Origin of the sequence: Bacillus sp. FSL W8-0645, assembly GCF_038007905.1 — a bacterium.
Lineage (GTDB): Bacteria > Bacillota > Bacilli > Bacillales > Bacillaceae > Bacillus > Bacillus pumilus.
In genome coordinates this window covers 2,017,236-2,073,770 of sequence record NZ_JBBOYC010000001.1, presented here as the reverse complement: position 1 = coordinate 2,073,770, position 56,535 = coordinate 2,017,236, and the positions used below count along the sequence as shown (strand labels likewise).

The window sequence follows — 56,535 nt, the reverse complement described above, 5'->3', positions numbered from 1 at the left end:
TTAGTCGTTTTGTACTTACCTTTAACATATATTTTTGTTGTTGCTTGATACTCTGCTTTGGTGTATCTCTTAATCCATCTGTATTTTTGTACTGACTTTAATTTTATATCACCTTTTGATGCTACATAACCGGTTACCATTCCAGTAAATGCAACTGCTGCAGCTGGACCAAGTTGAAAAGTTGCGGTTAAATATCTCGTAATATGGTACATACCGGAGGATGCAGCTGATGCAACTACATAAGCTGGTATAGTGTAAGTTGAAGTAAATTGACCGTCCCATTTTGCTAAAGTGGTTATTTCCGAATTTAAAATGTTTTCATTTGTAGAGAATTGAAAAGGTTGATAGTTTACTCGTTTTTTAGAGATCTCTTCGTTTTGTTGAGCAGATACAGGAGCGCTTACAGAAATCATTAAAACCAAAGACAAACCGACAAGAACCAAAGATTTGAAGATTTTCATAATAACCCTCTTTCTGGAAAAAATGTAATTCATATATCATTATAGATAAAAAAGTCTTTTAATGCCAGCTTATATGTAATAAAATGTATATGATTTAAACAAAGGGGTGAGATGGCGGTGAAGCATTTTTTAACGGCAATCGCAGTGGCTGTAGTTGTGGGGATAATTGTTTATGTTGCAGATGATCGCTTAAGTATGTTTCCATTGATGTTGATTTTAGCAGTCGCGATCTATATCGTAAGCAGAATTAGCGAAACGCTGATTAACAAATATTCAAAAGAAAATAGTTAAATAAACATGACCCCTCCACTGGAAGGGTTTTTTTATTTAAACCTCCATTCTTTCTTCTCTTTATTCCATTCTAAATCTTTTCTTGTGATAAGGTTTTTAACCGCCTTACGAATCGTTGGTTCATCTTTACCCGTTTTCCTTTTAAGGTCATCCATCGAGGGATTCTTTCTGAATCTGCTCATGTTGTAGATGATTCGGTAAAGTTTCCTTTCAAGATCGGTCACACCGTACCCTCCTATAAAAGAATGTATGTTCGATTATAAACACAACTTGTATAAATATTTCAAGTGCAATCTTCTAATTATGTATTTACTTATATACAAAAATGATTTACAATAATCAGGAAGTATTTAATTACGCATGGGAGAATTTGACGAATTTTGCGAAAAAAGGACTTTGTACCTATGTCTTAAGGTTGTTTAAAATAATACAATTTGTCTTATACAGTTGTATTCCAAAGAAGGGGAGATTTTACTTGTCAAAAATTGAAACAGGAGAATTAGTGTTCCATTTGAATAACTGGTATCAATCCATAATGAGAGGGGAGATAAAAAAAGCAATAGGCTTAAAAAGCGAAGTCGACCAACTGATGCCCTGTGCAGATCCTGATGAGCAGGTTATTTTGTACTGTCAGTTAATAGAATCAAGGTATAGAATTCTTCTTGAGTCTACAGAAAATAACAGCGACAGTTTTATGCGTGCTGCAGGTGATTCGGAAGTAAATGGGATGCTGTCTTTCTACTATTATTTATTTAACGGTGTTCATGAAGCCTTTAAATCAAATAATTTTAGAGCAATCGAACTTTTTAAAATTGCTGAAAAGAAACTAGGCTTCATTCAAGATGAGATAGAGATTGCGGAATTTCACTATAGAATGGGTACAACTTATTATCATATGCAATCAACATTTTTATCAGAGAATCACCTAGAGAAAGCCGTTGAGATATATAACAAATACGATGACTATAGCCGACGACAAATCACTTGCAATATTGCTTTAGGGCTCAATTACATAGATCAATTTAGGTATGACCTGGCTCAAGAAACGCTTCTAAATTGTTCGGAGATGTCTCGATCTCTTGGTGATGATATTCTATTTAGTATTTCTGTTTTTAATCTAGGGTACCTGCACATCAAAAAAGATGAATTAAAAGAAGCTGTTAAGTTTATTGAGAAGTCCCTACAAAGCAAAGAGCTGAGAGAAAATGCACCGTTTGCATATCTTCACGGTGTCTATGAAGCTGTTAGGAGTTACTTTAAATTGGGTGATTCAAAAGCAGCTTTAAAATGGTTGCAACTGGGGTTCACATTGGCTTCGGAAAGAGAAAACGGAATCTTTCTATTAAAATTTAACACGTTGCATTCTTTGTATGTTTTAGGTGATAATGGAAAAGTAAGAGAATGTGTGAAAAGGCTTGAACAGAATCAGGCGTATGTAGATGTTGAGGCAATTGCCTTAGACATAGCTGAATTTTATAAGCAGCGTAAGGATTTTAAAACAAGTATTTATTTCTATGATGTTCTGATTAATGCCAAAAAACACATTCTAAAATAAAAGAAGAGGACGTGTTTTGTTTGAAAAAATTGGCGTGTTTTATTTTAGCAGGAGCAGTCTTGTTTTCCGTTGGTTTTTCTACTCAAAGTAGAGGTATGACGGGAAGCAACGTAAAAACAGAAGAAGTAAAACAAGATTTAGCTTCAAGAGGCATGACGGGAAGCAGCGTAAAGCTACAAGATTTAAAAATCAACGTTGCTTCAAGAGGCATGACAGGTTCATGAAATCAGCCCTTCTTAAAAGGGCGATTTTTTTTAACTTATTATTGTATTTACTTAAACACAAAAGAGTAATATAATCTAATAATAGAGGTGATTTATTTTGGGGAAAGGTAGACCGAAAGAGTTTGATAAGATGATACCCTATCATACCAGGCTTCAAGAGAAAACAAAAAATATTGCTGATGCAATTGTGGCAACTTCTCACTTCAAAGGACACAGGGAATTAATAGAACACCTTCTAGGGCTTTACAAAAAAGAGCACCCGGAAGAGTACAAAAAAGCTGAATTGTACTTAGAGCTAACCAAAAAAGAACCTGCCGAATGAGGAGGGTTCTTTTATTTTGTCATTGATGTTCTTATATTCTCTTTGTTTTGTATATATGTACATTAAAATCCGACTAAGTACCGGTGAAAATATCGGGTCTGGACCGATTCACTTACCGGAAGAAGAAATTCATACGAGTGCGGCTTGGTTTGAATTACACGAGGCAGAGCGGAGATTTGAAGAGAAGACACTTGAACAGCTGCTGCTAGGCATCGCAAATGTTCTTCAGCACATTGTACCTGCTTTTGTGATGTGTGACCGTTCTGATATTCATGTGGTTTCACAAATTAAAGCGGCACATACCGGAAAACCGACGGTCTTTTTATATGACCATTATCCTGGCGGCATTGGCTTAAGTAAGGAAGTACAAGCTCGTTTCGATGAAATAGCAGGCGCAGCCATTCAGCTCATTGAGCGGTGCCGCTGTGAAAATGGCTGTCCATCCTGCATTGGCATGGAAATGAAAGAAGTCAACGGAAAAAGCAGCATCGTTGAATTGATGTCCGTATTTTAAGGAAAGGAGGGGACACCTGCTCATGTCTTTAAAAGGGAAATTAAACAGAATGAAAAAGCATCTATCACACAATCAGACACATGAAAACCGGCAGAAAACATCGGAAGGACAACCTCAGCCTGTAACTTCAGAAAATATCCCATTTTTAAAAGAATGGGAAGCATTAGGTGTGTCTCCTTATCATTTTGAGGATTCCTTTTGTCTGGTTCGGGAAGTCACCTATTCATTAGATGATCAGCATGGACGCTATTCGTTTGCGGAACTGCCGAAGATCATCGAGGCATGGAACGAAAGCGGCATCCAGCATTCGCTATCGGCTAAAGGGTACGAGCCGCACGAGCTGTTTTTCTTTGATACTGAAACAACAGGATTATCTGGCGGTACAGGAAATATGATTTTCTTGCTTGGACACGCACGTGTCTTTTCAGGCAAAGTGGTGGTGAAACAACACCTGCTCACCAATCCAGGAAATGAAGCGGCTCTTTACAAAAGCTTTCTGGCTGAAGTAAATGTAGAATCGTTAGTTACATATAATGGTAAATCGTTCGATTGGCCGCAAGTGAAAACGAGACATACACTTTTACGAGATCAAATCCCTGCACTTCCTGAATTCGGCCATTTTGATCTATTGCACGGATCAAGACGATTGTGGAAGCATAAATATGAACGAATGGCGCTATCCGTTGTGGAAAAAGAAGAGCTGCACGTGCAGCGTGAAAACGACACGCCGGGGTTTTTGGCACCGATGATTTATTTTCATTTTTTAAAGGAACAAAACCCAAAGCTGATTGAAGGAATCTTGACTCATAATGAACTAGATGTCTTATCGTTAATCAGCCTCTACATCCATCTATCCAAAAAAATACTATCTGAGGATGCGGTAAAGGAATACAATGAGAAGTATGCGCTCGCTAGGTGGCATCTTGCTCATCGTGATGTACAGGAAGCAACGAAGCATTTGCAAGAATTAACGGATGCTGATTTTGAGCATGCGAATCAGGCGTCTTATGATCTTTCCTTGCAATATAAACGACAAAACGAGTGGGATGAAGCGGTTCAAATATGGGGGGGATTATTTGAATCAAGCGATCTCCATTTAGCATTAAAAGCGGGTATAGAGCTTGCGAAGTATAAAGAACATCGAGAAAAAGATGCAAGCTCTGCTCTATCCATCACTGAATCTTTATTATCATTCTCATCGTTAAGTCAGCGAGACATAGAAGAACTTGAAAAGCGAAAAAAACGACTTTTGAGAAAAGCTGGGCAATAAACATTATTGCCCGGGAAAGCGCAAAACATGACAACGTTCGGCTCTCGGCCGAAAATAAAAATTGTTTAGCACTTTTATTGTAGAAAAGTCATGAATCCTGTAAAATAACGTTAGATATTGAATGAGGAGCGTAGAGCATGTATAAGGGTCTTTTCTACTTGTTTTTTCTTGTTGTCATTTTGGTCGCATTTGTGTTTTCAAACTATAAGGATGTTTTCCTTGCAAACTTTTAAAATAGGTTAATGCATTAGTACATGTACACCTCTTAATTCATACATTGTTAATGTAAGAAAATTAAGGAGAGGGGAATGCTACATGTACCATCATCATCATTGCCAACCAAATGTTACACAGCCAATTGTTCATCCGACGAATCATTGCTGTACACACAGTGATTCAACAACAATTGTGCCGCATATCCATCCGCAACATGTGACAAATGTTCACCATCAAAATTTCAAACATGTTCACTACTTCCCGCATACGTTTTCTCAGGTGGACCCAGCAACACATCAACACTTTAACTGCGGTGGACCTTGCTGTAACAGATAAAGTGGAATGGGACTTTTATAAGTCCCTTTTTTTTAAAGCAGGTGAAAAAATGAAAATTATTGCTGTCACAGGGTACAAGCCATTTGAGCTTGGGATATTCAAACAAGACGAGCCTGCACTTCAATACATAAAAGCGGAGCTTCAAAAAAGGCTGACAGCCCTGATTGAAGAAGGCCTGGAATGGGTTCTCATATCAGGCCAGCTTGGGGCAGAAATCTGGACAGCTGAAGTGGTATTTGAGCTTCAAGAGGAGTATCCAGCGTTAAAACTTGCTGTCATTACGCCATTTTATGAACAGGAAGAGCGCTGGAATGAACAAAACAAAGAGTTATATGAAGGAATTCTTGCACAGGCCGATTTTGTAGAAAGTGTCACGCATAGACCGTATGAAAGTCCGGCACAATTTAAACAAAAGAACCGTTTTTTTATTGAAAAAACAGATGGACTCCTCGTCCTTTATGATCCGGAGCATGATGGCTCACCAAAGTACATGATCAAAGAAGCGGAAAACTATACCGATTACCCCATTATGTACATCACAATGGATGATTTGAGAGCGCAAGTTGAGGCGGAAGATCCGTTTTTTGACTAAAAGCAAGAGAAAATTTGACAACGTCACGTATTTCTGAAAAAATATACTATGAATTCACGATATGAGGTGAAAAAGATGCTTGCTGATAAAGTAAAGCTTTCTGCAAAAGAAATTTTAGAAAAAGAATTTAAAACAGGTGTCAGAGGATACAAACAAGAAGAAGTCGATAAATTTCTAGATATGGTCATTAAAGACTATGAGACCTTCAACCAAGAAATCGAAAAGCTTCAACAAGAAAACCTCCACTTGTCTAAACAGCTTGAAGAAGCCGTTGAGCAAGGGAAAAGACAGCCTGCACAGTCTAATACAACAAACTCTGATATTTTAAAAAGACTATCTAACCTTGAGAAACACGTTTTCGGCAGCAAACTTTATGATTGAGCCTTACTGAAAAAAGCTTGTGCCTGATGTCATTGTCGTTTATAATAACGCTTGTTGATTAACGTTCGGGTAATCGCTGCAATGCTTTTAGACATTGCAGAGGAAAGTCCATGCTCGCACGGTGCTGAGATGCCCGTAGTGTTCGTGCCTGGCGAAAAAATAAGCCAGGGCAGCCTGGGAAAGGCTGACGGCAGGAAAAATGCCTACGTCCTTTTAGGATATGGCAAAGTATCCTTGAAAGTGCCACAGTGACGAAGTCTCACTAGAAATGGTGAGAGTGGAACGCGGTAAACCCCTCGAGCGAGAAACCCAAACTTGGTAGGGGAACTTTCTCAAAGGAACCAAACGGAGAGAAGGACAGAGAATTCTGTAGATAGATGATTACCACCTGAGTACGAGGCATTTGCCGTTTGCAGTACAATGGAACAAAACATGGCTTACAGAACGTTATATCCGTTATGATAAACATGATGAAAACAAAGCTCTCCTATTTCAACATATGGAGAGCTTTTATCTTGGAATACATAAAAGGACGAGAAAACAGGTGATAAATCAATGAAAACCTATACACTTATCGCAACGGCTCCAATGGGAATTGAAGCGATTGTTGCAAAAGAAGTAAGAGACCTTGGCTATGACTGCACAGTAGACAACGGAAAAGTGATTTTCGAAGGAGACGCTCTTGCGATTTGCCGTGCGAACCTTTGGCTGCGTACAGCAGACCGCATAAAGGTACAAGTTGCTGAATTTTCGGCAAAAACATTCGATGAGCTGTTTGAACGCACAAAGGCGATTGACTGGGCCGCTTTTTTACCGAAAAACAGCACGTTCCCAGTCATCGGTAAATCTGTGAAATCACAGCTTGCCAGTGTGCCGGATTGCCAGCGTATCGTCAAAAAGGCGATCGCGCAAAAGCTCATATCCACTTACAACATACAGTCTGAATGGCTTGAAGAAACAGGACCTGAGTATAAAATTGAGGTTGCTCTTTTAAAAGATAAAGCTGTGCTCACACTTGATACATCTGGTGTAGGTCTTCATAAACGAGGGTACCGCATGGATCAAGGCGGAGCACCTATTAAAGAAACCCTTGCGGCTGCACTCGTGCTATTAACGAACTGGACACCTGACCGTCCGTTTGTTGATCCTTTCTGCGGATCAGGAACAATCGCTATTGAAGCGGCCATGATTGGACAAAACATTGCCCCAGGATTTAACCGGGAATTTGCGTCCGAGTCATGGGAGTGGATTGGTGAAGATGTATGGAACAAAGCGCGTCACGAAGTGGAAGAAAAAGCAAACTATGATCAGCCGCTCCACATTATTGCAAGTGATATCGACCACCGGATGATAGACATTGCAAAAATGAATGCAGAAGAAGCGGGACTAAGTGAATTGATTGAGTTTAAACAAATGCAAGTGAAAGACTTTCAAACAAAAGAAGATTACGGTGTGATTGTCGGAAATCCGCCTTATGGAGAACGACTCAGTGATAAACCAGCTGTTGAAAAAATGTATCAAGGAATGGGCGAAGCATTTAAAAGCCTAGACACATGGTCCATTTACATCTTAACGTCACATGAAAAGTTCGAAGAGTGCTTTGGTAGAAAAGCAACGAAAAAGAGAAAATTGTTTAATGGTTTTATTAAAACAGACTATTACCAATATTGGGGAAAACGCCCGCCTAGAAAACAGACAACTGAATTATAAAAAATGTCACACCTACAGGGACTGACCCCCGTTTTTGAGACAGGGATCAAAACACCTTTATACAGCCAATTGCCGATAGTTTATCGGTGATTGGTTGTTTAGTTTCGTTTGAATACGAATGTTGTTATAATAATAAATGTATTCTTTGACAGTGCGTTCTACGATGTTGGTCGTAGTGCGGTCAATCCTGTTAAGATAGAACGTTTCAGACTTTAGTGAGGAATGAAACGATTCGATGGAGGCATTATCAGCGGGCGTCCCTTTACGGGACATGCTCATGGTAATGCCTTTTATATGAACAGCTTTCTGATACTCGTAAGATGTATACACAGAACCTTGATCGCTATGTAACACGCAATTCTCAGGCAGTGCTGGGAGCTGATTAAGTGTGTTTAAGATAAAGTCTGTGTCCTGCTTATCACCAATCGTAAAAGCAATCACTTCTCCATTATATAAATCCAATATACTGGAAAGGTACAATTGTTTCTGTCCATAAGGCAAATACGTGATGTCCGTTACTAGTTTTTCAAGAGGGCGATCAGACTGAAAGTTCCGATCCAGTATATTACCGGCCACGGCATAGGGCTGCCCATTCTTCTTACGCTTTTTCATTTTAACCCGGCATTGCCACTGGTTTTTCTGCATGATACGTTGAACAGTTTTATGGTTAATATGCATTCTCCTTTTTAGTATGGCTGTGATTTTTCGATAACCATATCGATATTTGTGCTTTCGGCACAACGTGCCGATCTGTTTCTCTAGTTGTCTTTTAGAATGATTCTGAGTCAGATTCTTTTTCCATCTATAATACGAAGCGCGTGAGACGCCTAAATGGACACAGATGTCCAGTACCGTCATCGTTTTGTGAAATTCTTCTACCAGTTTGATTGACGTTTCCTTATCAACTTCCTTTCCAATTCGTTGTACTTTTTTAAAACTTCATTCTGTTGACTCAAATAGCGATTTTCTGCCTGCAGTCTCTCTAATTCGGAAGAGTACTCGGGACCCTTTCCATAGGTATATTGTTTTCCAACAGGCTGTTCGAACCGGTGTGTATCCCCAGCTTTATGCCACCTCACCCATGTCTGAACCTGCGTCTTATTCTTGATATTCAATTTCTGCATGATCTCTTTCATAGGTACGCCTGCCAATCTCATTTCTACAGCCTTCTGTTTGACTTCAACCGGATAACTCACTCTTGTCCCCATAGAAAAAACACCTCCATGTTTTATTTCGGATCACAACGATCCATTTTCAAACTTGAAGGTGTTTTTTATTTGTCTCATCTTACGGGGTCAGTTCCTACAGAAGGTGTGGCTTTTTTTATCCCAGAAAGGTATAAACCTTCACGGGACGGAATAAACTGAACTTGATTTTAAAAAAAGAGGTGTCTCCATGATACAATATGATCAATTTCAGTTAATCCAAAAAGCACTCGCTTCGACTGCTCAAGAAATTGAAGGGCAAGAAGGTGGACAATCTGCTCAGCTGACAGCAGCCATCGAAGATTTAGCGCTTGCTCAGGCTTACATAGAGCGTTCTGAGCATGCATTTTTAATGAAAGAAACCTATCAACATCGTTTGCGGTCGTAAAAAAGATTGTCATTCCCCAGCATAAATGTTACTATAGAATGTCTGAATGATTCAAAAGTTGGGGGTTGAAGCAGGTGACAGCATCTCGTTTGCCTTTTTCATTATCAAAAGAACATAATTTTTACGAAGAACTGGGCAACTGGATTGGTGATGTGTTCTATGACATTTTGCCAGAAAAGGGCTTTGATCTTCGAGATGAACAAATATTCATGGCTTTTCAACTAGAAAGAGCCTTTAAAGAAAAAAGTGTGATGTTTGCCGAAGCTGGGGTAGGCACAGGCAAAACCATCGTTTACCTATTATTTGCGGTCACATATGCAAGGTATACAGGGAAACCTGCGATTATTGCATGTGCAGACGAAACGTTAATTGAACAGCTAGTGAAACAAGAGGGTGATATCTATAAAATTGCCAATCACCTTGATATTCAAATAGATGCGAGATTAAGTAAATCGCATGATCAATATTTATGCTTAAAGAAATTAGAGAAAACCATGCAGCGTGAAGATGATGAGAAGTGGCTCGATATTTATGAATCGCTTCCTTCGTTTGTTCATGAATCACATGGGATGCAGAACTTTTATCCGTACGGTGATCGAAAAGAGTACCCAGAGCTATCCAATGATGAATGGTCACGCATTGGCTATGACTCGTTTCAGGACTGCTTGACGTGCGATATGCGTCATCGCTGTGGTCTGAATTTATCAAGAGATCATTACCGGAAAGCAGCAGACCTCATCATCTGTTCTCATGATTTTTATATGGAGCATGTGTGGACGAAGGAATCCCGCAAACGCGAGGGTCAGCTTCCGCTGCTTCCAGAACATAGCTCCGTTGTATTTGATGAAGGCCACCTTCTTGAATTTGCCGCACAAAAAGCACTGACATACCGAGTGAAGCAATCAATGCTCGAAACCTTTTTAGAGCGCCTGCTTCAAAACGATATACGCGAAGAGTTTGCCGAGCTCGTTGAAGATGCACTTGCCACAAACGATGAGTTCTTTTATCTCTTAAAAACACATGCCAAAGAAATCAAGGGCTCGCATCGACTTGAAATTGGACGTGTGGATGAGGTGAAGCGTTCTGCAAGTGAATTGTGTGATTTACTTGAAAAAATAGGAGAAGCACTCGTATTTGAATCAGAGATGTATACAATCGATCAATACGAATTGTCTGTTGTGGAAGAGTACATTGAACAAATGGCGTATTCTCTGTCGCTTTATCAAAAAAATGCGATTAGCTGGCTTGAAAAGCAGGAATTAGATACGACATTTGTTGTGATGCCAAAGACTGTCGCAGAGGTGCTTGGTGAAAAGGTATTCTCGCAAAAAAGACCATACATTTTCTCTTCTGCTACATTGTCTGAAAATCAATCCTTTGATTATTTAGCTGAAAGTCTTGGGATTAAAGATTACTTATCAATGAGTGTCGCTTCGCCGTATGATTACGATGAACAAATGAAGATTTATTTCCACGGGATTCAGCAGCTTCAAGAGCAAGAAACAAAAGGACAGCAAGTGATCACTCAGCTGAAAGATAGTGGAGGACGGACTCTCATTTTGTTCCCTTCATTTGATGAACTTCATTTCTTTAGAAAGCAGCTTGAGGCATCGAATGAATCACTGCCTTTCCATGTGTACTTTGAGGGAGACGAGGAAATCAGCACGATTGTTCAAAAGTTCCAAGCAGATGAGACATCTGTGTTATGCTCTGTTCACCTTTGGGAAGGGCTGGATATTCCAGGACAATCATTAACAAATGTGATCATCTGGGGACTTCCTTACCCGCCTCATGATCCGGTATTTGAGGCGAAACGGAATGAAGCAAAGGATGCTCGTGCTGAAGTCGACCTTCCGTATATGCTGCTGCGATTACGACAAGGTGTTGGAAGACTGATTCGGACAAGCCAAGATGCAGGAACCATTCATATTTACTTTGACCGCAAGGAAGATACAGAGCTTCAAAGTAAAATTGAATCCGTTCTGCCAGTAAAGCCAATTATCACATCTTAAATAACACCCGAACGAGAAAAAGAGGAGGATACCATCTGTGTATCCTCCCTTTTTCATTGACAAAAGAACATTTCTTGAAGTAGCCTTGAAACGTACATACATATTTTATCGATTGGGGGAACAAACATATGAGTCTTGAAACAAAAGAGAAAGCGTTTTATCAATTACTAGGAAAAATCGCCCACTATACGGAGGCGCTCCATTTACTTTATTGGGACTCTAGAACACAGGCGCCTAAAAAAAGCGCCGATTTCAGAGCTGAAACGATCGGTCAATTATCAAGTGATATTTTTAATATGAAGACTTCTGATGAAATGAGAGATCTTCTTCACGCATTAAATAAACACCGAGATGAGCTGTCAAAAGATACACAAAAGGCGCTCGAATTATCACAAAAAGAGTATGATGAAAACAGCAAAATTCCGAAAGAAGAATTTAAAGAATACTCCATTTTACAATCAAAAGCAGAGCATGTCTGGGTAGAAGCAAGGGAGAAATCAGACTTTTCACTCTTTGCACCATACTTAAAACAGCTCATTGATTTTAACAAGCGTTTTATTCAATATTGGGGCGTGAAACAAACGCCATATGACGTGCTGCTCAATAACTATGAACCAGATATGACGGTTGAACAGCTCGATCAAAAGTTTGGTGCACTTCGTAATGCCATTGTTCCTCTCGTGAAAAAAATCGAAGCCTCTCCTCATAAACCGGATACTTCATTTTTATCGAAAAGCTTTCCGATCGACAAACAAAAGGAACTGAGTCTTTTCTTCTTAAAAGAATTAGGGTATGACTTTGACGCAGGACGTCTGGATACAACAGTTCATCCGTTTGCTGTGACATTGAGCAGAGGGGACGTTCGTGTGACGACCCGTTATGATGAGCATGATTTTCGGATGGCGATCTTTGGCACGATTCATGAGTGTGGTCATGCCATCTATGAGCAAAACATTGATGAGGCGCTGAGCGGAACGTTATTATGTGATGGCACATCAATGGGGATCCATGAATCACAGTCTCTTTTCTTTGAGAATTTTATTGGCAGACATGAAGACTTCTGGAAAACGTATTATCAAAAGCTTCAAGAAGCGTCTCCTGAGCAGTTTAAAGATGTCTCTTTAGAAGACTTTGTGCATGCAGTGAATGAATCGAAGCCGACTTACATTCGAATTGAAGCAGATGAACTCACATACCCGCTTCACATTATCATCCGCTATGAAATTGAAAAAGCGATATTTAATGAAGAGGTGGCGGTCGAAGACCTGCCTGCACTGTGGAATGAAAAATATAAAGCATATCTTGGCATTACGCCTCCTAATGATGCACTCGGCATCTTGCAGGATGTTCACTGGTCTGATGGAAGCTTTGGATATTTCCCTTCATATGCCCTTGGTTATATGTATGCGGCGCAACTAAAGCACCAAATGATCAAAGATTTACCGAATTTTGATGAGCTAATTCAAAATGGGTCTTTTGCACCGATAAAAGAATGGCTCACAACACATGTTCACCAGCATGGAAAACGCAAAAAGCCTTCTGAAATCATTCAAGATGCGACAGGTGAGGAATTAAATGTACAATATTTAATCGATTATTTAACGGATAAATATACGAAACTGTATTTATCTTAAATAAAAGGCACCCTTTGCTCAGAAGGGTGCTTTTTTGATGCTTGAATATTCTAAAAACGAACGTTTTGATCTGATCTATTATTTAAGTTCGGTATTTTTCTAGAAAAGTGCTTTCCAAGCGTCTGAAATCTTGTTATAATTTGAACACTATAACACTCATATAATCGCGTGATGATGGCACGCAAGTTTCTACCGGACACCGATACCGTCCGACTATGAGTGAGCAAATGAAACAGCTCTTGTTTGAGCTGAAGATCCGTGGATCGTTTTCGCATTGCTTGCTCCTCATGGACAGCAATGCTTTTTTTATGCGAAAAATGAAAATGTTTGCCAATATGCTGGGAGGAAGAATGATGGAATTGTTACGTCAAAAAATTGAGAACGAAGGAATCGTTCTGTCAAATCAAGTGTTAAAGGTAGATGCCTTTTTAAATCATCAAATTGATCCTGTGTTAATGCATGAGATCGGGCAAGAGTTTGCTAGATTATTCAAGCATGATGGCATTACAAAAATTATCACAATCGAATCTTCGGGCATTGCACCTGCTGTGATGGCTGGACTAGCTCTTCAAGTACCCGTTGTTTTTGCTCGAAAACGTCAATCACTAACACTAACAGAAAACCTATTAACAGCGAGTGTGTACTCTTTTACAAAAAAAGTAGAAAGCACGATCGCTGTCTCAAATACGCATCTCGGTGAAAAAGATTGTGTATTAATCATTGATGACTTTTTGGCGAACGGTGAAGCCGCTAAAGGACTTGCCGCAATCGCAAAGCAGGCGAAGGCAAAAGTAGCCGGATTTGGCATTGTCATTGAAAAGTCATTCCAGCCGGGAAGAGATGCACTTGTTCAAATGGGCTACCGCGTCGAATCCCTTGCACGGATTGAATCACTTGAGGAAGGAAAAGTCACGTTTGTACGAGAGATACAATCATGAGTGCAGCTAAAAAAGCCAAAACGCTCTCGCTAGGGATTCAGCATGTGCTGGCGATGTATGCAGGGGCCGTTCTTGTGCCGCTCATTGTGGGAGATGCACTCGGCCTCACACCTGCACAACTGACTTACTTAATCTCGGCAGATATTTTCATGTGCGGGGCTGCAACGCTCCTTCAAGTTTGGAAAAACCGTTTCTTTGGTATCGGTTTGCCTGTTGTATTAGGCTGTACATTTACTGCGGTTTCTCCTATGATTGCGATTGGCTCTAAATACGGGATTTCGTCTATCTATGGAAGTATTATCGCTTCGGGGTGTATCATCATTCTGCTTTCCTTTTTCTTTGGGAAGCTTGTGAAATTTTTCCCGCCTGTCGTGACAGGGTCTGTCGTCACCATTATTGGCATTACCCTTATTCCAGTAGCGATGAACAATATGGCAGGGGGAGAAGGAAGTGCTGATTATGGTTCTTTTGAAAATCTAGGCCTCGCCTTCCTTGTGCTGTTTATCATTGTGCTTCTCTATCGATTCACAAAAGGCTTTATGAAGGCGATCGCCATTTTAATCGGTATTCTCCTTGGGACAGCCGTTGCTGCATTTATGGGGAAAGTGGAAACAGCTGAGGTGGCGAACGCTCAAGTTTTCCGCATGATTGAACCATTTTATTTTGGCATGCCTACCTTTGAATTTGCACCCATTATGACGATGACGTTAGTTGCCATTGTGTCATTAGTCGAATCAACAGGTGTTTATTTCGCATTAGGTGATTTAACAAACCGCTTATTAAAAGAGAAGGACTTAGCGAAAGGCTATCGCGCAGAAGGGATTGCTGTGTTATTAGGTGGTATCTTTAATGCTTTTCCTTACACAGCCTACTCGCAAAACGTTGGGTTGATCCAGTTGACAGGGGTCAAGAAAAATCAAGTCATCGTTGTGACAGGCGCATTGCTCATGTTATTTGGACTTTTTCCTAAAATTGCTGCATTTACGACGATTATTCCAAAGTCAGTTCTTGGCGGCGCAATGGTTGCCATGTTTGGGATGGTCATTGCCTACGGTATTAAAATGCTCTCGCGTGTGGATTTTGCCAAACAGGAAAACCTACTGATTGTTGCTTGCTCAGTGGGGATTGGCTTAGGTGTCACCGTCGTGCCGCAAATGTTTGAGCATCTGCCAGAATCAATCAAATTATTAACAAGTAATGGCATCGTGGCCGGTAGCTTTACCGCTATTTTGCTTCATATTATTTATCACATGATTCCTTTTAAAAAAGAAACCGGGCAGGACCTGATGGAAGAGCCTAAGAAATCTGTTGTGTAAACACTGAAAGCCCGCATCTTTTGGATACGGGCTTGTTGTGATTAGCGCTATTAATGTTGTACCGGCTGCATTGTTTCGTTAATGACTGCAAATGTATAGCCCCTTGCTTTTAGCTGTGTAATCAGGCTATCTAAATAGTTTGTGGTAGAGGGTTGATCATGCATTAAAATAACTTTTGGTTCCCATGGTTTAGTTTTCTCAAACATTTGCAGTTGATTCAATACCTCTGGAACATATTGTGAGTTTTTATATCTCCAGTCAAGGCTATCAATCGTCCAATCCCAGTAAATAAAGCCATTTTGGTTTAAACGTACTTTTTGATGATATGTTAAATTTGGAACACTGCCATAGGGTGTTCTCACAAGACGGGTGTAAACGCCTGTAACCGAAGCAAGAATGCGCTGAGCTTCTCTCATTTCATTTGCGGGAGACTCACTGTTCTGATAAAAGCGGTTTATATCATGCGTCATGCCATGAAGCCCTAATTGATGTCCTTCTTGATAAAGTCTTTTCACAGCTGTTTGGTGTGCTTGGATTTGCGGTCCAAGCATGAAAAATGTCGCCTTCACGTGATGTGCTTTTAATACATTTAACAGCTGATTTGATGTAGCAGTAGGACCATCATCAAATGTTAAAAAGACCGTTTTATTCGTTGTCTGTTGGTTTGGATTGGTCTTAACATGTGTATCCAATGTTCTTGTAGAATGATCTTTTGCTTTCAGACTGATGCTTGTGTCTCGGAAGTCACTGTTGGCAACAATTTTTGCTTGCCCATTTGTCGCCTGCAAATGGGGTTTAGACATATCCCAGATAAAAAAGAGAGACAGTGTAAGAAGCACTAAACCAATTATCTTCGAGAGAAGTATCGTGTTGTAGGGTGTCTGTTTTTTGGACACCTTTTTCATTACAATCACTCCAGTCAATTAAATTTTGTGCCGAATCATGTAGTAGATTCTATCTTTTTTCACTGTTTTTCATGGTGTTCATATTGATTAAGTATACAGGAAAAAAACACCTTTTTATATATAATAATCAAAAAAATTAGAATTTTATGGTTATTGATTTGTATTGATCAGAAAAAAAGGTGATCCATTCATGTTTAAATGAAATCATTCTGAATAATGATCGAAACGTTGATATGTATACGCTAAGATAGCATCAGATTTAACCATTAATGCGAAGGGAGATTCCGTATGAAAGTGTTGTATAATGACGATTTTATTGAAAAAAAGGATGCTCATGTGGATATTGGAGATAAAGGCGATCAATCGCGAAAAACATGGAGAAAAGCTCTTACCCCTACAAAATAAAGAAGAAACAAAAGAGATCAAAGTCAGTACAACTGCATCAGAGATTGGCTACTATGTAAAAGGTGAACGTGAAAAGTCATTTGCTTATTCCTTTCATACAGCTTGTGATTCAAAAGGATTTATTTTTGGATCACTGGTCACAGGTGGCAATGTTCATGATACTCGTATGTTAGATTCACTCGTAAAACAGGTGATAGAGAAAATCGGAAAACTAAATGTAGACACGGTAGATGCTGAATGTCCAGCGTAACCCTTTATAATTATGTGAAAACCCCACTTTTACTTGAAGTAAAGGTGGGGTTTGTCTACGGTCTGCACTTCTCTTTTAGAGGTGTTTTTTTGATAAAAAAAGCAGGTTCGCTTGGCTTGGAACGAACCTGTGAAGGAGGAAAACTACATCATGTTTTCACCTATATTATCCAATATTTATCAATTGTCGTCAAGACAAAAAGTTAGACGGAGGAAAATGTTTTGACTGAATTGTGACGATTTGGCATGTATATCCTTTTTTCGATAGGGGATATTAACCGAAAAAAGAGGTGAAGCCGATGGCGTATATTCTTTCAGTTGGAACGAGTCACCCGAAGCATCACGTGGATCAGAAAACCGCTGCCGAATTTGCAAGGTCTCAATTTAAACGATCGTTTAAAGATATTGACCGCCTGCTGAGAGCTTTTCAAAATGGAGAAATTGAGAGCAGGCAATTTGTTCAGCCCATTGAATGGTATCAGACGCACCACTCTTTTGAAGAGAAAAACAATATCTATTTGGAAAAGGCATTGACTCATGCAAAGGAAGCGATCATACATTGTCTTCAAGAGAAGGCGTTTCTAAAAAAAACAGTCCCGGTTGAAGAGATTGATGCATTGTTTTTTATTTCAAGTACCGGCTTATCAACCCCAAGCCTTGATGCAAAGCTCATGAACGTCCTTCCTTTTTCTCCTTATACGAAACGAGTACCGATCTGGGGCTTAGGGTGTGGGGGCGGTGCGGCAGGGCTGTCTCGGGCTTATGAATACATAAGGGCATTTCCAGAAGCAAAGGTACTTGTGGTTGCCTGTGAGCTGTGCAGTTTAACTTTTCAGCCGCAAGATCAATCAAAAAGCAATTTAATTGGCACCTCCTTGTTTGGAGACGGGACGGCAGCGGTTCTTTTAACTGGAGAAAAAGCTGCTCTTGAATATGCCCATTTAAAAACGGTCCCTAAAGTATTAAGCACGCAATCCGTCACGATGAAAGATTCTGAGGATGTGATGGGCTGGGACTTTACAAGTGACGGCTTTCGGGTTATTTTTTCCCGCGACATTCCGTCTATGATTTCCGGCTGGTTAAAAGAGCAGGTGGATCAATTTTTAGAAGAGCATGGATATTCAACTAAAGACTTGTCCGTTTTTCTAGCCCATCCTGGAGGAAAAAAAGTGATTGATGCCTATGTTGAGAGTCTATCTTTACGAGAGGATCAGCTGTTTTCTTCAAAAGAAGTACTCAAACAACACGGAAATATGTCCTCTGCCACAGTTTTGTATGTCATCAAGCATTTCCTAAAACATCAATTAGCTGAAGCGGGGGAGATGGGCCTTTGCGGTGCGCTTGGTCCGGGCTTTTCCTCAGAGCTGCTGCTTATGAAGTGGGAGGAGGTCTTGTCGTGATCATTTGGCTTGTCATCGGTTTCTTCGTTTGTCAGAGGCTCATTGAAATGCTTGTGGCCAAAAGAAATGAAAAGAAAGTAAAAGCACTAGGTGCCATTGAATTTGGTGCTAGTCATTATCCCTATATGGTCGCTATGCATACAGCTTTTTTTCTCTCACTTATAGTTGAGATAGGGCTTTTACATAAGGGGCCGTCCGGGTATTTTCTTGTGCTGCTCCTTTTTCTCATGGCTACACAGGTCATTCGATACTGGGCATTATGCTCTCTTGGGACGTACTGGAATACGAAAATTTTAGTCGTACCAAACGCGATAATTGTAAAAAAAGGGCCGTATCGCTGGTTGAAACACCCTAACTATGTCGTCGTGGCGATTGAGCTTTTGCTGATCCCGCTATTGTTTGAAGCGTATGTGACTGCCATTTTGTTTACATGTTTAAATGCATGGATGATGGCTGTACGAATTCAAGCAGAGGAGAAAGCATTAAATCAGTATTTGCTAAATTAATATTGAAAATCATTATCAATTGTGCTACACTTTCATTAATGATAAGCATTCTCAATCATGAAGGATGGACGGTGATCACATGACAATGATATTCTTACTCGGTACGGTGTGTGTATACAGCCTATTAATTGGCTTCGTATTAAAAGGTGTGTCCAAAAAATCTGCTTCCTGATTCCAGTCAATTGCGACTGATCGGGCAGCAGATTTTTTTTTATTTCCTCAGATGAGAAGAAAATTCTCTTTATTTTGTGTAAAATGGTATCACATACATAACTGACTTTTCTAAAAACAAAGGGGTTTATCGTCATGAAAGACTTGTCTATTCGAGATTCGCTCGTTCAAACTACAGGCGCTTTATATCAAAGCTTTCTCAAAAGGGATGATCATGAGCGCGCTGCCAAACTTGCATCGATTATCAAAAAGGAAGCAGAAGAAGAAGTATATATCGCATTTACCGGTCACTATTCTGCTGGAAAGTCATCACTTGTGAATCATCTGCTTCATGATCACATTTTGCCAACGAGCCCAATCCCAACAAGTGCAAACTTGGTCGTCGTGAGGAAAGGCGAAAGTGAAGTGCAGCTTCACACCTCTGATGGCCGTTTTGCAAAAATGAACGGCTCTTATGATAAAGAAGCAGTACAGCGTTTCTGTAAGGATGGAGAACAGATTGAGATGGTGGAAATTAGCGGTGACTATAGAGGTCTTGAAGAAAAGGTGGCACTGATTGATACGCCAGGAATTGATTCAACGGATCATGCCCACTTTATGTCTGCTGCGTCTATTCTTCATCAAGCAGATGCTCTTTTTTATGTCGTTCACTACAACCATGTTCATTCTGAAGAAAACATTCGTTTCATTCGCTCCATTAAAGAAAAAGTGCCAAATCTTTATTTCATCGTGAATCAAGTGGACCGGCATGATGAGCATGAGACAGCATTTGAAGACTACAAAAATCAAGTGGTTGACATGCTCCTTAAAGAAGGCATTGAAGAAGATCATCTATACTTTACATCTGTAACCGATGAGACGCATCCAAGAAATGAAATGATTCGTTTAATCAAAAAACTGCAAGAATTACAGACGTTGCCGAAAGCATCACTTCGGGCTTATACGGAGCAGAAAATTGAGCATGTCTTAAAAGAACACATTGACTCGTTAAAAGAAGACCTGCAAGGTGAGGAGCTTGGGTCACAGCTCCAAGAAAAAAGAAAAGAAGTAAATGAATTGGAAGCGAAAAATCACTTCATTGAAAATGGAGCCAAACAGTTAGAAGAAGAAGTATCTACTGAAGTCGAGAGCATTTTGAAAAATGCCAACCTAACGCCATTTAAAATGAGAGAACTCGCAAGCGACTATATTGAATCAAAAGCATCTGGCTTTAAAGTGGGACTGCTTTTTGCTAAAAATAAAACTGAGCAGGAAAAAGAAAAACGCGCAACTGACTTCTTAACAGATGTCAAAGCGAGAATGAAGGCAGAAGTGGACTGGCATATTGCTGAGCTACTAAAAAAAGAAGTCAAGAAACATCAACTTGGTGAAGAGTTATTAAATCAAGTGATGGCGTTTGAAACACCTGTACAAGAATCACTTCTTGAAAGTGTGATTCATCATGGAGCAACGTTCTCCAATGAATACGTACTGCAATATGCAAAAGATGCTGGCGAAGCCTTAAGAAGACAGGCTAAGCAGCAAGCGATGCCACTGATTGAACAAATGGTGGAGTCGCTGAAAGCCAAGCTTATGGAAGATAAAGCAGAGCAGCAAGTCAAATGGGTTCAGTCTGCAAAAGAGCTCCAAACGCTCGAGCAATGCATCAAAAAAAATGAACAAATGAAGCGAGATATTCAGCATGTATGGGATATTTGGCAAAATGGAACGGATGAACAGATCGAAGAAGATTGGTTTTATGCGAAAAAGAGACAAATGCAGCATGACCAGCTAAAGCAGGATCAAGCGACCATTCATCCTGAAGAGAGCGACCAAGAAAAACCGAACAAGCAGATTGATCAACCTCAAATGCGTCAGTCACAGCATGTCACGACGGCACAGTCGATTGACCAGTTTGAACATCTTTCTCAGATTTTATTGCCATTAGATGCGCTCCAATCTCAAAGAAAGTCCTTTGAAAAACGAACAAAACGGCTGCAAGCGAAAGAATTCACACTCGCTTTATTTGGGGCTTTTAGTTCGGGGAAATCTTCCTTTGCAAATGCCCTCGTCGGGAGAAAGGTGCTGCCATCCTCTCCCACACCAACAACGGCAACCATTAACAAGTTGACGCGGCCGACGGAAGATCACCCGCATGAAAGTGTCAAAGTGGTATTCAAAACAGAACATGATATATTTGAGGAGCTCAATCAGATCCTAGGATTTCCGATCTCAGAAGAAAAAGGGGAGACGTTTACATCCAAGCTCAAACGAACGCTCAAAAAAAGACAGCTTGAACAAGATCACCGCGTCATTGTTGAACATTTTTTACAAGCACATACCCGTTTCGGTGATCAGATTACGAAGCAAACGCCGCTTCATGTCACCCTTCAAGAACTTAGGCCATATGTGGCGGAAGAAGCTGTTTCTTGTGTGGTGAAGGAAGTGACGGTTTATTTAAGTACACCTCTAACAGATAAAGGGCTAACTATTGTTGATACGCCAGGCGCTAGCAGTATGAATAAGCGTCATACAGAGATCGCTTTTCAATATATGAAGGACGCAGATGCGCTTCTTTATTTAACTTACTACCAGCACTCTTTTTCGAAGGCAGATCGGTCATTTTTACGTAAGCTTGGGCTTGTAAAAGATTCATTTAGCATGGATAAAATGTTCTTTATTATCAATGCAGCTGATCTCGCAAAGGATCAAGCAGAGCTTGACACCGTCTTTGACTATGTAAAAAATGAGCTCACAAAAGAAGGCATAAGAAACCCAAACCTTCATCATGTGTCCAGTAAGGAAGAGATCGAAGGAAAGGGAGAGACAGCTTATAATCAATACGCAAAGTTTAGAAAGCAGCTCGACTATTTTATAGAGGAAGAATTAACGAAAGATGCGATCGAGCTGTTGTATTTTGAAGCACGTACGTTATGTAGAACAGTCGACAAACTGCATGCGACGCTGCATCAGTCAGAAGATGAGAAGCAAGAGGAAAAGAAAAAGATAAACGCATCCTATGAAGCAATTCTTGATCAAATGAGTCATATTAAACAATCTAAGCTAGTGACAGAAAGCGTGAAAAAGGACTTACATGAACAGCTCTATCATATTGTGCAGCGCCTATCACTATTTGCGAATGATCTGTTTAAGACAGCCTTTTATCCTGGAATATCTCAAGGGAATTTCGGACAGCAATTGAAAAAAGCACTTGAGAAGGCACTAAAGGATTATGAATTTGAATTTGTACAGGAGTTAAAGGCACTTGATATCCGGATGGAATCGTTTATTCATCAATACTTCCAAGAGGAGTGGGAGAAAGGATTGCAGGCGGCATGTGCAGAAGACCCTTACTTTTCTCTCTCACTGTCGCCGCCAGAAGAGAAAAATGCTGAGCTGAAACAAATTGAAGTCGAAGCTGAACTGACGCCATTCGAACCGCTCTTAAAGAAACAAAAATCAGCGAAAGCTTTCTTTGAACAGAATGGAAAGGCTGCGTTTATTGAAGCGATTCGAGACATTCTTCATCAGTTAACCACGAAATGGGCTGATAAAGAAAAAGAAGAATTACTGAGCAGGTACGACATGATGGTGAAGACGTCTACGGAAAGATATGAAACAGAAGCGCTCGAGCAGCTAAGTGAACAAAAACAAACATTTATCACGAGCCTAACGACAGATGCCAAAGAGCAGGCGGTTATTGAACAAGTTTATGAACAAACAACCGAATGGAAGAACCAGTTGAAAACCATTTGATTCATGGTAGACTAAATAAAAAAGAAAGCAGTTGATAGAAAATGACGAGCGTACACGAAGAGATTTCAGCACACTCACAAAAGCAGCATGCTCATATTCAGTCCTTTCTTGAGCTTGAACAGAAAAGAGAACAAGCAATAGAGACGGCTGTCGTCAAATGTGAACAAAACGAGCCATTTACAACAGACGAGATCAACGCCATTACGTCGAAGATGAATGAGCTTGCACGAGGCGGTATTGTTCCGCTGCGTAAGCTTGTGACGAATGATATGGTCAGGGAGTATGTCGAGCAGAAACAGAAGTAAAGAGTAACTTTCTCTTTTTTGGTCATCTTAATGAATGTACCGAGAAAGGGGAATGATCATGAAAAAAAAGCAACAGACAAAGCAGCAGGATGAGCGTGACCCTAAACAAAAAGACATGCCGTCCTATGCAGAAGCAGAGTCGAAAAAAATGCAATACGGTCAAAAATAAACGGGCTGCCTCTTCTTTGCTAAAAGAAGAAGGCGCCTTTTTTATGTCTAGTTTTACGTTCTGTGATAGAATAGGAGTATTGTTTTGAAAAAGGGAGTTTATAAGAATGAATAAACACGTACTGCTTGTAGATGGAATGGCGCTTTTGTTCAGATCGTTTTATGCAACGGCTGTCCATCGCAATTTTATGATAAATGACCACGGTGTGCCGACAAATGGAGTCAATGGCTATTTGAAGCACTTATTAACAGCTGTACAGACATTTGAGCCAACTCATATTGTGTGCTGCTGGGATATGGGAAGCCAAACCTATCGAAACGAATTGTTTCAAGATTATAAAGCGAATCGAGGAGAGGCGCCTGTCGAGCTCATTCCGCAATTCGATTTAGCAAAAGAGGCTACAGAAGAACTAGGAATTGTGAACATTGGTTTAAAGGGCTTTGAAGCAGACGATTGTATTGGTACACTTGCTGCGCTTTACGAAAAAGAAGCACGCGTGACTGTCCTAACTGGTGACAAAGATTTGCTGCAAATTTTGAATGAACAAGTGACTGTTGCCTTGATGCAAAAAGGAATTGGCAATTATAAGCATTATACAAAAGCCTTATTTGAAGAGGAAATGGGAATCTCGCCAAAGGCACTCATCGATATGAAAGCACTCATGGGTGATGCAAGTGATAATTATCCAGGTGTCAAAGGAATCGGAGAAAAAACTGCTTTAAAATTTATTCAAACATATGAAACGATTGACGGTTTGTTAGAAAATGTCCATGAACTAACGGCTACGCAGCAAAAGAAAATGCAAGCAGGATTAGAAGATTTGAAGCTTTCTCGTCTATTGGCAGAGATTAAATGTGATGTCCCGCTCAGCTGTCCAATGGATGAGACGAAAATGAACATCAATCAAGAACGTGCTGCTGCTATGCTGAGGCACCATCAAATCAAAGGAATCGAACCGATGATGAATCGTTTAAGTACAATAGAGATCAGCTAAAGCCGATCTCTTTAGCGTGTAGACAACCCCTCGCATTCGGTGTCAGGTCTGCGCTTCGGTGCTCACGAATGTTCAATTCACTCCGCTCCGGTACTCGGCCTTCCTAGACTGCAAAGGTTTTCTATCACGCTGACAGGTTCATCTTTTTGTATTGCTTTTCTTCGCTCTATTTTCCAGCTGAGATAGTGGCTGTTTATCTTTTGTTTGCGCATCACCTTGTGGGGTTGTCCCATTTGTGACACGACCTTTATTTTCTTTATCCAATCAGTATCACCTCACACACATTAGCATAACCGAAAAAAAGCGATTCATCCTTTAGATAGGTGAATCGCTTTTCTAGCGAGCTGATCTGCTACTTGATTTTCCTTACTCGGAATCCATTTAATAAAAAATAAATCAAACTGGCTTTGAAGCTGGGTCATCTCTTTGATAAAGTGCTGAAAGGCTTGATTTTTAGCAAATCCTGCATTCGCTGCCCGGTCAACTACTTGTGAATCTGTTCGAAATGAAACGGTACGCAATCCTTTTTCTGCGCATATTTTCATCCCCTCGATCAGAGCAGAAAATTCTGCTTCGTGATTGCTCATGGGTTCAAGAGGAATGGAAAAGGATTCAGCCTTTCCATCATATTTGATGAAAATGCCGATGCCAGAGGGACCTGGATTCCCTGCACTGGCACCGTCAATGTATATTTCTGCAGGCACATCATTTCACCCTTTCATCAAGCGGAACCATTTTTTTCGCTGCATACGCGTAAGGTGTTGCAATTGCAGCGACGATAAATTTAATGACATATGTCGTGATGAAGATTTCTATCCATACATGAAATGGATACGTGCCAAGAAAGGCAATGGTCGTGAAAATCAATGTATCAAGAAGCTGGCTAATCATCGTACTTCCGGCATTGCGCACCCAGAGCGCGCCATCGGAAGGAAATATCCGGCGAATAAACGAATATACATAAACATCTAGCATTTGACTGATGATATAAGCAGCGAGACTGCCAAGTGCAACCCTTGGCATAAAGCCAAATATGGTTTCCAGCGATGATTGTGAGATATCAGATGGAGCGGGGTGGAAAAGCAAAGCTTCCTGCATGACAACAGTTAGTGTTAAAAGGGTGGCAAAACCAATCCAGACAGCTTTTCTCGCTTCATTTTGTCCATATTTTTCATTCAATACGTCCGTTGCAAAGAACACACTGCCATATAAAATATTTCCAAGTGTTGCCGTTAAGCCGAATAATTCAACGGTTTTGACAACTTGTAAATTTGCGGCAACCGTCGCAAAGCCAATCCAGACAAAAAGGCCCATCTTGCCAAATCCTTTATAAAATAGAAGAACAATGATAAAATTAATGATCGCAAATAAGATCCAAATACCTTCATTAAACAAGTGACATGAACTTCCTTTCTCATTGTAAAATGTAACTTTTTGATTATAGCATAACGTATGTTTACCTTAAAAGCACGGGAAGGCGATGTGATCGATGAAATTAAGAGCACACTACACAATGAAAGTGAAATCAATTGGGTCCGTTGCTTTTTACCAAGAAGATTGGTTGGAGCTAAAAGAGGCCTTGAGGTTAGCAAAACATATCGACAAAAAAGAACCCCAGTCACTTCTGTCATTTGAAGATGAAAAAGGGGCTATGTGGTCTATAAAAGAACTTGAAAAGCTAAATGAAGAATTAAAGCTTGAACCGGATCAGCTTCAAGTCTATTTTGATGCAAGTTTTCACAAAGAAACAGGTGACTCTGGTCTTGGGGTTGTCATCTACTATAAGCTAGGAAAAGACGCTTATCGATTGAGAAAAAATCAGCCTTTCCAAGGGAGCACCAATAATGAAGCAGAGTATGCGGCTTTATTTGAGGCAGTAAAAGTTTTAAAAGACCTTGGGGCAAGCAGAAATTCTGTCACGATTAGAGGAGATTCACTTGTTGTCATGAATCAGTTAAAAGGAGAATGGCCTTGTTATGATGATGTACATAACAAATGGCTTGATCGAATTGAAGCGGCTTTAAAAGAGCTGAAGCTGACGCCAACCTATGAAGCCATCGATCGGAAACAAAATGCAGAAGCGGATCAGCTTGCAAGACAGATTCTTGCAGACGTCCCAATCGAAAGTACATTGAAATTAGAAGCAGACGGAGCTGAATAATGTGGATAAAAAAACAGCAGTACAAGAATTGACCGATCTTCAAGACACGTATTGTTCAGATTGTTTGATTAAGAAGCATTTTCGAAAAGAATTTGGCAAAAAATACGCCCATTCCTTTTGTATACAGCAATGCACCGTTGGAGAGAAGATAAAAGAATATGGTCAGACTCTGCTCAAAAAATAAACGGACGCACCGGTTTTTCCTGCTCAAACATTCGCTCTTGAAAAAAAACGGATAGAATGTGTAAAAAAAGAACATATTCCGAAAAATGAGCCGATATAACTATAGAAAGTTTTGGTTGAGTTACTTTTTGACTAAGTGACGGATATTAGAGGAAAAGGGGAAGGCCGGTATGAATAATAAGGAGTTCGAAACGGTATTACATCGAACATTTCAAGAGGTGTACAGCGATCTAGAGCAACTTGTAGATGTAGCAAAGAAGGGAAGACCTTTTCTCGAAAAAGATATTTCTGAAATTGAACAACGACTGAAGCAAAATATTTTAGCAATTGAAATTCAGCTGAAAATCAAATAAGAGAGGCATAAGCCTCTCTTTATTTTGCATCATTGATTTGGTTGATTAGATTTTTGTTACGTTTGCAGCTTGAGGTCCACGATTACCTTCAACGATTTCAAAAGAAACTTCTTGTCCTTCTTCTAAAGACTTGTAACCGTCACCTTCGATAGCTGTGAAGTGAACGAATACATCGTCTCCGCCTTCAACTTCAATGAAGCCGAAACCTTTTTCATTATTGAACCATTTTACTTTACCGTTTTGCATATTGCTTTTTCCTCCTAGTACTGTAGCATACCTTTTGGCATACTAAAAAAAATTTTCATCACCTAACGACTTTACAGTTGTTAAATGATGGTTCTACTATACACCATTAAAAGTAAAGCGTCAAGCGGGAGAGCCAAATTTTGAGCAGAATGTTTGATTTTTTTTGACAAATAACAATAATAGCTAAACCGTCCCCATTTTCTGAAACTTTATGCACAGTTTGTCCGTATATAAAAAAAATACAGAAAGAGGTGCTATCATGAATCGTTATACACTCGAAGAATTTGTTCAGAATACGCAGCAGGAAGATAAGGGAGAAGGGGTCTTCGAACTTGAAACACCAAGACTTTTAGAAATTAATTTGACTGATACCATTTGGGCAAAAACAGGTTCCATGGTTTCGTACCGAGGCAAAATCAAATTTGAACGTGAGGGCGTGTTTGAACATGGCGTCTCAAAGATGTTCAAAAAAATGCTGTCAGGAGAAGGCACTTCACTCATGAAGGCAACAGGTGATGGAAAATTATATGTGGCAGATCAAGGCAAAAAAATCTCAATTCTTCGTTTGGCTCAAGGCGAATCCATTTTTGTGAATGGGAATGATTTGCTCGCATTTGAGCCTTCAGTCCGCTGGGATATCAAATTGATGAAAAAAGTATCGGGGATGATTGCAGGCGGATTATTTAATGTCAAATTAGAAGGACCAGGCCTTGCTGCGATTACGAGTCATTATGAGCCGCTCACATTGATTGTTCAGCCGGGTGACTCTGTCTATACAGATCCAAATGCGACAGTTGCATGGTCAGGGGATTTAAAAACTGAATTTGTAACAGATGTTTCATTCAAAACCTTTATTGGCAGAGGAAGCGGAGAGTCTATTCAAATGAAATTTAGCGGAAGCGGATTTGTTGTCGTGCAGCCGTTTGAAGAAGTGTACACAACAAATGGAAATCAAGGATAAAGAAAAAAGGTGTCCGTCATTGACGGACACCTTTTTATGATAATGCGCGAGCATACGTTTTGTTATTCGTGATGAGATCTGATTGCTCAACGATATCTTCCAATATGGTTTGAGAAGAATGCTTTGAGTGAAGATTTTTCATGTTTTGTTTCATGGTTTCTAACTTTTCTTCATCTTGAAGCAAGTTGGTCACAGATTCTAAAATGTCTTCATGTCTGTTGATGACGATGGCTGCACCATAATCTTCAAAGAAATGAGCATTTTCCTTTTCTTGTCCAGGGACAGGCTTGTAAAGAATGACTGGGACGCCGATTGCAGTTGCTTCTGTTAAAGTAATGCCACCTGGTTTTGTGATCATACAATCTGTTACTCTGAACAATTCATCAATTTGTTCCACATATCCAAGCGCCTTCAATTGATCTGGATGTGCTTGTTCAAGATCGCTTAGTGATTGTTTCAGCGCTGCGTTCTTTCCGCATACAACAACAATTTGTACTTCACTGTCTAGAAGCAACGCTTCACATAATTCCTTGACATTTTTCAGTACACCATGAGCACCGGCCATAATCAGAAGAACTTTTTTGTTTGATGATAATCCATATTTTTTATAAATCTTCGATTTTGGCACGTCTGCTTCAAATTGTGGTCTAATAGGAATGCCTGTCACTTTGACATCGCTTGGATGTGTGCCGATTTCCACTAATTTTTGTTTCACATAATCGGTTGCAACATAGTACCGGTCGATGTTTTCATGTACCCAAATCTTATGAAGACAGAAATCTGTCATGACATTAAATGTCGGGATGACTTTTCCTGTTTTGTTCCGGTATTCAGGAACAACAATCATCGGGAATGTAATAATAATGATATCCGGATTGTGTAATTGAATAAGTTCATCAAGACGCTTATTTCCCATTTTTAAATAAATGTTAAATTTGCGTTTATTGTAAATTTTATCTACACCGTAATAAAACAAGCGATAAAATTGTTTCCCAATGGAAAAGCTCTTCAAGTATAAATATTGAGTCACTTCCGACACAATGGGATTTGATTCTTGATACAAATTAGAAACTACAACATGCTCAAAGCCTTGAGATTTGCACTCATCATACAGTGTTTTAGCCACCTGCATATGTCCATTTCCATAATTTGCGGTCAAGATTAATATTTTTTTATTGGTATTCAAGAATATTCACCTCAAATGTAATCAACAACAACAAAACTTCGTACGAAAACTATTAATCTCATAGGTCTACATATACATAAAGATAACATATAAACAGCGAGAGCATATCATTCGTTACGAAAGAATTAAACTAATTTTAAAAAACAACAAGACTAAATTGATAATGGAAGACAGAGCCATTTGTATTTTAACACATTTTGGCCATTTATCATCAGACTACAGTCTATTTTATTCCCAAACGTATGGTGTTTCTTGATAAACATAATAATTGAGCCAATTCATAAACAGTAAAGTGGCATGGGCTTTCCATCGATTCACTGGGACTAATGTGTCACCATCTTCTATAAAATAGTGGACAGGTTTTTGGACTGTATCACCCTTCAACAAATCTCTTTCATATTCCTGCTTCAATGTGTCCGTATCATATTCAGGATGTCCAGTTAAAAATACTTGTTTATCATCATCTGAAACAATTAAACAAACACCCGCTTCTTCAGAGACACTCAATACTTTTAAATTCGGCGTGTTTTTTAATTGTTCTGTATTAATATCTGTATGCCTCGAATGTGGGACATAGTATACTTCATCGAAACCTCTGACTAATCTTTCTTTTTTCTCTTTCACAAGATGCTCAAATACACCAAATTTTTTCTCAGCAAGCTTGATTTTCTCAATACCATAATGGTGATATAGGCCTGCCTGTGCACCCCAGCAAATGTGAAGAGTAGACGTCACATTCGTTTTACTCCAGTCCAAGATGTCCTGCAGCTCTTTCCAATAGGAAACTTCTTCAAAAGCTAAATGCTCAATTGGTGCGCCGGTGATGATCATTCCATCAAATTTCTTATGGCGAATCGATTCAAAGGTCGTATAAAATTCATCTAGATGCTCTCTCGACGTATTCTTCGGTGTATGCGTACTTGGAATCAAAAACGTAAAGTACACTTGCAAAGGAGAATTTCCGAGCATTCTTAGCAGCTGCGTTTCAGTTTGTATTTTTTTTGGCATTAAATTTAAGATCACGATATTCAAAGGACGGATATCTTGCTTGAATGCCCTTGTCTCATCCATGACGAAAATGTTTTCGCTCTCTAGTATTTGTTTTGCCGGCAGATGAACTGGTATGTTAATAGGCAACTCGCCACCCCCTGAATCAAAGCTAATTTCACTTCATTATAGGAACTTTCTGGCGATATTTCAATGTTTCAATTATGTTACAATGAAAAACAGAGCAAAAACAAAGCTGTTTCTCGAAAAAAAGGAGGCCGTTTATTTATGATCACAAAGCATTTATCAGATATTGACATCGCCCAAAAGGCAAAGCTGAGACCTATTCAAGACATCGCAGCAAAGCTGCAAATACATGACGAAGAATTAGAATGCTATGGTTTCACAAAAGCGAAAATATCTTTGACTATTTTTGACCGTTTAAAAGAACAAAAAGAAGGACATGTGATCCTTGTCACATCGATCAATCCAACGCCAGCAGGTGAAGGGAAGTCCACCGTCACAGTCGGGCTCGGTCAAGCCTTCGAAAAAATAGGGAAAAAAGCAATCATTGCAATGCGAGAGCCTTCATTAGGTCCTACAATGGGCATAAAAGGCGGTGCAGCAGGTGGAGGATATTCACAGGTGTTACCAATGGAAGAAATCAATCTTCATTTCACAGGAGATTTTCATGCCATTACTTCTGCACATAATGCCTTATCTGCGTTCATTGATAACCATATCCATCACGGAAATGAACTTGGCATCGACGCGCGCCGCATTGTATGGAAGCGAGTGCTTGATTTAAACGATCGTGCTTTAAGACAGGTCGTTGTCGGACTTGGTGGACAGGTAAATGGGTATCCTAGAGAAGACGGGTTTGACATCACGGTTGCCTCCGAAATGATGGCCATCCTTTGTTTAGCAGAAGACTTAACCGACTTGAAAAAACGTCTTTCTTCTATTGTTGTTGCCTATAATCAAGATGGGGAGCCAGTCACTGTTGGTGCACTTGGATATGAAGGTGTTCTGACGTTACTTTTAAAAGACGCACTCAAACCGAATCTTGTACAAACGATTGAAGGAACTCCGGCCCTCGTTCATGGTGGTCCTTTTGCCAATATTGCGCATGGATGTAATAGTTTAATTGCAACTAAAATGGCGGCGAAATTAGCCGATTATGTCGTAACAGAAGCTGGATTTGGAGCAGATCTTGGAGCGGAAAAGTTCCTGCACATTAAAACAAGAGCTGGTGATTTCAAGCCTGGTGCAGTTGTCATTGTGGCGACTGTCAGAGCATTAAAGATGCATGGCGGAATGAAGAAAGCAGAACTCAAAGAAGAGAATGCACAAGCCGTATTAAAAGGTATACATAATTTAGAAAAGCATATTGAAACTGTGCAAGCCTTCGGTCTTCCGTACATTATCGCAATAAACAGGTTTATCACTGATACAAAAGAAGAGATTCAAGCGATAGAAGATTGGTGCCTTGCACATGACCATCCAGTCAAAGCTGTGAATGTATGGGAAGAAGGTGGCGAAGGCGGGACAGCACTTGCCGAAGAACTCGCAACACTTATTGAAAAAAAGAAGAACAGCTTTTCTTATTTGTATGAAGAGCATGATTCCATCGAAGAAAAATTATCTAAGGTTGCCAAAGTGGTTTACGGAGCAGACGGGATCACACTCACTTCAAAAGCAAGAAAGCAGCTGGCAGCCATCGAGGAAAACGGCTGGGGACATTTACCGGTGTGTATGGCAAAAACGCAATATTCACTTTCGGATGATCCAGCTTTAATTGGGAGACCAAAAGGTTTTACCGTTACGATTCGTGAGTTAAAACCATCTGTAGGAGCAGGATTTATTGTTGCTTTAACCGGAAGCATTCTGACAATGCCAGGATTACCTAAAAAACCAGCGGCGCTCGAGATGGATTTATTAGAAGACGGCAGTGTGACAGGACTCTTTTAACCGGAAGCATAAAAAGCGATTTTATAAAAGAAGCATGTTACGATAGGGAAAAGTGAATCCTAGGAGGCTATGAGATGTCAATTTATGATATTCAGGTCAAGACCATTAACGGTCAAGAAAAATCAATGGCAGATTACAAAGGAAAAGTACTCATTATTGTCAACACAGCAAGCAAATGTGGACTAACTCCTCAATTTAAACAACTGCAGGAGCTATATGATCAATATCATGAAAAGGGCCTTGAAATTTTAGGATTTCCATGTAACCAATTTATGAACCAAGAACCAGAAGGAGAAGAAGCCATTCAAGAATTCTGTTCTTTGAATTATGGGGTGACCTTCCCTATGTTTGCGAAAGTAGATGTCAATGGTGACAACGCGCACCCGCTCTTTAAACATTTAACAAGTCAGGCAAAAGGTGTACTTGGCACGAAAACAGTGAAATGGAATTTCACAAAATTTATCGTGGATCAAAACGGAGAAGTCACTGAGCGGTTCTCTCCGAAAACATCACCAAAAGAATTAGAAAGCTCCATCATCGCTCTTTTGGACAAATAAGGTGCTTACCGTCATGCAGAAAAAACAATTGGAGGCAGCTGCCTCCTTTGTTTCAGATCGGCTGAAATATGAACCGACTGGACACGATGCGGCTCATATTGATCGTGTGCGGCAGCTTGCCCGCCAGATTGCAAATCAAGAAGGCGGCTCTCTTTTTGTGATTGAAATGGTAGCGATTGTTCATGATATCATTGATGAAAAACTGTCGAGTGAATGGAAGCTTTCACCACAGCAGCTTGAGCATCAGCTCCTTTTTTGGGAAGTTCATACGCGAGATATTCGTTATATCATGGACATCATTACAACGATGTCTTTTCGTCATCGACATAAGCAGAATAGACCAATAACGTTAGAAGGGGCCATTGTTCAAGACGCAGATCGGCTCGATGCGATAGGAGCAACCGGTATTGCGAGGGTGTTTACTTATGCAGGCGCAAAAGGGGAACCCCACTATACAAAGGACACACAGCAGGGCTCCGTGCTAAAACATATGGAAGAAAAACTGCTCAAATTAAAAGACTTAATGAACACTCGTTCTGGAAAGCAGCTTGCTGAGGAGCGGCATGATTTGATGAGCCTATTTATCAAGACATGGAAAGAAGAATGCGGCCTTACAGATGAGTAGGGTCTTTATGTGTGTAAGGAGGATGTATAGATGAAAATAACAGCGATAGAACCGACGCCAAGTCCAAATACGATGAAGGTCATTTTGACAGAAGCACTTGCCGGCGGGAAAAGCAACAACTACAAAAAGGATCAAAAAGACGAAGCGCCAGAGATGATTAAGCGTATTTTGAACATTGAAGGTGTAAAAGGTGTTTATCATGTCGCAGATTTCTTAGCGGTTGAGCGTAATGCAAAGTTTGACTGGCAGGGCATTTTGCAGCAGGTCAGAGAAGCCTTTGGTCAAGAAACAGAAGGCCTTCAAGAAGGATCGCAGTCTGGGAGTGACACATTTGGCGAAGTCAAAGTGTTCGTCCAAATGTTTAATGGGATTCCGATGCAAGTCAAATTAACAGACGGTGAAAGAGAAGAGCGGTTTGGCATGCCTGAACGCTTCCAAGCAGCCATTTTAAAGCTCAGAAGCAGTTCAGACAATGTCGTATTTGAACGTGTGTGGAAAGAACATGGCGTTCGTTTTGGTGACTTTGCAGATATCGGCCAGGAAGTGACAGAAGAGCTCCAAGCAGCCTATGATGATGAACGTTTAGCCCGCTTAACAGAGGCAGTCAAAGAAGGACAAGAAGCTGTAGATCGACAGGTGAACCGAAAGGCATATGATGTGACAGAAGAAATGCTGCGCGAGGAAGATTGGAAAAAGCGTTTTGCCCATTTAGAGCAAATGCAGCCAGAGCAAAAGGATATACCTGTTTTAATGAAAGCAATGGAGGACCCTAAAACATCGATTCGCAGACAAGCCGTTGTGAATGCTGGAATGATTGAAGATCCTGCTATTCTGCCTATTTTATATAGGGGGCTTAAAGATAAAACAGTGACGGTCCGCAGAACCGCTGGAGACTGCATTTCAGACCTTGGTGACCCGAACGCTATAGAAGCAATGATCGAATCATTAAAGGACCCAAGTAAACTTGTTCGCTGGCGTGCAGCGATGTTTCTTTATGAAGAAGGTGACGAAACAGCACTTGACGCATTAAAAGAAGCTGAGCAAGACCCTGAATTTGAAGTCAGCCTTCAAGTGAAAATGGCGATTGAGCGCATTGAGCACGGAGAAGAAGCGAAAGGTTCAGTATGGAAGCAAATGACAGAAAGTAGAAAAAATGCATCAGAATGATGAGACTTATGAGCAAGCTGCCAATGATAGGCAGCTTGTTTTTCTAAAATCATAGACAGAAAAATTTTTTTAGAAAAATTATTTTGAATATTGTTGAAATATACGAAAAAACTCTATATAGTAGTACCAATATAGAATATTGGAGGTCAGATTTTATGACACGAACCTTGCTGAGCGCTAGCTTCAGCAGCCATGTTGGTCATCGGTCATTCATCGGTGGCTAAATAAACAGAAAATTTGTAAAATAAAATCAACTCAAAATCATACAGTCAACAAGACTTGTAGTATAGGAGGCTTTTTAAACAGATGGCAGAACTTCGTAGTAATATGATTAAACAAGGAATTGACAGAGCACCTCACCGAAGCTTACTAAGAGCAGCGGGGGTAAAGGATGAGGACTTCGGCAAGCCATTTATTGCTGTATGTAATTCCTATATTGATATTGTCCCAGGTCATGTCCATCTTCAGGAATTCGGAAAGATTGTGAAAGAAGCCATTCGTGAAGCTGGCGGGGTCCCATTTGAATTTAATACGATTGGGGTCGATGATGGAATTGCAATGGGTCATATCGGGATGAGATATTCACTACCAAGCCGTGAAATCATTGCTGACTCTGTCGAAACCGTTGTATCTGCTCACTGGTTTGATGGAATGGTTTGTATTCCTAACTGCGATAAAATTACACCGGGGATGATGATGGCAGCAATGCGTGTCAATATTCCGACGGTCTTTGTCAGCGGTGGACCGATGGAAGCGGGTAGAACAAGTGATGGCAGAAAGATTTCTCTTTCTTCTGTATTTGAAGGCGTCGGTGCTTACCAGTCAGGTAAAATTAACGAAGAGGAATTAAATGAATTAGAACAGTTTGGCTGTCCGACCTGCGGATCTTGTTCAGGTATGTTTACAGCAAACTCAATGAACTGTTTAGCAGAGGCACTTGGAATTGCTCTTCCTGGAAATGGAACGATTTTGGCGACATCACCAGAGCGAAGAGAATTTGCGAAAAAGTCAGCAAAACAACTAATGGAGCTCATTAAAAAGGATATTAAACCACGTGATATTGTGACTGAAAAAGCAATTGATAACGCATTTGCATTAGATATGGCACTTGGTGGTTCAACGAATACAGTTCTTCACACACTGGCGATCGCAAATGAAGCAGGTGTTGAATATTCACTTGAACGTATCAATGAAGTAGCAGAGCGTGTGCCTCATTTATCAAAACTTGCTCCAGCTTCGGATGTTTATATTGAGGATTTACATGAAGCAGGCGGCGTTACAGCTGCGCTAAATGAATTGTCCAAAAAAGAAGGCGCACTTCATTTAGATACAATGACCGTCACAGCGAAAACACTTGGTGAGAACATTGCAGGTCATGAGGTCAAAGACTATAACGTCATTTATCCAATCGATAAGCCATTTACTGAAAAGGGCGGTTTAGCCGTTTTATTTGGAAACCTTGCGCCTGATGGAGCCATCATTAAAACGGGCGGGGTACAAGATGGGATCACACGTCACGAAGGACCTGCAATCGTATTTGAATCCCAAGAAGAAGCTCTTGAAGGCATCATTAATAGAAAAGTAGAAGCAGGACATGTTGTCATCATTCGCTATGAAGGACCTAAAGGCGGACCTGGTATGCCAGAAATGCTTGCTCCTACTTCACAAATTGTCGGGATGGGACTTGGACCAAAGGTTGCTTTAATTACGGACGGACGTTTTTCCGGCGCTTCTCGTGGCTTGTCTATCGGACACGTCTCTCCTGAAGCAGCTGAGGGCGGCCCGCTTGCCTTTGTTGAAAATGGTGACCATGTCGTCGTCGATATTGAGCAGCGCATTTTAAGCGTAGAGGTTCCAGAGGAAGAATGGGAAAAACGAAAAGCGAACTGGAAAGGCTTTGAGCCAAAAGTGAAAACGGGCTATCTTGCCAGATATTCAAAACTTGTGACCTCAGCCAATACAGGCGGAATCATGAAAATTTAATCTGAAATAGAACATTTGAAAATTGTCTCTCTCTATAGTATCCTTTATTCACAACATAAGGATTTTAGAGGGGGCTTTTTTATGTCAATGGCATATGAAGAATATATGCGCCAGCTCGTTGTGCCAATGCGCCAAGAGCTCACAAGTGCAGGATTCCAAGAACTAACGACGGAAGAAGAAGTAGAACAAACGATGCAAGAAGCTGAAGGAACAACATTTGTTGTTGTTAATTCTGTATGCGGCTGTGCTGCCGGCTTAGCACGCCCAGCAGCGACTCAAGCTGTGATGAAGGCAGAAAAAGCGCCCGACAAAATCGTCACAGTATTTGCTGGGCAGGACCGGGAAGCAACAGCAAAAATGAGAGAATACTTCACTGGTGAAGAGCCATCATCTCCTTCTATGGCCCTTTTAAAAGGAAATGAACTCGTTCATTTTATCCCACGTGACGAAATTGAAGGTCACGAAATGGAAGATATCATGAAAAATGTCTTAACTGCATTTGAAAAACATTGCTAATACACGTGTTGAAATGCCCTGTAACTAGATCAGGGCATTTTTTCTTGATCATGATGGAGGAACGATATGCTCATTACAACAAGCTTTAGAGCAAATGAACAAACGATTGGAACAGCAAAGGCACTTGCAGAGGATTTACATGGTGAGTATGTAGAAAGACGCAAACAATCTGTCAAACAGCTTGCGATAAAACGAGGAGATGTCCTTGTTGTCGGGAAAGAAAGATTTGAATGGTATCAGCCAAATGGTGAAAAGTTTTTCTTTCATCCAAGCTCAGCGATGTTCAGGGTGAAGCGGCTCTTGCGCGAAGAAAAGGATCCCTTAATTGAAGCAGCACAGCTAAAGCCGGGCGATTCCTTTTTAGATTGCACACTTGGCTTAGGGTCTGATGCGATAACTGCAAGCTGTGCGATAGGCAGGAATGGAAGGGTCGTCGGTATTGAAAAGAATCCCATTACGGCATTACTTGTGCGAGAAGGACTGAATACATGGGAGACGGGGATAGAGGAAGCTGATGAAGCGATGAAACGGATCTCTGTTATTAGTGGAGACAGTATCGAGCAACTAAAGAAGTATCCTGACTGTTCATTTGATATCGTCTATTTTGATCCGATGTTTGAGGAAACGATTCAAGAATCTACAAGTATAGCGCCGCTGCGTCATGCGGCAGAGCACGACTTTGATCACGAAGCAGCCGTGCAAGAAGCATTAAGGGTGGCAAGAAAAAGAGTGGTGTTAAAAGATCATTGGAAAAGCACACGATTTACAGCGGACTGTTACCAATTTCATGTCATCAAACGAAAAACAGCCCAATTTCATTATGGATATATCGAGAAAGAAAAAAGCCCTCTCTAAGGGCTTTCAGATTGTTGACAAAGGGCTAAAATGTTCTTTATTTTAGCCCTTTGTCTTCTTTTCAGCGTGATAGAAAACCTTTGAAGTCTAGGAAGGCCGAGCACTGGCGCGGAGCGAATTGAACATTCGTGAGCACCAGCGCGCAGACCTGACACCGAATGCGAGGGTTTGTCTACACGCTGAAAGCCCTCTCTAAGGGCTTTTAATCCGTAATCTCCATATAGACAAAATAAAACAGTGTCAGCAAGGAAGCTGTGACGAAAAAGCCTTCAAGCATACCTATTCCTCCCAAATTTTAGTTGACTGTACTGTCATTGTAAACGTTTTATTATAAAAAAGAAAGTCTCAAATCAGTGACCAAATTGAATGACTGAAAATTCATTATATGCTAGAATAGCAGTATGATAACTTATGGAAGGAATTAGATATCATGAAGATGTGGATGAGAAAAACGCTTGTTGCGCTCTTTACAATTGCAACCTTTGGTTTGGTCTCTCCTCCGTCGGCTTTGATGACAGACAAGCCATCTGAACTTTCTTCACCTGATAAAACGCCTTATACAGCAGTTTATGATACATCAGATGAATTGCGCAGCTGGGAACGATCGCAAGAGGCAAGCAAAGAGCAGGTAGACCCCTTTGAGCAATATAAGGAAGAGGTTCTATCAAGTGCAGAAAATCAATCCTTTCTCAAATTCGGCCGTAAAATCACACCTGTCATTGAAGACGAGTACAGAGAAGAGATTCAACCGAAAATTGAACAAGTGTTAACCGATGTTTTAACAAATTTCAAAGATGACGAAAAATTTCAAGATGTTGTGTTAACTGATCAGCCTTCAAGCGGAAATGGCGAAAAAATCTTTCACATCTACAACCGGAAGACTGGAGAAGATTTGCTCCGTTTTCATGTGAGAAGAGATCAGCCGCCACACAGCGGATATTGGTTTAACTTTCACTACCATACAGCAGAAGATGGATTCCAGACGCATCATGAACTCGGTAATATTTACTGGGACAAAAACACCCCGCCGAGCTGGATGAGCCACTAGAAGGAGATGTCATGCCAATTGAAAAAGTATACAATGAACGAAATGGTGCAGATTACAAAACGAATGTTAAACGAACGCGGAGTGAAAATTGAAGATATTGCACACATTGTGCTAAAGCTTCAAGAAAAATATCATCCAAACCTTCCACTTAGTGTCTGTATTGAAAATGTTGAAAAAGTGTTGAATAAAAGGGAAATTGTCCATGCTGTTTTAACAGGACTTGCCCTTGATCAGCTGGCTGAAAAAAAGCTGTTGCCAGAACCTTTGCAGCACTTAGTTGAAACAGATGAGCCGCTATATGGAATTGATGAGATTATTCCGCTTTCCATTGTCAATGTATATGGATCAATCGGTTTGACCAACTTCGGTTATTTAGATAAAGAGAAATTTGGTATTATCAGAGAATTAGATGAAGGTCGTCCAGGTGAAGTGCATACCTTCCTTGATGATCTTGTCGCCGCGCTTGCCGCAGCAGCAGCTAGCCGTATTGCTCACTCACACCAAGATATTAAGGACGAAGAGCAGGATCGAGTGAATCAAGTATAAAAGAAAAACATGTCTGCTCATGATTATGCAGGCATGTTTTTTTGGTGTTTAAACAAAAGCGGAAATAAGGTAAACTACAACAAGAACATAAATAAAGGATGAAAAAAATGAAACAATACAAAGAGTTATGCCGTCATGTATTACAGCACGGGGATGAAAAAGGTGACAGAACGGGAACAGGCACAATCAGCACGTTCGGTTACCAGATGAGATTTGATTTGCAGGAAGGATTTCCGCTGTTAACAACAAAGAAATTGCACCTGAAATCAATTATTCATGAGTTACTGTGGTTTTTAAAAGGTGATACAAATGTCAAATATCTTCAGGAAAATGGTGTCCGTATTTGGAACGAATGGGCAGATGAAAATGGCGAACTGGGCCGTGTATACGGAGCGCAGTGGCGATCTTGGGCTAGTGGGGACGGTGAGACTGTGGATCAGATCACAAAGCTGATCCACGATATCGAGCATAATCCGAATTCAAGAAGACTGATCGTCAGCGCTTGGAACCCGGCTGAAATTGATCAAATGGCACTGCCACCATGTCATTGTCTGTTTCAATTCTACGTATCAAACGGTAAGCTTTCTTGCCAGCTTTATCAAAGATCGGCAGATATCTTTTTAGGCGTGCCATTTAATATTGCTTCATATGCTCTTCTCACGATGATGATTGCCAAAGTCACAAATCTTGAGCCAGGAGAGTTTGTTCATACGCTAGGAGATGCACATATTTATCAGAATCATCTTCCGCAGGTGAACATGCAGCTAGAGCGCGAGGAACGCACGCTTCCACAGCTTCGCATCACAAGAGATGTGAAGAGCATTTTTGATTTCACGTTCGATGATTTTGTACTTGAGAACTATGATCCGCATCCGCATATCAAAGGAGAAGTCAGTGTATGATTTCGATGATTGTGGCGACAGGAAAAGACAGAGTCATTGGTCAAGATAATCAAATGCCTTGGCATTTACCAGCTGATTTAGCGTATTTTAAGAAGGTCACAGGCGGTCATACGATTGTCATGGGCAGAAAAACGTTTGAATCAATTGGACGAGCGCTACCTAACCGCCGAAATATCGTTTTGACAACAAGTTCTTCTTTTGAAGCAGAAGGATGCGAGGTTGTCCATTCCATTGCCGATATTTTGGCAATTGGGGAAAGCGAGACAGAGTTATTTATCATCGGCGGGTCTAAGCTGTATGAAGAAATGATGCCATATGCGGATCGTCTATATATCACGCATATTCACCATGCGTTTGAAGGAGACCGCTACTTTCCTGATTACAATGAAAACGAATGGACGGTTGTATCACGCGAAAAAGGCCATCGTGACGAAAAGAACCCCTACAATTATGAATTTGCCGTATATGACAAAAAAGGATAAATGAGTAGGAGGAGTACGGTTGTTTCGTTATTGGGTTTTAACGATTTATGTTGTTGTATCCTTTTGTAAAAGTTTGAGGCATTTGCATGCCCATGAATTAACTGATCCACGCATTTCCTATACGAAACGAATGCATCTCATTCATGAGCATGCAAAAAGGTTTGCCCGGGGATGTATTGACCAGTCAGGATCAGTCATGACCATTCACCAGCAAAAGAAGCTGCCAGATGGACCCGTTATTTATATCACACAGGCACTGAATCCAGCCACGACGACATTATTGATTGGTCACCTTGAGAAGCCATTTGCTTTCATGGCAAAGCCGAATCTTTTTCGATATCCGATTTTAAAACAATGGCTGAAGAAGATGGCGGTTATGCATCAGAATCAATCTGATGATGCCTTGTTAGAAGAAGCAAAGGAAAGAATCTTATCGGGGCAGAGTGTATTGCTTTCAGAAGCACATCGTCACATGGCAGAGGCACTTGCTGAAGATTGTGATTGTCCGCTTGTACCGATTGAAACAAGTGGAACGGATCGTCTATTAGCTGGAAAAGTCGTGAAAAGGCTGCGGCCTGTTAACGTTGATATTCATATTAAAGCACCTGTCATGATGAGCGATTACGCCCAAAAGCGCGCATAAAAAAACCAGCATCCACTTTCGGATGCTGGTTTTTTCATGCAGCAGGAATGTTCACACAATAGAAGAGAATGCAGAAGAATATCGACGCACTTCCGCCGAGCACAAAGCTGTGCCAAATCGCATGATGATAAGGGATTTTACGCCAAATATAAAAGATGGTTCCGACCGAATACAAAAGACCGCCTAATAGTAAGAGGCCAAATCCTGCGCCCGTTAATTGAATGTAAAGTGGTTTAATGGCAATGATAATCATCCAGCCCATTAATAAATAAACGAGGGTGGACACAATGATAAACCGTTTGACGAAAAAGATTTTAAAGACAATCCCGCCAGCAGCAAGAGCCCATACAATCGCAAGAAGCGTATAGCCGAGTGCGCCTTTTAATGGTCCTAGTAAAAAGGGCGTATAGGTACCAGCAATCAATACATAAATAGCCGAGTGGTCGAGGATTTCAAATACATCTTTTGTTTTTTTGTGCCGAATGCTATGAAGCAAGGTCGAGCTTAAATAAAGCAGCAACATGGACGCGCCAAATATCGAAAAGCTGATGATCTCTGTGACAGTGCCGTATTGAACAGCGAATAACACGAGAAAAACAATGGCTGGTATGGATAAAATAACGCCAATGCCATGTGTAATGGCGTTTGCAATTTCTTCTTTTACAGTAAACAATGGATGTCCTCCTTTTATTGAACCGGTATATAACCATCAAGTGACTTCAGGAATGAAAGACCTTCAAGTGTAATCTTCGTGCCGGCCCTGCCTTTTCCTTTCGTCACGTATGCTTTTTTCTCAAGATCATCTAATCGGCTCCTCACCTGCTGAGGGGTCAGCGGAATGTCGCCTTGTTTGCTTAATTCAGACAAGATGCGTCTGCTGGCTGCTTCACCTTTCTCATTGAGAGATTTAATGGCTTCTAGCAGGAAAACAAACTCTTGTTTTTCCATTAGTGTGAGCTGATGATCTTCCTTTTTTCCTTTTACCTCCGGCGAAAGAGGGGTTAACACAAAAGGCGGCAGGTGGTGTAAAAATACCGTTTGCCCCTCGAGAATGACTGCAACATAATGAACGATATTTTTGAGTTCCTGTACGTTTCCTTCAAACGGATACTCCTCCAAGGTTTCCCAAACACTTGGATCAATATCAGGCGCCATGCTCAGCTCCTGAAAGAAAGCAGTTGTTAACACAGGAATGTCAGTTTTTCGATCTGCTAATGACGGCAAAGGCAAATGGAAAACATTTAACCGATAAAACAGCTCAGGTAAAAAGGTAGATGAAACCCTCAATGCCTCTATTGATAAAGACGAAGTGGCAATGATTTTTGTTGCAGGAGAGATTTCCAGAAAACGAATGACCTGATGCTGCATAGGAATACTTAATGCGGCGATTTCGTCTAAATAAAGGATTTGACGGGTCTTTTCCGTGAAGGCTTTCTGCAAGGTATCTTCATCTAAAATGGGGCAATATAGATGTGTCAGTGAAGCGTTTGGAGCCGATGCATGAGCAATTTCATGGGCAAATCGTGTTTTGCCTGTGCCAATGTCTCCTGTGATCAAGACCGGCTGCTCGTGCTTTGTGAATTGCTTTGCCAGGTGAATGGCACGCTTCATTTCTTGATGTTCTCCATATATAGACGTAAACGAATGTGTGGTCATCGGGTGGTTCCTTTCTTTATGGTTCTTATTGGTTCAATTGTAACACCCAATAAAACCAAATGTACAGAAAAACGAAAAAGTTTATGAAATTTATACTTGATCCATGATCTATCAGTTTATTTTTTGAATATTCATGTTATAATGACAAATTAAATAAGGTTAAAGAGAAAGGATCTTGTACATGAAACCGTTGCTCAAAGAAAACACGCTAATTCAAGTGAAAGATATTTTAAAGGCCCATCAAAATTTGAAGGATGTAGTGATTCATACACCTCTTCAAAAAAATGAGCGACTTTCTGAACGATATGAATGTAATGTCTACTTAAAAAGAGAGGATCTGCAAGTAGTTCGTTCCTTTAAATTAAGAGGCGCTTTTAATAAAATGAGTCAGCTTCCAAAAAATAAACTAGAAAACGGCATTGTCTGCGCAAGTGCAGGAAATCACGCACAAGGTGTTGCCTATTCTTGTAAATATCTAGGTATCCACGGGAAAATCTTTATGCCTGCTACGACACCAAGACAAAAAGTATCTCAAGTGGAGCTTTTCGGAAAAGAATATGTTGAAATTATCTTAACCGGAGATACGTTTGATGATTCATATCATGAAGCAGTTAAATGCGGAGATGAAGAGAAGCGCGAGTTTATCCATCCGTTTGATGATTTGGATGTGATGGCAGGACAAGGAACGACTGCTGTAGAAATATTAAATGATATCGAAGTGGAGCCTCACTTTTTATTTGCAAGTGTTGGAGGTGGAGGTCTGTTATCTGGAGTTGGTACATATATCAAAAATATCGCCCCAGAAACCGAAATCATTGCCGTCGAACCGCTTGGCGCAGCTTCACTCCATGCTTCCCATGAAAAGGGCAAGGTTGTGACACTTGATTCCATTGATAAGTTTGTAGACGGAGCAGCGGTTCAGCGGATTGGCGAAAAGACGTTTACATCGCTACAGTCTGTTGTCGATAAAATTAGTCTTGTACCTGAAGGAAAAGTATGTACAACCATTTTAGAGCTTTATAATCAATGTGCGATTGTAGCAGAGCCGGCAGGCGCACTTCCGATCGCAGCGCTGGATGCCCATCGCGAGGAGATTAAAGGGAAAAATGTTGTCTGTATTGTCAGTGGAGGAAATAATGATATTGGCAGAATGCAGGAAATCAAAGAACGATCGATGATCTATGAAGGGCTTCAACATTATTTCATTGTCAATTTTCCGCAAAGAGCAGGTGCGCTTCGGGAATTTTTAGATGAAGTATTAGGGCCAAATGATGATATCTCCCGTTTTGAATATACGAAAAAGAATAACCGAAGCAAAGGTCCCGCGCTTGTTGGCATCGAATTGAAAGAAAGAGATGACTATACGGCGCTCATTGAACGGATGAATAAAAAAGGATTCCATTATGTTGAAGTGAATAAAGATCAAGATTTATTCCACCTATTTATTTAGGCGTAACAGAACATTGGAAAAGAGGATTGATCGTTTGTGCTGCTCAAAACAATATGTTTTAGACGGATGGATGGAGCTCAGATCAAGGTAACAGAAGTTCCTGTACTAAAGGGAGATGAGCCGTATCGTTTCATGCTCACCTTTAGACTTGAAGCTTTCTTGAAAAAAGTCTATGTATCTAAAGGAAAGAGAGCTGTGTACTCTTTCAGAGAGGATGTGAAACGTAACGTCAAGTGGAGCACATATGAGCAGATCTATCAGGAGCCTACACTGAAACACAATGCATAAAAAGGAATCTTTGTCAAAGGGAGTGAGCGGCTGTTTTAAAATGGCTGCTGCTCAGCTTGGCAAGGATTTTTTTCATGAAAAGAAGAAAATGTGACAATTTCAAAAACGTCATGACAGTTGTTTTCAAGTAAGCACGAAATAAGGTAATATCATAAGTAAAGACTAAGACAGCAAGGATGAGACGATAGTGAAACAAATTAAAATTGTAACAGATTCAACTGTGGACCTTCCGCAAGAAAAAATCAATGATCTTTCCATTCACGTGATTCCGCTCAATATCTCCATTTCTGGGGTTGATTATATTGACCGAGTAAATATACAGCCAGATGAATTTATTGAAAAAATGGAGGCTGCTGAGGAATTGCCGAAAACGTCTCAACCTGCGATCGGTCAATTCGTCGAATTATATGAAAGGCTGACGGCAGATGGAAGCGAAGTCATTAGTATCCATTTAACGGGTGGGATGAGTGGTACGGTTCAAACTGCTGAAAGCGCTTCGAAAATGGTAGACGGAAACATCACGGTGATTGATTCAAACTTTATTTCATATGGATTAGGGTTTCAAGTCACCAAAGCAGCCGAACTTGCACAAAATGGTGCAAGCCGTGAAGACATCATCAAAGAAATGGATAAAATCCGACTTGGAACAAAGCTATTTGTCACAATTGATACATTAGAAAATCTCGTGAAAGGTGGAAGAATTGGAAGAGGGAAGGCGCTGATCGGCTCACTTCTTCACATCAAACCAATTGCCAGCTTAACAGACGGGGTATACACGCCAGAAGCGAATGTGCGAAGCTATTCTGCTCTTGTCCGCTATTTAACCAAACAGTATGTACAGGCGGTGAAAGGAAAAACAGTTCAAGCCATTGGGATAGCGCATGCAGATGCATTAGAACTCGCTGAAAAGCTTAAATCAGCGCTGCTTGATCATACACCTGAAGCACCTGTTGACATCGCCTACACAACACCGATTATTTCGTGTCACACTGGAAAAGGCGCAATAGGCTTTACTTTTTATACCGATTGACTTGAAAAAGGGGATGGACGTACCATGCTTAAAAAAAGGGGAGCCTCACTTGGTGCGCTTATTACCATAAGCGTGCTTCTTTTAGTCTCATGTTCAAATGGACAAATCAAAGATGCGCTAAATTATCAAATACAGCCGTTTGAATATGAAAATCAGGATGGGCAAAAGGTGTCATTGGATGATTTGAAGGGGAAAGTATGGGTGGCAGATTTTATTTTCACAAGCTGTGAAACGATCTGTCCGCCGATGACTGCACATATGACAGAGCTGCAAAAACGGTTAAAAGAAGAAAAATTGGATGCGCATATCATTTCCTTTAGCGTGGACCCGGAGGTAGATTCACCGAAAAAGCTAAAAGAATTTGCAAAAGCATATCCTTTATCCTTTAAAAATTGGGATTTCCTCACTGGCTATTCACAGTCTGCGATCGAAAAATTCGCAATGAAAAGCTTTAAAACCATTGTGAAGAAACCTGAAGATGAAGACCAAGTGATCCATCAGTCATTGTTTTTCCTAGTTGATCAAGAAGGGAAAGTGATGAAAAATTATGATGGTGTACAAAACACACCATATGATGACATCATCAAGGACATCAAAACGCTGATCCGAAGCTAGCATAAAGATGTTCAAATGAGCAAAAACATGATACACTTTTTTAATCAGAAAAAGGAGGGACATCATCGTTTGAAGGCTCGTTTGATTTTGATTGTGATGTCTCTAGCTTTTGTTCTTTCTGCATGTTCCGCGCAAGAGGCTGGCATAAAGGATAAACTAGAAGACACACAAGACGTAAAAGAACATATTACCATCGCAGCGGTTGGAGATTCCTTAACAGAAGGAATCGGAGATCAACAAAAAAAAGGATATGCAGGCATGACCCGTGACAAGTTAGAAGCGGTGGACGGCGTGCAATCTGTCACATTAAAAAACTATGCCATTAAAGGCAGTAGAACGGTAGATTTATTAAAAAGATTAAAAGAAAAAAAGGTTCAAGACGGCCTGAAAGATGCTGACTATATTTTCTTTACGATCGGCGGCAATGACTTAATGCATGTCGTTCGTCAAAATGTGCTCAATTTGACGTTTGCTCCTTTTCAAAAAGAGCAGGGGCCTTTTGAGGAGCGCTTTAAAACCATTCTTGCTCAACTGAGAGAACATAATGACCATGCGAAGATCATGTATGTAAGCATGTATAACCCCTTTAAATTCAGTCTCACTGAGCTAAGAGATATTGATGAAGTCGTCAAAGACTGGAATGCCGTTGCCAAAAAAGAACTGAAAAAAGACGGCAACGCTGATATGATCAATGTGGCCGATTTATTTGAAGAAGATTCTGATGAAAAATTACTGGCAGATGATGATTTCCACCCAAACCAAAAGGGGTACTCTCTTATGGCAAATCGTTTATTCTCCAAAGTGAAAAAAGAAGGACTGCCGAAGGAATAGGGTGAACGTATGAAAAAGTGGAAAAGCTTATTTTTTATTTTACTTGCAATCAATCTATTGATTGTACTTGTCTGCGGTATTTTGATGTTGCTGCCAGGCGGTCAATCCGCTTCAACTAAAGAATTGAAAAGCGAGTATTCTTTTAATATATCTAGCTCAAAGGAATCACTCACTAGCTTTATCAATGATTACTTGAAAAATCAAGGGACTAGTGATATGCCAGACTTTCATGTGGCGATTGATCAAGATGTGAAAGTAACAGGCGCCATTAAAGCTTTCTCTTCGACGATTGATGCAAACGTCTCATTTACGCCAACTGTCGAAGATAATGGTGATGTGCTTTTGAAAGTGGATGGCCTTTCAATTGGACAATTGAGCATTCCGATTAGTTTTGTTCTAAGCTACATGGGTCAGTTCTATGAACTGCCAGAATTCGTTCATGTGAAACCGGATCAAAAAACGGTTGAAGTGCGCCTTTCAGAAATGCCACTGACGAATGATATGTATGTGAAAGCAAACAAAATTGATCTACAGAACGATGAAATTGAGTTCTCATATTATCATCCAAAGCAATAGAAAGTGAGTCAGGAGTGAAATCATGAAGCGAGTCTATCAATATTTTAGTTTACTGTCGTTTTTATTTGCTGCGTATTTTGGCATGACAGCTGCCACTGATTTAAGAGCAGAAAATATCGATCAGTTTTACTTAAATATTGCCTATTGTGCATTATTTCTAGGTATCATGATTCTTGCTTTTGATTTTCAAAAGCAAGAAAAAGCTGAAGATGTCTCGTAAAGAGCCTTTCCTTTATGGAAAAGGCTCTTTTTATATTTGCTGAGACAAGACCACCTTCGCCATGAGCTCTGGCTCTCCATTAGCAAATCCATGAAGCAGAATGAGGTATGCGCGATTGGCTTGCAGATGAACTTTTGGGATATCAAGCAGTATACTTTGAGTGCCGGCGGCTTTCAATTCAAAATGATATTTATTCGGGGAGAAATGATGAATGTGAGTGCTGTTTACATAGTGAAGCTCCCTAGCTAACACCCCTTGATCACGTTCATATATATCAATGGAAGGAAGGTCTGGAGAAAGGTGGACAAATGTAAGAGCTGATAGGTCCTCATGTTGAATCAGAGGGTCTTGCCGCTCTGTCAGCAGCGCAAAACCTGCATGCGCACCTGTGATACATAGGGTATAAATCTCGTCACGTTTAATCATCATACGAGAATGAAGAACTCTTTGTTCTGTAGCTAGCTTGAACACTTCTATCTCATACATTCCCTCATCCCACTCCATATAAGCTGTTAACTGGCTGTAAGGCATTTTTTTCAAAACCTCATTCCGGTTCACATAAACAGTGAGCTCACTAAGATCTGGGGCAGCGTGAAAGAGCCGAATAAAGGCTTTGGATGAAGGGCTGCTTTGAGGGTGCTCGAAGCCCGCAGCGAGTGGACGGTATGGATGGTTATGATAAAAGAGCTGCTGCATGTATCAATCCCTACTTTCTTATGCGATGGTGTTTTTTGTAGCGTATGCATGAAAAAGACGATCTGTATAGGCAAAAGAAGCATAGAAAAAAGCCTGACGTTTTCCGTCAGGCCCGCATGTTAAGATGGAGAAGAATATTGATGATATTCAGCTAGCTTAATGAACGTTTTTTCATCCTCAATGAGACCACAAACACCGCACTGGACCTTTATTTGAGGACCTTGATAGCTCATGTGAAAAGGAGAAAGCTGCTCTCCATCGTATCTTTCGACAACTTTTCCGGTCGCAGGGTCCAGCTTCACAGGTTCTGAAAGCTGCTCAATCAGATTAAAGCGCGTTCTGTTCGTTTTACAGTTTGGACAAAGATAAGGGCTTGTCATGGTTGATTCCACCTCTTTTTATCCGTAGCATGTCCAATGCGCTAAATTCTATGCTTCATCCTTTTGACTTTTATCCAGCTTTTTAAATAATTTGATCATTGTTTTTAGTTCCTCGTCGTCGAATGACTCAAATCGCTCCATAAAGTATTCTGTTTTCTTTTTCTCAAAATGCTCAGTAATTTCCTTACCCTTATCGGTTAAGTGGATTTTAATGATGCGGCGATCCTCTTTAGAACGGATACGGGTGATCCAGCCCTTTTCTACGAGTGTGTCGGTCACAGCTGTGATATGGCTTGCTGACACCCCTAGAATGGACGCAAATTCCGTTACTTTTTTTGCACCTTGCTCACGAAGCAGATTTAAAATAAGAAATTCATTCCGAGATAATTCGTTTTCGAGCAGGCTGTTAATCTCATAACGGATCTGCTTAAATACGGTTCTCAGTAAAGTATCCATTTCATACATCATTTTTTTTCTTTGTTCCAATCATCAAACCCCCATTATATTGTAAAATACGACAAAATGCTTTCTTATATTTTAGGTATACAAGTCGTATCATTTTCATTATTTTTCATCATGTTATAATATGATGATACCATTTTTTAAATGAAGGGGGCACTAATATGTCTGAAAAACAAGAATTAGCCACATTTGCAGGAGGCTGCTTCTGGTGTATGGTTAAACCTTTTGATGAACAGCCGGGCATTATCAAAGTTGAATCAGGGTATACTGGCGGACATACAGTGAATCCGACCTATGAAGAAGTATGTACAAATACAACGGGACATAGAGAAGCGGTTCAAATCACGTTTGATCCAGATGTTTTCCCGTATGAAAAGCTATTAGAACTGTATTGGCAACAAATAGACCCAACAGATGATGGCGGGCAATTTGGTGATAGAGGAGAGTCCTACCGCACAGGTATTTATGTTCATCATGACGAGCAGAGAAAGCTTGCAGAGGCATCGAAAGAGAAGTTGAACGAAAGCGGCACTTTCCAAAAGCCAATTGTGACAGAAATTTTAGATGCTGCTCCTTTTTATCCCGCAGAGGAGTATCATCAGCACTATTATAAAAAGAACAAAATGCACTACGAACGATATCATGTCGGTTCTGGCAGAGCGGGTTTTATTGAGTCCCATTGGAGTGATAAATCATGACAAACGATAAAGAAAAACGACTAAAAGAATTAAACCGAATGCAGTATGAAGTCACACAAAATAATGGCACTGAGCCGCCATTTCAAAATGAATTCTGGGATCATAAAGAAGAAGGCATTTATGTAGATATCATTTCAGGCAAGCCGCTTTTTTCTTCTTTAGATAAGTTTGATGCCCATTGCGGATGGCCGAGTTTTACAAAGCCGCTTGAAGATGAGGAAGTAGCGGAGAAGGTGGATAAGAGCCATGGGATGGTGCGGACAGAGGTGCGCAGCAAGACAGCAGATTCTCATCTAGGGCATGTCTTTCCTGATGGACCAGGACCAAATGGTCTTCGGTATTGTATTAACTCGGCCGCTTTGAAGTTTATCCCAAAAGATGATCTTGAAAAAGAAGGCTATGGGGATTTGAAACATCTATTTAATTGATCTATTGAAAAATCGTCACATGGAAAGCATCTGCTTCCGTGTGACGATTTTTTATTTTTTATGATGCGTGTGATGTAATTGTTCAATGATGCGGAATAGCTTTTCTTTTGTAATGAGAGGCGCTTCATTGGATGTGTAATTGGTTAAGTCGACTTTTTGAAAGTCAGCGTGCAGTTTTGGTCGTGGTAAAATGGCATAAAATTGTTCATGCTCAAATAGTGCATCTGCTTCGTGCGGAAATGTAAGCTCTTCGTGAAGCTTTTCTCCAGGTCTTTTCCCGACAACGAGAATCTCCGGAGATGTGACATTGATTTGAGTAGCATATTCATGAAACGCTTTTAAGAGATCAGCAAGCTGTAATGACTCCATCTTGAGAATGAACGTTTCGCCGCCTTTCATCATGATGGCTGCTTGAAGTGTGAGGGAGACAGCCTCTTCGATGGACATAAAAAAACGTGTCATATGAGGATCAGTTACGGTCAAAGGTTTTTCATTTAACAACTGCTGGAGCATGATGGGAATGACGGAACCTCTTGATCCAAGCACATTGCCAAAACGCACAGAGCAAAACATTGTTTTTTGGTTCGGAATACTTTCGTTTGCTTGGAAAAATAGTTTTTCTGAAATCAATTTTGTTGCACCCATGGCATTTGTCGGAGAAACTGCTTTGTCAGTGGAGATGTTGACAACATGACTGACTTCATGTTCAATTGCGGCTTCAATGATGTGCTGCCCGCCGATAATATTTGTTTGTACGGCTTCAAACGGATTGTCTTCACAAGTGGGTACTTGTTTTAAGGCGGCTGCATGGAAAATGATATCAACGCCTTTGACGAGCTGTCTCACGCGGCTTGCATCTCGTACATCGCCTAAAGCGAAGGCAACTTCTGGCTGATCCCCATACTCATTTTTCATCATGTATTGTTTGCTGTCATCTTTGCTAAAGACGATAATCTTTTTTGGAGAGCATGATGTTAATTTTTTCACAATTTGACGTCCGATTGAACCTGTACCGCCTGTAACTAATATCGTTTTGTCACGAAAAAAAGCCTTCAAACTCGTTTCTATCTTTTTGGACATATCTAATCCCCCAACTCTCATTTCTCTACTTTGCATCATATGTGAAAGAGTGGTATCCGTTTGAGGAAAAGAACCACTTTCTATCTAAATTAGGTGAACACATTATAACCATCTGCTTGACGTTTTAATAGAATATGGAGAGATAAGAGAATAAGTAGAAAAATGAGAGACCTGAACACTTCAGTACTGCGATCAGCTCGGAAGATAATGAAGAGAGCTGTGCGCGAGGGGAGAAGGGAATACATGTATAGGGGAAATCGTATTTTAGCCTTGATACCAGCTTTTAGAAGCAGGCGCGATCAGCATGATGAACACATTCGCGTATTGGCGGAGCGGCCGCTCATCTATTGGACCATTCAGCCGTTACTGCAAATGATTGAGTTAGACGAAATCATCGTCTCTACAGAGGATGTCAATACACAAATCATTTCTTCTCACTACGGAGCTCGTGTGATTGAACTGCCAGACAGTCATGTAACAGAACAAACACCGTCACTCATAGCGGTGAAACACGCGCTTGCTTATTTAGAGCGTGAGGGGAAGACCTTTGATATTGTTTTATATTTGCATCCATCGTCTCCTTTAAGAGAGCCGGAAGATATTGAGAAATGCTTGCAGCTTCTAGTAGAAGGGAGCTATGACTGCATGGCATCTTTTACAGAGGCGCTAGAAAACCCAAATGAAACATGGACACTGCATGAGAATAATGAAGCCACTTTATATAAGGACAATCATTACTTTTTCATGCCAAAGCATGAGCAGCCATATACGTATGGTCGTTTAAATGGAGCAGTGTATGCTTTTCATGTTCCATATGCAAAAGAATGCATTCATTCCCTTTTAGAAGGATCTGTTGGAGCGTATATCATGGATCCCGAAAAATCACTCGTGGTGAAACAGGAGGAAGACCTTGAGAAAGCGGAGAAAGTCTTATTGGCTCGCCGAGATGCGGAGGGTTATGTATAAGATGAATTTCAACGAGAAAAGCGCCCAGTCATAGGGCGCTTTTTACGATCTTATAAAGCCTGTGTGGAAATGACTCAAATGTATTCCAGGAAACGACTTGTTCGTAATTGTTTCGTGCGATTGCTTTTCTTTTCTCAGCATTTGATCCATAATATTCAACCTTTTCTAGCAAATCGTCCTCATCTTTATAAAAAGCGAAGCTTGAAAAAATTTGAGGTGGTTGTAGATCCGTCAATTGAAAGCTTCCAGCTGCAGCGATATCAAACGCTCTATTGTTCAGGCTTACATTTTGAATCATGGCTTTGTTTTTGTTATAGGCAAATTGTGCCGGTCTGTGCGGGTTAAGAACAATCGCTGATTGCTGATAGATGTCCGCCATTTGCTGAGGGCTCAGCCAATTGGTCACTAATGTGAGACCTCGCTCATGTCTTCGTGACTTATTTAAAAGGCGATGCCATTCCTTACCTGCAACGAGAATCCGCCATTTGTTCTGTTGTAAGAGTGTATCGATGGCTTTCATGCGATTGGGATAAGGGTAGCCAATGAGTGTAATGTCATAGCTGCACATCTCTTCAGGCGATTCGTTTTTTTGAAAAATACGTGTATTTGTCGGAATGGGAAAGTAGTGGGCGTGACCTATGCCCAATCGTTTGTAAAGTGGCAAAGCTCCTTCATCAATCGTTAATATGAGCCGCGCATCACGTGTGCAAGCAGCCGATACATCTGTATAAAAGGGATCTTCTGTCATCCACAAAACAATCGGGATCTTTTCTTGTTTGAATTGATGAAGCACTTCGCTCGGAACATGATCACCGATCATCATCAAAACAAAATCCGGAGAAAATGTCCGGATTTTGTGCATGTGAGCGGGTAGAGATTCTCGGTCAATCTTTACACATGAAAAGGGGGAATCAATGAAGCTCTCTTCTACCCATTGATCAAACATGTGATAGATTCCGCCGTAGCCAGAGCTGATATAAAGAAACTTCATGATGGCCCTCTCACATTAAGATGTGAACGTAACACTTTCAACTTTATCTACATCTAATAAAGTCGTTGCAGAGCCTGTTGGTGTAACTGAGCTTTCTTGTGTAACAAATACAACACCCGTTGACGCATCGAATGATACGAATTGAACTGGCCCGATTAAGTCTCCTGAGTCAGTGACAATGCTAATGATGGTTCCTGGTACAAGTCTTGCAAAAATCCATCTTGCTGGCTGCGATACATCAAGTGTTGTAGCAGAATCTGAAGGTGATGCCTCGGCTGCCACTTCACTTAATAAATCATTTAATTTTTCTTCCATTTGTACGCCTCCTTCTTCAAGATTAACTGTTAATGTACGAGTAAGCGGTTTGAAAAACACTTTCAATAGTTCTTTTTTTAATTCGGCACGCTTGTCGCTCATTTTTTTCCCATCCTTTCTTCATCAATTCAAACTCACCCCTATGTATATGCCGTTCATTTTTTTTGGTATAAGCAGAGCGCTGATTCCTTGTTCTTTTTATCATTTAATCACTTCACACATTTTTAAAAATGTTTTCAAATACTGAGGCTAAATGAAGTGAATCTCATACTCTAGTAAAGATTAAATGCGAAGAGAGAGGGATTATGAATGGAATTTGATCAATTATTAAATGATTGGAACGAAGAATTACTAGAAGCAGAAGGAGTACTTGAAGTCATCTTGATTTTACTTCTTCTTCGTCTATTAGAAGAAAGTGAGGAAGAGAGTGTGTCAGACATCAAAGAATTACTTCGTCCGTGGCTTGAACTTGGCATTCCAGTGCCACGCGTTCATTTAGTCAATGGAGATGTCCTTCAAAACGTAGTTGTTGTGCAGCTCTTTGATACAGTAGCGGTCTTTAAAAACGCGACAAATCAGCTAAGAGTGAATGTACCTTACGTGAACATCGTCAGCTGGGGGGCTTTTTAATCTAATTAAAAAGGATAATGATCATGAAAGTATCGGTGATTTTAACAAGCTACAATAAACCTGATTTCATTGATCGTGTGCTAAAGAGTATGGTGGAACAAACGTATTCAAATTGGGAGCTTCTGATTATGGATGATGGCTCAGAACAAGGCACCATCCAAAAGATCCAGCCCTATTTAGACGATGAGCGCATTCATCTGTATTCACGCGCGGTTCATCCTGCAAAACGGCTGTTAACCGTACGGTATGCGACGCTTATTAATGAAGCGCTAACCCGTATAACAGGTGAGCTCATTTGTTATTTAACAGATGATACTGTGTATCATCAAGATCGTTTGCAGAAAATGGTGGATGTTTTTCAGTCGAAGCCTCATATCGATATCGTGTATTCCTCGCAGCGGGTCGTGCATGTTAATAAGCAATTAGTAGAGACGATGAGTTTTGTGCGTGAAGCAGACCAAATATTGGAGCATGCGTCCTTTCAAGTGGACCATTGTTCTGTCATGCACAGAAGGCGGTTGCTTCCGCTCATTCATGAAAAATACGGACAATATTGGGCTGATGAGCCTAAATACTGGCATCATGCAGATTCTGTTTTTTGGATGAGGCTGAATGATTTTGCTGCTTTTTTTCCATTAAGAGATGTACTTGATACAACGTATAAAACGCCTCATTCCTTTCATCATTTGTTTTCGAGTATGCCGTATGATCTCATTGACGGAACGGTGATTGAAAAGGAAGGGGGTTACTACCAAATCGCAGGTGGGAATCTTCATGAAATTGAAAGGTGCTGGGTGAACGAAAAAAACAGGCGCGCCATTCGGGTTCCGTCGTTATGTGCAATGAAATATGAGATGAAAGACATGCTGGTAGTACCTAATTATACAGTTGTCACGGCAGATCATGGGAAAACGTTTTATTATATTGAAGGTCAGAAAAAAAGGCGGTTTGCTTCAAAGCGTGACGTGCAATATTTTCAGTTTCATCCTAAGGATATCTATACGATTTCAAATGAACGGCTTCAGATGTATGAAGAGGGCGGCATGATTCAAGTATCACCAGTATTTAATCCGCCAAGCAGGCGGCTCTTTAAATGGAAACAAGATGTCTATTTACTGATGCATCATACTTTTTGCCGTATTGACCCTGAGGTTGTAAAGCGATTTGCTTTTTATCATCAGCCAATTAATTTATACCCTTCCCAATTTACGTTATTCGAGGAAGGGAAGTCGATCGTGCCGCTGTATATGGAATCGCTGCAAGAATTCGATATGTCTCTTTATCAAACATCAGGGCGAAAGCACTCCTCATAAGAGGTGTGCTCAGACCGTAGACAAACCCCACCTTTACTTCAAGTAAAAGTGGGGTTTTCACTGATTTTGATAAAATTTATCTGTTGTCTTAGGCTGGACATGGTTCTTTCCATGTCCAGTTTGCTAATTTTTTAAGATTCATGGCAGCGAAAGTAAGCATCGCTTGCATTGAAACTTTTTTTAGTCCACGAAGTTTCGTCCAACGCATACCATGCTTTTCTTTTGCATCCGCAAAAACGCGTTCAATTGTTTCTTTCCGTTTTGCATAGATGTTTTTATTCATTTGAGTGTGTCTTAGATGGTCTGCTTCATCTAGGTAGTCCTGCCAAATATG

The 56,535-nt window shown here is 40.4% G+C and carries 67 protein-coding genes, 1 other RNA gene, 2 pseudogenes and 1 riboswitch (2 of these 71 running past the window's edge); of the genes and pseudogenes, 51 read left to right on the top strand and 19 right to left on the bottom strand.

What is annotated here, in order from left to right; translation table 11 throughout:
• Window positions 1-461, bottom strand: partial view of a hypothetical protein gene (locus NST39_RS10410; protein WP_144482131.1) — the 5' portion only. 52 nt of this gene lie to the left of the window's left edge; 461 of the gene's 513 nt are visible here — the first part of the coding sequence; it begins with the start codon at window positions 459-461; its stop codon lies beyond the left edge, outside the window.
• A 111-nt stretch (window positions 462-572) separates the two neighbouring features.
• On the opposite strand from NST39_RS10410, the gene NST39_RS10405 reads away from it, so the two are divergent.
• Window positions 573-752, top strand: a complete 180-nt coding sequence (locus NST39_RS10405; protein ID WP_144482130.1) for a hypothetical protein — start codon at window positions 573-575, stop codon at window positions 750-752.
• Between the two features lie 32 nt (window positions 753-784).
• Here NST39_RS10405 and NST39_RS10400 read toward each other — a convergent pair whose 3' ends face one another.
• Window positions 785-976, bottom strand: coding sequence for a helix-turn-helix domain-containing protein (locus NST39_RS10400; RefSeq protein WP_144482129.1), 192 nt, complete (start codon window positions 974-976; stop codon window positions 785-787).
• 251 nt (window positions 977-1,227) lie between these two features.
• Here NST39_RS10400 and NST39_RS10395 point away from each other — a divergent pair, with 251 nt between their 5' ends.
• The 10 genes and pseudogenes from NST39_RS10395 (at window position 1,228) to NST39_RS10350 (ending at window position 7,872) form a co-directional block, all read left to right on the top strand.
• Window positions 1,228-2,307, top strand: coding sequence for a tetratricopeptide repeat protein (locus tag NST39_RS10395; protein ID WP_186314473.1), 1,080 nt, complete (start codon window positions 1,228-1,230; stop codon window positions 2,305-2,307).
• A gap of 20 nt (window positions 2,308-2,327) precedes the next feature.
• Window positions 2,328-2,531 carry a hypothetical protein gene (locus tag NST39_RS10390; protein WP_144482127.1) on the top strand — a complete coding sequence of 68 codons (204 nt, stop codon included), beginning with the start codon at window positions 2,328-2,330 and terminating at the stop codon, window positions 2,529-2,531.
• A 97-nt stretch (window positions 2,532-2,628) separates the two neighbouring features.
• On the top strand, window positions 2,629-2,853 hold the full coding sequence (locus NST39_RS10385; RefSeq protein WP_144482126.1) for a hypothetical protein: 225 nt from the start codon (window positions 2,629-2,631) through the stop codon (window positions 2,851-2,853).
• 55 nt (window positions 2,854-2,908) lie between these two features.
• Window positions 2,909-3,367: pseudogene (locus NST39_RS10380) on the top strand (Zn-binding domain-containing protein); the annotation flags it as partial.
• 22 nt (window positions 3,368-3,389) lie between these two features.
• Entirely contained in the window at window positions 3,390-4,637 is a 1,248-nt protein-coding gene (locus NST39_RS10375) for a ribonuclease H-like domain-containing protein (protein WP_341028268.1), read from the top strand.
• A 315-nt stretch (window positions 4,638-4,952) separates the two neighbouring features.
• Window positions 4,953-5,189, top strand: a complete 237-nt coding sequence (gene cotD / locus NST39_RS10370; RefSeq protein ID WP_080984739.1) for a spore coat protein CotD — start codon at window positions 4,953-4,955, stop codon at window positions 5,187-5,189.
• 49 nt (window positions 5,190-5,238) lie between these two features.
• Window positions 5,239-5,781, top strand: a complete 543-nt coding sequence (locus NST39_RS10365; RefSeq protein WP_221450818.1) for a DUF1273 domain-containing protein — start codon at window positions 5,239-5,241, stop codon at window positions 5,779-5,781.
• Window positions 5,782-5,856: 75 nt separating this feature from the next.
• Window positions 5,857-6,162: a cell division regulator GpsB gene (gene gpsB / locus NST39_RS10360; protein ID WP_044141143.1), complete on the top strand. Its 306-nt coding sequence runs from the start codon at window positions 5,857-5,859 to the stop codon at window positions 6,160-6,162.
• Window positions 6,163-6,223: 61 nt separating this feature from the next.
• Window positions 6,224-6,607, top strand: an RNA gene (gene rnpB, locus NST39_RS10355) — RNase P RNA component class B.
• Between the two features lie 110 nt (window positions 6,608-6,717).
• On the top strand, window positions 6,718-7,872 hold the full coding sequence (locus NST39_RS10350; protein WP_065098229.1) for a THUMP domain-containing class I SAM-dependent RNA methyltransferase: 1,155 nt from the start codon (window positions 6,718-6,720) through the stop codon (window positions 7,870-7,872).
• 57 nt (window positions 7,873-7,929) lie between these two features.
• Here NST39_RS10350 and NST39_RS10345 read toward each other — a convergent pair.
• A protein-coding gene (locus tag NST39_RS10345) for an IS3 family transposase (protein WP_341026768.1) occupies window positions 7,930-9,080 on the bottom strand; the annotation gives its coding sequence in 2 pieces (ribosomal slippage) (window positions 7,930-8,807 and window positions 8,807-9,080; 1,152 coding nt in all).
• A 187-nt stretch (window positions 9,081-9,267) separates the two neighbouring features.
• On the opposite strand from NST39_RS10345, the gene NST39_RS10340 reads away from it, so the two are divergent.
• From NST39_RS10340 to pbuX, 5 genes are all read left to right on the top strand, one after another.
• Window positions 9,268-9,465 (top strand): hypothetical protein, encoded by a 198-nt coding sequence (locus NST39_RS10340; protein WP_003215966.1) that lies wholly within the window; start codon window positions 9,268-9,270, stop codon window positions 9,463-9,465.
• Window positions 9,466-9,539: 74 nt separating this feature from the next.
• Complete coding sequence (locus tag NST39_RS10335; RefSeq protein WP_341028261.1) at window positions 9,540-11,477, top strand: ATP-dependent DNA helicase; 1,938 nt, start codon at window positions 9,540-9,542, stop codon at window positions 11,475-11,477.
• A gap of 128 nt (window positions 11,478-11,605) precedes the next feature.
• The gene (locus tag NST39_RS10330) at window positions 11,606-13,111 is read left to right on the top strand and encodes a carboxypeptidase M32 (protein WP_341028258.1); all 1,506 of its coding nucleotides are present in this window, start codon (window positions 11,606-11,608) and stop codon (window positions 13,109-13,111) included.
• 136 nt (window positions 13,112-13,247) lie between these two features.
• Window positions 13,248-13,347, top strand: a riboswitch (purine riboswitch).
• Between the two features lie 117 nt (window positions 13,348-13,464).
• The gene (gene xpt, locus NST39_RS10325) at window positions 13,465-14,049 is read left to right on the top strand and encodes a xanthine phosphoribosyltransferase (protein ID WP_341028255.1); all 585 of its coding nucleotides are present in this window, start codon (window positions 13,465-13,467) and stop codon (window positions 14,047-14,049) included.
• A complete protein-coding gene (pbuX, locus tag NST39_RS10320) occupies window positions 14,046-15,365 on the top strand; it encodes a xanthine permease PbuX (RefSeq protein WP_341028252.1) in 1,320 nt (439 codons plus the stop codon). The genes xpt and pbuX overlap by 4 nt, the downstream gene beginning before the upstream one ends.
• Window positions 15,366-15,415: 50 nt before the next feature.
• Here pbuX and NST39_RS10315 read toward each other — a convergent pair whose 3' ends face one another.
• Window positions 15,416-16,270: a polysaccharide deacetylase family protein gene (locus NST39_RS10315; RefSeq protein ID WP_341028249.1), complete on the bottom strand. Its 855-nt coding sequence runs from the start codon at window positions 16,268-16,270 to the stop codon at window positions 15,416-15,418.
• A 358-nt stretch (window positions 16,271-16,628) separates the two neighbouring features.
• Here NST39_RS10315 and NST39_RS10310 point away from each other — a divergent pair.
• The 7 genes and pseudogenes from NST39_RS10310 to NST39_RS10280 all read left to right on the top strand — a co-directional run.
• A pseudogene (locus tag NST39_RS10310) lies at window positions 16,629-16,910 on the top strand (IS5/IS1182 family transposase); the annotation flags it as partial.
• Between the two features lie 313 nt (window positions 16,911-17,223).
• Window positions 17,224-18,324 (top strand): type III polyketide synthase, encoded by a 1,101-nt coding sequence (locus tag NST39_RS10305; RefSeq protein WP_341028247.1) that lies wholly within the window; start codon window positions 17,224-17,226, stop codon window positions 18,322-18,324.
• Complete coding sequence (locus NST39_RS10300) at window positions 18,321-18,830, top strand: isoprenylcysteine carboxyl methyltransferase family protein (RefSeq protein WP_341028245.1); 510 nt, start codon at window positions 18,321-18,323, stop codon at window positions 18,828-18,830. The genes NST39_RS10305 and NST39_RS10300 overlap by 4 nt, the downstream gene beginning before the upstream one ends.
• 64 nt (window positions 18,831-18,894) lie before the next feature.
• Window positions 18,895-19,002, top strand: a complete 108-nt coding sequence (gene fbpC, locus NST39_RS10295; protein WP_306172627.1) for a Fur-regulated basic protein FbpC — start codon at window positions 18,895-18,897, stop codon at window positions 19,000-19,002.
• Window positions 19,003-19,136: 134 nt separating this feature from the next.
• Window positions 19,137-22,736 carry a dynamin family protein gene (locus NST39_RS10290; protein ID WP_341028242.1) on the top strand — a complete coding sequence of 1,200 codons (3,600 nt, stop codon included), beginning with the start codon at window positions 19,137-19,139 and terminating at the stop codon, window positions 22,734-22,736.
• Between the two features lie 41 nt (window positions 22,737-22,777).
• Window positions 22,778-23,041: a YpbS family protein gene (locus NST39_RS10285; protein WP_265208210.1), complete on the top strand. Its 264-nt coding sequence runs from the start codon at window positions 22,778-22,780 to the stop codon at window positions 23,039-23,041.
• Between the two features lie 275 nt (window positions 23,042-23,316).
• Complete coding sequence (locus NST39_RS10280; protein ID WP_341028239.1) at window positions 23,317-24,204, top strand: 5'-3' exonuclease; 888 nt, start codon at window positions 23,317-23,319, stop codon at window positions 24,202-24,204.
• A gap of 138 nt (window positions 24,205-24,342) precedes the next feature.
• Here the strand turns inward: NST39_RS10280 and NST39_RS10275 are convergent, their stop codons facing one another.
• Genes NST39_RS10275 through NST39_RS10265 form a run of 3 tightly spaced genes read right to left on the bottom strand, consistent with a single transcriptional unit; the run spans window position 24,343 to window position 25,599 of the window.
• On the bottom strand, window positions 24,343-24,468 hold the full coding sequence (locus NST39_RS10275; protein ID WP_003215584.1) for a hypothetical protein: 126 nt from the start codon (window positions 24,466-24,468) through the stop codon (window positions 24,343-24,345).
• A gap of 44 nt (window positions 24,469-24,512) precedes the next feature.
• Window positions 24,513-24,908, bottom strand: a complete 396-nt coding sequence (locus NST39_RS10270) for a reverse transcriptase-like protein (RefSeq protein ID WP_341028235.1) — start codon at window positions 24,906-24,908, stop codon at window positions 24,513-24,515.
• A gap of 1 nt (window position 24,909) precedes the next feature.
• Window positions 24,910-25,599: a queuosine precursor transporter gene (locus NST39_RS10265; protein ID WP_003215661.1), complete on the bottom strand. Its 690-nt coding sequence runs from the start codon at window positions 25,597-25,599 to the stop codon at window positions 24,910-24,912.
• A 94-nt stretch (window positions 25,600-25,693) separates the two neighbouring features.
• Here NST39_RS10265 and NST39_RS10260 point away from each other — a divergent pair, with 94 nt between their 5' ends.
• The 3 genes from NST39_RS10260 (at window position 25,694) to NST39_RS10250 (ending at window position 26,901) form a co-directional block, all read left to right on the top strand.
• Complete coding sequence (locus NST39_RS10260; RefSeq protein ID WP_341028232.1) at window positions 25,694-26,365, top strand: ribonuclease H family protein; 672 nt, start codon at window positions 25,694-25,696, stop codon at window positions 26,363-26,365.
• A 1-nt stretch (window position 26,366) separates the two neighbouring features.
• Window positions 26,367-26,549, top strand: coding sequence for a zinc-finger domain-containing protein (locus NST39_RS10255; RefSeq protein ID WP_003215998.1), 183 nt, complete (start codon window positions 26,367-26,369; stop codon window positions 26,547-26,549).
• Between the two features lie 169 nt (window positions 26,550-26,718).
• On the top strand, window positions 26,719-26,901 hold the full coding sequence (locus tag NST39_RS10250; RefSeq protein WP_003215507.1) for a hypothetical protein: 183 nt from the start codon (window positions 26,719-26,721) through the stop codon (window positions 26,899-26,901).
• A gap of 45 nt (window positions 26,902-26,946) precedes the next feature.
• On the opposite strand, the gene cspD is transcribed toward NST39_RS10250, so the two are convergent.
• The gene (gene cspD, locus NST39_RS10245; RefSeq protein WP_003215784.1) at window positions 26,947-27,147 is read right to left on the bottom strand and encodes a cold-shock protein CspD; all 201 of its coding nucleotides are present in this window, start codon (window positions 27,145-27,147) and stop codon (window positions 26,947-26,949) included.
• Window positions 27,148-27,406: 259 nt separating this feature from the next.
• Here cspD and NST39_RS10240 point away from each other — a divergent pair, with 259 nt between their 5' ends.
• A complete protein-coding gene (locus NST39_RS10240; RefSeq protein WP_044141159.1) occupies window positions 27,407-28,108 on the top strand; it encodes an AIM24 family protein in 702 nt (233 codons plus the stop codon).
• A gap of 34 nt (window positions 28,109-28,142) precedes the next feature.
• On the opposite strand, the gene NST39_RS10235 is transcribed toward NST39_RS10240, so the two are convergent.
• Both NST39_RS10235 and metA read right to left on the bottom strand, forming a co-directional pair.
• Window positions 28,143-29,294, bottom strand: a complete 1,152-nt coding sequence (locus NST39_RS10235; protein ID WP_044141160.1) for a diglucosyl diacylglycerol synthase — start codon at window positions 29,292-29,294, stop codon at window positions 28,143-28,145.
• Window positions 29,295-29,522: 228 nt separating this feature from the next.
• The gene (metA, locus tag NST39_RS10230) at window positions 29,523-30,431 is read right to left on the bottom strand and encodes a homoserine O-acetyltransferase MetA (protein ID WP_326287214.1); all 909 of its coding nucleotides are present in this window, start codon (window positions 30,429-30,431) and stop codon (window positions 29,523-29,525) included.
• Between the two features lie 138 nt (window positions 30,432-30,569).
• Between metA and NST39_RS10225 the strand changes: the two genes are divergently transcribed.
• From NST39_RS10225 to NST39_RS10170, 12 genes are all read left to right on the top strand, one after another.
• Complete coding sequence (locus NST39_RS10225) at window positions 30,570-32,252, top strand: formate--tetrahydrofolate ligase (RefSeq protein ID WP_341028224.1); 1,683 nt, start codon at window positions 30,570-30,572, stop codon at window positions 32,250-32,252.
• Window positions 32,253-32,326: 74 nt separating this feature from the next.
• Window positions 32,327-32,809 carry a glutathione peroxidase gene (locus NST39_RS10220; RefSeq protein WP_044141163.1) on the top strand — a complete coding sequence of 161 codons (483 nt, stop codon included), beginning with the start codon at window positions 32,327-32,329 and terminating at the stop codon, window positions 32,807-32,809.
• A gap of 13 nt (window positions 32,810-32,822) precedes the next feature.
• Entirely contained in the window at window positions 32,823-33,434 is a 612-nt protein-coding gene (locus NST39_RS10215) for an HD domain-containing protein (protein ID WP_341028221.1), read from the top strand.
• A gap of 30 nt (window positions 33,435-33,464) precedes the next feature.
• Complete coding sequence (locus tag NST39_RS10210) at window positions 33,465-34,601, top strand: conserved virulence factor C family protein (RefSeq protein WP_341028219.1); 1,137 nt, start codon at window positions 33,465-33,467, stop codon at window positions 34,599-34,601.
• Between the two features lie 306 nt (window positions 34,602-34,907).
• A complete protein-coding gene (gene ilvD, locus NST39_RS10205) occupies window positions 34,908-36,584 on the top strand; it encodes a dihydroxy-acid dehydratase (protein ID WP_044141166.1) in 1,677 nt (558 codons plus the stop codon).
• An 81-nt stretch (window positions 36,585-36,665) separates the two neighbouring features.
• Window positions 36,666-37,100 carry a BrxA/BrxB family bacilliredoxin gene (locus tag NST39_RS10200; protein WP_003215999.1) on the top strand — a complete coding sequence of 145 codons (435 nt, stop codon included), beginning with the start codon at window positions 36,666-36,668 and terminating at the stop codon, window positions 37,098-37,100.
• A gap of 66 nt (window positions 37,101-37,166) precedes the next feature.
• Window positions 37,167-37,955: a class I SAM-dependent methyltransferase gene (locus tag NST39_RS10195; RefSeq protein ID WP_106065466.1), complete on the top strand. Its 789-nt coding sequence runs from the start codon at window positions 37,167-37,169 to the stop codon at window positions 37,953-37,955.
• 430 nt (window positions 37,956-38,385) lie between these two features.
• Window positions 38,386-39,003 carry a YpjP family protein gene (locus tag NST39_RS10190; RefSeq protein ID WP_044141170.1) on the top strand — a complete coding sequence of 206 codons (618 nt, stop codon included), beginning with the start codon at window positions 38,386-38,388 and terminating at the stop codon, window positions 39,001-39,003.
• A gap of 18 nt (window positions 39,004-39,021) precedes the next feature.
• A complete protein-coding gene (locus NST39_RS10185; protein WP_044141171.1) occupies window positions 39,022-39,549 on the top strand; it encodes a phosphatidylglycerophosphatase A family protein in 528 nt (175 codons plus the stop codon).
• Window positions 39,550-39,656: 107 nt separating this feature from the next.
• Window positions 39,657-40,451, top strand: coding sequence for a thymidylate synthase (locus NST39_RS10180; RefSeq protein ID WP_044141172.1), 795 nt, complete (start codon window positions 39,657-39,659; stop codon window positions 40,449-40,451).
• Window positions 40,448-40,933, top strand: coding sequence for a type 3 dihydrofolate reductase (gene folA, locus NST39_RS10175; protein WP_341028214.1), 486 nt, complete (start codon window positions 40,448-40,450; stop codon window positions 40,931-40,933). Before NST39_RS10180 ends, folA begins: the two co-directional genes overlap by 4 nt.
• A gap of 19 nt (window positions 40,934-40,952) precedes the next feature.
• Window positions 40,953-41,576, top strand: coding sequence for a lysophospholipid acyltransferase family protein (locus NST39_RS10170; protein ID WP_341028211.1), 624 nt, complete (start codon window positions 40,953-40,955; stop codon window positions 41,574-41,576).
• Window positions 41,577-41,610: 34 nt separating this feature from the next.
• On the opposite strand, the gene trhA is transcribed toward NST39_RS10170, so the two are convergent.
• Complete coding sequence (trhA, locus tag NST39_RS10165; RefSeq protein ID WP_044141175.1) at window positions 41,611-42,249, bottom strand: PAQR family membrane homeostasis protein TrhA; 639 nt, start codon at window positions 42,247-42,249, stop codon at window positions 41,611-41,613.
• 14 nt (window positions 42,250-42,263) lie between these two features.
• A complete protein-coding gene (locus tag NST39_RS10160; protein WP_341028207.1) occupies window positions 42,264-43,232 on the bottom strand; it encodes a sigma 54-interacting transcriptional regulator in 969 nt (322 codons plus the stop codon).
• A gap of 181 nt (window positions 43,233-43,413) precedes the next feature.
• On the opposite strand from NST39_RS10160, the gene ilvA reads away from it, so the two are divergent.
• The 7 genes from ilvA (at window position 43,414) to ypmT (ending at window position 48,242) form a co-directional block, all read left to right on the top strand.
• A complete protein-coding gene (gene ilvA, locus NST39_RS10155; protein WP_044141220.1) occupies window positions 43,414-44,682 on the top strand; it encodes a threonine ammonia-lyase IlvA in 1,269 nt (422 codons plus the stop codon).
• Window positions 44,683-44,718: 36 nt separating this feature from the next.
• The gene (locus NST39_RS10150; RefSeq protein WP_003215729.1) at window positions 44,719-44,970 is read left to right on the top strand and encodes a YpmP family protein; all 252 of its coding nucleotides are present in this window, start codon (window positions 44,719-44,721) and stop codon (window positions 44,968-44,970) included.
• Between the two features lie 187 nt (window positions 44,971-45,157).
• Window positions 45,158-46,000: a DegV family protein gene (locus tag NST39_RS10145; protein ID WP_003215944.1), complete on the top strand. Its 843-nt coding sequence runs from the start codon at window positions 45,158-45,160 to the stop codon at window positions 45,998-46,000.
• Window positions 46,001-46,024: 24 nt separating this feature from the next.
• Complete coding sequence (locus NST39_RS10140; RefSeq protein ID WP_044141179.1) at window positions 46,025-46,615, top strand: SCO family protein; 591 nt, start codon at window positions 46,025-46,027, stop codon at window positions 46,613-46,615.
• Window positions 46,616-46,684: 69 nt separating this feature from the next.
• Window positions 46,685-47,446, top strand: a complete 762-nt coding sequence (locus tag NST39_RS10135; protein ID WP_065098210.1) for an SGNH/GDSL hydrolase family protein — start codon at window positions 46,685-46,687, stop codon at window positions 47,444-47,446.
• 9 nt (window positions 47,447-47,455) lie between these two features.
• Complete coding sequence (locus NST39_RS10130) at window positions 47,456-48,022, top strand: YpmS family protein (RefSeq protein WP_341028201.1); 567 nt, start codon at window positions 47,456-47,458, stop codon at window positions 48,020-48,022.
• A 22-nt stretch (window positions 48,023-48,044) separates the two neighbouring features.
• Window positions 48,045-48,242 (top strand): protein YpmT, encoded by a 198-nt coding sequence (gene ypmT, locus NST39_RS10125; protein WP_044141182.1) that lies wholly within the window; start codon window positions 48,045-48,047, stop codon window positions 48,240-48,242.
• A 30-nt stretch (window positions 48,243-48,272) separates the two neighbouring features.
• On the opposite strand, the gene NST39_RS10120 is transcribed toward ypmT, so the two are convergent.
• From NST39_RS10120 to NST39_RS10110, 3 genes are all read right to left on the bottom strand, one after another.
• On the bottom strand, window positions 48,273-48,938 hold the full coding sequence (locus NST39_RS10120) for a DUF4397 domain-containing protein (protein ID WP_341028198.1): 666 nt from the start codon (window positions 48,936-48,938) through the stop codon (window positions 48,273-48,275).
• 119 nt (window positions 48,939-49,057) lie between these two features.
• On the bottom strand, window positions 49,058-49,318 hold the full coding sequence (locus NST39_RS10115; RefSeq protein ID WP_341028196.1) for a DNA alkylation repair protein: 261 nt from the start codon (window positions 49,316-49,318) through the stop codon (window positions 49,058-49,060).
• Window positions 49,319-49,366: 48 nt separating this feature from the next.
• On the bottom strand, window positions 49,367-49,786 hold the full coding sequence (locus NST39_RS10110; protein WP_371475140.1) for a MarR family transcriptional regulator: 420 nt from the start codon (window positions 49,784-49,786) through the stop codon (window positions 49,367-49,369).
• Between the two features lie 155 nt (window positions 49,787-49,941).
• On the opposite strand from NST39_RS10110, the gene msrA reads away from it, so the two are divergent.
• Entirely contained in the window at window positions 49,942-50,478 is a 537-nt protein-coding gene (gene msrA, locus NST39_RS10105) for a peptide-methionine (S)-S-oxide reductase MsrA (RefSeq protein WP_044141185.1), read from the top strand.
• Window positions 50,475-50,906, top strand: a complete 432-nt coding sequence (msrB, locus tag NST39_RS10100) for a peptide-methionine (R)-S-oxide reductase MsrB (RefSeq protein ID WP_065098207.1) — start codon at window positions 50,475-50,477, stop codon at window positions 50,904-50,906. The genes msrA and msrB overlap by 4 nt, the downstream gene beginning before the upstream one ends.
• A 51-nt stretch (window positions 50,907-50,957) precedes the next feature.
• Here msrB and NST39_RS10095 read toward each other — a convergent pair whose 3' ends face one another.
• On the bottom strand, window positions 50,958-51,986 hold the full coding sequence (locus NST39_RS10095; protein WP_341028189.1) for an SDR family NAD(P)-dependent oxidoreductase: 1,029 nt from the start codon (window positions 51,984-51,986) through the stop codon (window positions 50,958-50,960).
• Window positions 51,987-52,229: 243 nt separating this feature from the next.
• Between NST39_RS10095 and NST39_RS10090 the strand changes: the two genes are divergently transcribed.
• Window positions 52,230-52,952 carry an acylneuraminate cytidylyltransferase family protein gene (locus tag NST39_RS10090; protein WP_340960965.1) on the top strand — a complete coding sequence of 241 codons (723 nt, stop codon included), beginning with the start codon at window positions 52,230-52,232 and terminating at the stop codon, window positions 52,950-52,952.
• Between the two features lie 28 nt (window positions 52,953-52,980).
• Here the strand turns inward: NST39_RS10090 and NST39_RS10085 are convergent, their stop codons facing one another.
• On the bottom strand, window positions 52,981-53,943 hold the full coding sequence (locus NST39_RS10085; RefSeq protein ID WP_341028186.1) for a CgeB family protein: 963 nt from the start codon (window positions 53,941-53,943) through the stop codon (window positions 52,981-52,983).
• A gap of 15 nt (window positions 53,944-53,958) precedes the next feature.
• Window positions 53,959-54,360 carry a hypothetical protein gene (locus tag NST39_RS10080; protein WP_341028183.1) on the bottom strand — a complete coding sequence of 134 codons (402 nt, stop codon included), beginning with the start codon at window positions 54,358-54,360 and terminating at the stop codon, window positions 53,959-53,961.
• A gap of 207 nt (window positions 54,361-54,567) precedes the next feature.
• Between NST39_RS10080 and cgeC the strand changes: the two genes are divergently transcribed.
• Both cgeC and NST39_RS10070 read left to right on the top strand, forming a co-directional pair.
• Window positions 54,568-54,888: a spore maturation protein CgeC gene (cgeC, locus tag NST39_RS10075; protein ID WP_341028180.1), complete on the top strand. Its 321-nt coding sequence runs from the start codon at window positions 54,568-54,570 to the stop codon at window positions 54,886-54,888.
• Window positions 54,889-54,905: 17 nt separating this feature from the next.
• Window positions 54,906-56,201 carry a glycosyltransferase family 2 protein gene (locus tag NST39_RS10070; RefSeq protein ID WP_341028178.1) on the top strand — a complete coding sequence of 432 codons (1,296 nt, stop codon included), beginning with the start codon at window positions 54,906-54,908 and terminating at the stop codon, window positions 56,199-56,201.
• 88 nt (window positions 56,202-56,289) lie between these two features.
• On the opposite strand, the gene NST39_RS10065 is transcribed toward NST39_RS10070, so the two are convergent.
• Window positions 56,290-56,535 carry the 3' end of an IS1182 family transposase gene (locus NST39_RS10065; RefSeq protein ID WP_341028175.1) on the bottom strand. Its footprint extends 1,110 nt past the window's final position, so 246 of the gene's 1,356 nt are visible here — the last part of the coding sequence; the start codon falls outside the window, past its right edge; it ends in the stop codon at window positions 56,290-56,292.

Coding starts and splice junctions, on each gene's coding strand:
- NST39_RS10350 (WP_065098229.1), top strand. CDS start 6,718: ATGAAAACCTATACACTTATCGCAACGGCTCCAATGGGAATTGAAGCG.
- NST39_RS10405 (WP_144482130.1), top strand. CDS start 573: ATGGCGGTGAAGCATTTTTTAACGGCAATCGCAGTGGCTGTAGTTGTG.
- NST39_RS10180 (WP_044141172.1), top strand. CDS start 39,657: ATGAAACAATACAAAGAGTTATGCCGTCATGTATTACAGCACGGGGAT.
- NST39_RS10190 (WP_044141170.1), top strand. CDS start 38,386: ATGAAGATGTGGATGAGAAAAACGCTTGTTGCGCTCTTTACAATTGCA.
- xpt (WP_341028255.1), top strand. CDS start 13,465: ATGGAATTGTTACGTCAAAAAATTGAGAACGAAGGAATCGTTCTGTCA.
- NST39_RS10315 (WP_341028249.1), bottom strand. CDS start 16,270: ATGAAAAAGGTGTCCAAAAAACAGACACCCTACAACACGATACTTCTC.
- NST39_RS10240 (WP_044141159.1), top strand. CDS start 27,407: ATGAATCGTTATACACTCGAAGAATTTGTTCAGAATACGCAGCAGGAA.
- NST39_RS10285 (WP_265208210.1), top strand. CDS start 22,778: ATGACGAGCGTACACGAAGAGATTTCAGCACACTCACAAAAGCAGCAT.
- NST39_RS10130 (WP_341028201.1), top strand. CDS start 47,456: ATGAAAAAGTGGAAAAGCTTATTTTTTATTTTACTTGCAATCAATCTA.
- folA (WP_341028214.1), top strand. CDS start 40,448: ATGATTTCGATGATTGTGGCGACAGGAAAAGACAGAGTCATTGGTCAA.
- gpsB (WP_044141143.1), top strand. CDS start 5,857: ATGCTTGCTGATAAAGTAAAGCTTTCTGCAAAAGAAATTTTAGAAAAA.
- NST39_RS10260 (WP_341028232.1), top strand. CDS start 25,694: ATGAAATTAAGAGCACACTACACAATGAAAGTGAAATCAATTGGGTCC.
- NST39_RS10330 (WP_341028258.1), top strand. CDS start 11,606: ATGAGTCTTGAAACAAAAGAGAAAGCGTTTTATCAATTACTAGGAAAA.
- NST39_RS10140 (WP_044141179.1), top strand. CDS start 46,025: ATGCTTAAAAAAAGGGGAGCCTCACTTGGTGCGCTTATTACCATAAGC.
- NST39_RS10110 (WP_371475140.1), bottom strand. CDS start 49,786: ATGATGTATGAAATGGATACTTTACTGAGAACCGTATTTAAGCAGATC.
- ypmT (WP_044141182.1), top strand. CDS start 48,045: ATGAAGCGAGTCTATCAATATTTTAGTTTACTGTCGTTTTTATTTGCT.
- NST39_RS10225 (WP_341028224.1), top strand. CDS start 30,570: ATGATCACAAAGCATTTATCAGATATTGACATCGCCCAAAAGGCAAAG.
- NST39_RS10120 (WP_341028198.1), bottom strand. CDS start 48,938: ATGCAGCAGCTCTTTTATCATAACCATCCATACCGTCCACTCGCTGCG.
- NST39_RS10200 (WP_003215999.1), top strand. CDS start 36,666: ATGTCAATGGCATATGAAGAATATATGCGCCAGCTCGTTGTGCCAATG.
- NST39_RS10290 (WP_341028242.1), top strand. CDS start 19,137: ATGAAAGACTTGTCTATTCGAGATTCGCTCGTTCAAACTACAGGCGCT.
- ilvD (WP_044141166.1), top strand. CDS start 34,908: ATGGCAGAACTTCGTAGTAATATGATTAAACAAGGAATTGACAGAGCA.
- NST39_RS10340 (WP_003215966.1), top strand. CDS start 9,268: ATGATACAATATGATCAATTTCAGTTAATCCAAAAAGCACTCGCTTCG.
- NST39_RS10215 (WP_341028221.1), top strand. CDS start 32,823: ATGCAGAAAAAACAATTGGAGGCAGCTGCCTCCTTTGTTTCAGATCGG.
- msrA (WP_044141185.1), top strand. CDS start 49,942: ATGTCTGAAAAACAAGAATTAGCCACATTTGCAGGAGGCTGCTTCTGG.
- NST39_RS10090 (WP_340960965.1), top strand. CDS start 52,230: ATGTATAGGGGAAATCGTATTTTAGCCTTGATACCAGCTTTTAGAAGC.
- NST39_RS10210 (WP_341028219.1), top strand. CDS start 33,465: ATGAAAATAACAGCGATAGAACCGACGCCAAGTCCAAATACGATGAAG.
- NST39_RS10250 (WP_003215507.1), top strand. CDS start 26,719: ATGAATAATAAGGAGTTCGAAACGGTATTACATCGAACATTTCAAGAG.
- msrB (WP_065098207.1), top strand. CDS start 50,475: ATGACAAACGATAAAGAAAAACGACTAAAAGAATTAAACCGAATGCAG.
- ilvA (WP_044141220.1), top strand. CDS start 43,414: ATGAAACCGTTGCTCAAAGAAAACACGCTAATTCAAGTGAAAGATATT.
- NST39_RS10160 (WP_341028207.1), bottom strand. CDS start 43,232: ATGACCACACATTCGTTTACGTCTATATATGGAGAACATCAAGAAATG.
- NST39_RS10195 (WP_106065466.1), top strand. CDS start 37,167: ATGCTCATTACAACAAGCTTTAGAGCAAATGAACAAACGATTGGAACA.
- NST39_RS10365 (WP_221450818.1), top strand. CDS start 5,239: ATGAAAATTATTGCTGTCACAGGGTACAAGCCATTTGAGCTTGGGATA.
- cspD (WP_003215784.1), bottom strand. CDS start 27,147: ATGCAAAACGGTAAAGTAAAATGGTTCAATAATGAAAAAGGTTTCGGC.
- NST39_RS10085 (WP_341028186.1), bottom strand. CDS start 53,943: ATGAAGTTTCTTTATATCAGCTCTGGCTACGGCGGAATCTATCACATG.
- NST39_RS10070 (WP_341028178.1), top strand. CDS start 54,906: ATGATCATGAAAGTATCGGTGATTTTAACAAGCTACAATAAACCTGAT.
- cgeC (WP_341028180.1), top strand. CDS start 54,568: ATGGAATTTGATCAATTATTAAATGATTGGAACGAAGAATTACTAGAA.
- NST39_RS10280 (WP_341028239.1), top strand. CDS start 23,317: ATGAATAAACACGTACTGCTTGTAGATGGAATGGCGCTTTTGTTCAGA.
- cotD (WP_080984739.1), top strand. CDS start 4,953: ATGTACCATCATCATCATTGCCAACCAAATGTTACACAGCCAATTGTT.
- pbuX (WP_341028252.1), top strand. CDS start 14,046: ATGAGTGCAGCTAAAAAAGCCAAAACGCTCTCGCTAGGGATTCAGCAT.
- NST39_RS10080 (WP_341028183.1), bottom strand. CDS start 54,360: ATGAGCGACAAGCGTGCCGAATTAAAAAAAGAACTATTGAAAGTGTTT.
- NST39_RS10220 (WP_044141163.1), top strand. CDS start 32,327: ATGTCAATTTATGATATTCAGGTCAAGACCATTAACGGTCAAGAAAAA.
- fbpC (WP_306172627.1), top strand. CDS start 18,895: ATGGACGGTGATCACATGACAATGATATTCTTACTCGGTACGGTGTGT.
- NST39_RS10375 (WP_341028268.1), top strand. CDS start 3,390: ATGTCTTTAAAAGGGAAATTAAACAGAATGAAAAAGCATCTATCACAC.
- NST39_RS10095 (WP_341028189.1), bottom strand. CDS start 51,986: ATGTCCAAAAAGATAGAAACGAGTTTGAAGGCTTTTTTTCGTGACAAA.
- NST39_RS10115 (WP_341028196.1), bottom strand. CDS start 49,318: ATGACAAGCCCTTATCTTTGTCCAAACTGTAAAACGAACAGAACGCGC.
- NST39_RS10305 (WP_341028247.1), top strand. CDS start 17,224: ATGGCGTATATTCTTTCAGTTGGAACGAGTCACCCGAAGCATCACGTG.